We start from the raw sequence: 56883 nt of genomic DNA, 5'->3' as shown, positions 1-56883 counted from the left end.
GTCATTATTAAAAAATAAGGTCATCAGAAAGCAAAGTAAGTTAACATACCAGAATAAGCGAATGCCAGAACCTTTGGCACGGGCCATCAGTCCTTCGGCAGCCCATTGAAAGAATCCAAAGCTCTCTAAAACAATCGCCATAACGATGGTGGCCATAATAGTGATTGCCGCATCACTGATTGTATTTGTTATTTTGAGTAAATCTGTCAAAGAAACACTTCCGCTCAAAAGGACAAGAATGGCCCCTCCTGTGGCCGGAATCGCCTCATTAATCTCCTTAGGGCGCCATAGAATGAGTATAACCGTCATTACAAATGCAGCAATCGTAAGGGATACCGTTGCGGAACCAATCATGAATTTTTCACCCCAATTCCAGAGAAATTATCGCATTTCATTCACACAGCAATGAATCAGGCATCCATTCTCTTAATGTACGCAATGTCTGACATAGATAAATCAGGTGCAGCTGCATGCTCATAAGCTTCTTCTGCTTCATACTCGGTATACGGCGGTTTAACGACGAAAAATAATAGAATTCCAGCCAACAAAATGATGAAAAGAACGACCATTGTCACTCCCTCCCTTCTACCATCTACTACCATCTATCATTAGTAGATACTGATACAGTATGTATACGGAACCTCTATGTAGTTTGCTATAAACAGGTACCCTCATCCTTTCAATTTTCCACTATTGTCTTAACAGCTCGAATAAAGAGACACAAAAAAACCACATGCTGTGAGCATCTGGCTGGGTTATAATTTCTCCATTTCTTGTTTAATAATTGATCTCCGTTCCTTCACATAATTTCTTATCAAATCAGGTTCATCTTTGAACTCGGAATAAGGCCATTTGCGATTCGTGTCCTCTCGCATATAGGGGGCAATATTCCCATGCAAATGTTCGACTATCGGAGAGATACGCTTCCAAGTAAAGGAAGAACGTAAAATATGATTTAATATTTGTTTATATCGAATTCTCCCGCTTCTGAACCCCAACACCTTCTCACTAAGTCCGTTATATCCATTGACTCGAACTAAGTCGCTTCCGCAAACTTTGCCGTAACAGTTTCTTCCCCATGTACCTTCATAATCCCATGGAATGATTCGATACAGCTTCGTTGCTTTATGCCTGTAAATAGCGTAGTTTTGATCAAATCCGTCAAAGTTTCCCGTAAAGACAGCGCCAGCCAACCAGCGTAAATAATTATCAACATCCAAATGAGTTCGCAAATAGTCGGCTAAAGGCTTGCCAGATAATTTATTTATTTGGGCAATGAATGTACTTAGCGCTTTTTTCTCGCTGCTGACACCCATAACTTGTTCATATCCTGCTAGCATGGAGCTTTTCATTTTCTTCGTTTCAGGATGAATAGCTTCGAAGTTAGCTTCATCATCCACAGCATAAAAGAGTGATTGCGCGCCTATCTTTCTCAATTGAAAGAAATGCTTGTCGACGGCCTCAATTTCCAAATAAATCCCTTGACTCACGCCATTAAGCTTCAAATGCACATGCTTGGTGTGTGGACTTGGCACCCCAATTTTTTGAAAAAAACGAAATGAGAGCGCATTCCGAATCATAGAAGGATCGTCATATTCCGCATTGAGATGGTAGGTCTTTCCCCTGCTCACAATTTCGTATGATTTCTTCGTGTAGTCGCGCGTATGTCCACCTCGATAGCGAACTTTAATCGCGCCGCGGTTTCCTCTGGAAATTAGGACTCCGTTCACGAATTGCTTGCTCCATATATCTGCATTCAACTTTTTGAGCAGCTTTTCCGGGATTACGAGATGTCGAGTCGGTATCATTCTACACCGCCTTTTCTACATAATAAAAAGCCTATCTACAGGAGATAGACTTTCAACCTACACTAATTTATTCGAGATTAAGAACAATTGCCACGGCTTTTGTTCCCTCGTGATTTATCTCCGTGAGATTTGCCGCCTTGAGTTTTGTGATTGCCTGATTTGTTAGATTTATTGGATTTATTGGATTTGTTGCCTCTGCTTTTCTGGCCTTGTGTTTTGTGGTACTCGGATTTGTTGCCTTTTGACCTTTGACCTTGTGTTTTGTTCCCTTTCGATTTGCCGCCTTGCGTTCGGTTCCCTTTTGTTTTGTCACAATCACATTTGTTAGAAACACTAACCAACATATGAAAAACCTCCTTATAGTTTAATAGTGTAGTCTATGATAGGAGGCTTAAATCGGATAGAGACATTGGTTGATATAAACAAAAATAATTAGAATAATGCATTCCAATGCACTCTAGTTCAATGTGGAATGTCTCTCAATCAGCTCGAAAATAGATTGAAATCTAGTACCAATCTTTCAAGGATACATATACTTATATTACAAATGAGCAGCAATGACAAACGTATAGGAGGTGAACAGACACTAGTAACTGCTGCTTATTAGAGAGTACAAACAATAAACAATCCTGAGAGGGGAAATGACAAAATGAGTTTAAACTATTTGGGTACACTGATTGGTACTGAGGTTAAAGTCAATCGGGGAGGTCCTGATTCCATCGTCGGTAGATTAGTCGTTGTTCATCACGATTACCTCGTCCTTCAATTGAAAGATGGCACAACGGTTTACATCCAATTGCAACACATCAAAAGCCTTAGCGCAACGAATGGCAACGTAAGCAGATCTTATAAAACTACTGCACGTGTTGATCAAGCTCACAACTTTGAAGGTGTTTTGTCTCAATTCAAATATACTTTTGTCCAAATCAATCGGGGTGGCCCTGAGAAAATCGAAGGTGTCGTCGTAGAAACTTGGGATAACAACTTGTTGCTTGTCGTTAACAATGAAATCGTTCGAATTCCTATCTTCCATATCAAAAGCATCAATGCGATCAATAAAAACAACAGCGGTGGCAACAAATCCAATAAATCCAATAAGTCCAACAAAAGCAATAAAGCCACAGCAGCTCAAATCGTAGCTATCAAACTATTATTAAAAAAATATCGCACGCGATAAGTTCCTCCTATATCGAATAATCCCAATCTCGTCGCAGGCGCGTTGATTGCTTCGGCAACCAACGCGCCTTTTGGGGTTTTTACTTACACTTCATACAGTTTAGACTTTCTACTAGATTGAGAGGAGGAATGAAACTATGGAAACATTGAATACGATGATAGATAAACAAGTAGAGCTTACCTTTTCCGGGGGACAGAAGCCTATTAGAGGAGTTTTACTGGAGGTTAGCAGTGATCTTATTGTTATTTATGACGAATTGAATTTTTACTATATTCCAACGATCCATTTGCAATATGTTCGGCTCAATCCGAATCCAAGCAAATTCATAGATCCTCCTACGGAATATCCGTTTGATCTCGAATCCTCCGCCATTTCCTATCGCAAGATGCTCATGAGCGCCAAAGGAGTTTTCGTTGAGGTCTATATTACAGGCAACCAAAGTGTACATGGCTATTTAACCCATATCATGAATGATTATTTTGCCTTTCATTCTCCGATTTTCCATACGATTTTTATATCCATGAGGCATGTGAAATATGTCGTTCCTTATCACCCTAATACAACACCCTACGCCATGAAATTAGAACATTTTCTTGTACAACCCGCGCAAGTTACCTTCTCACGAACTTTTGAGCAGCAGTTGAAGAAGCTTGAGAATATGTTTGTTGTCTTTGATCTCGGTGAAAATCCGAACAAGATCGGCGTTCTGTCTCCGTCTGAACATCCATTTTTGGAAGTTCATACAGCAACCGGGAAGTCAATTATTCATAGTGAACATGTAAAAACGATCCACCTGCCTGCCGCACGTAAAGGTGACAACTTCACTGGACGTGTGCACTAACGTTGACGTCCAACTCGGACGTCTTTTCTGTTTCTAGGAGCAAATAACAAAAGCTGGGCATATAGTGTTACATCTTATTTGAAAGGAAGTTCACTATGTTTCGCAACTTTGACTTTCAGCCTCAAGCTTGGCCGTTTCCTCAACCAGGGCAATCGCCTTACCCAACTTCGAGTTGGCCTTTTCGAACACCAGCCCCTTGGGCTGCCGACGATGAGTTCGACTTTCGTGAACGCGAGCAGCCGCTTACTTTTGTACTCATCCACGGCTCCTGGGCGGATGCCAGCTTCTGGGCGGGACTCGCTGCTGAGCTGCGCAAAAAAGGCCATACCGTCTATGTGCCTGAATATCCAGGACATGGGGCAGACCCTAACAAAGCTGTTACACATGCGATGATAACCAAATCCATTGCTGACTATATCGTATCTAATCAGCTGCAAAACATCATTCTTGTCGGACATAGCTTCGGAGGGTCGCTCGTGCAAACGGTGGCGCAGCGGGTACCCGATCGTTTGAAACGGCTCGTTTTCCTTAACGCCTTTGTTCTGAAAGACGGAGAAATGCTCGCGGATGAGTTTCCCCCAGCGGTTAGAACCGTGTTTGATCAGCTCCGCAAAAGCTCGAAGGACAATACCATTATGCTTCCGTTTCCGCTGTATAGAGAATCCTTCGCCAACTTGGCAAGCTTGGAGCAGGTCCAGCATCTGTACAAAGCCATTACTCCCGAACCGGCAGGACCTTTCTATGAGAAGCTGGACCTGAAGAAATTTTACAGTTTGACCGTACCAAGAAGCTATCTATTCCTAACCGATGACACGGTCTTGCCTTTGGGCAGTCCCGATTATGGCTGGCATCCGCATATGTCTAGCCGTTTGGGCTTGTTTCGACTCATTCAAACGAATGGCGATCATATGTCGACCGTCCAATACGATCCCAAACGAATTGCACGCAAGCTTTATGAAGCGGCAAGAGATTAAGAACAAGAAGCGCTGCTTGCCGTTTTCGGATGGCTTTTCAGCCAATTTAAGACATCATCCAGGGTTTGTACAGGTACAATCAATAAGTTGTCCGCGCCTTTTCTCGCCTCGGATTCATTCGAAGCCGGCACGAAGAAAACGTCAGCGTCTGTACGGCTTACCGTATAGGCTTTCTGCTCTAATCCACCCACAGGGCCGATTGAACCATCAGGTTCTATAGTACCAGTGCCTGCGACATGATGTCCATAAGTAACACCACAAGGGGTAAGTTGATCAATGAGCGTAAGAGCCAGCATAGCCCCATGTGAGGGACCGCCTTCGTGCAATAAATAGTTGTGGTAATTCACCGTTTCCGGAACATCATATTCCAGCTCATTCGCAACTTGGATGCCAAAAGCAGCTCGACTGGGATCATCCGGATTAGCCCGCGTATTCACCGAAAGCGCGGTCGTTTGCCCGCCGCGCAGCACCGTAACGGAAACAGAAGCACCTGGTTTTGTCGTTTTCATGACATCCGTCAGTTCTTGGATCATCGTAACGGCCTTTCCGCTGACTTGCACGATCACATCGCTTGGCTGCAGCACATTCAAGGCCGGACTGTCCTTCACGATAGCGGTAACTCGAACGCCATGCGATGTTATTCCCTTGCCCATACCTACCTTCTGAAAAGCAACTGCACTTCCGGCCGTATTCGCGTCCGCCTTCATGATGCGAACTTCTTCATTGTATTCCCCCAGTGACATACCCAAATCCTCGACTTCAAACGAATACTTAGGAAAAAGCTTCGCATACAGCCAGTCAATCGGGAAAGCCGGACGTTCAAACACAAGAACTCCGGAAATCTCTCCATGCGTATGTCCGCTTGGCGCTTGTGCGTATCGGTTCATGTTAAGCGTCAAGCCTGGATACGTCACCAAATATTTCGTAGGCCAGAACAACACGACAAGCAGACATAACGTAGCAATAAACCCTACAATACTTTGGATAGGCAGCTTACGATACGACCGCTCATGGAAGATCAAATCTACAAAAACAAGCAGCAAGGTTAAGACGAAAACAGTTGCCGAATACTCAATTCGTTTCGGAATCGTCAGCAAAATAGCTATACTAGCAAGTGCGGCAATAGCGATTGCGAGGCATCTGATTCGCACCCATGTCCGTTTATTTGAGGCAAGCTGCAAGAGCGCAGCAGCCAGCCAGAGACACGGCACCAAAGCCAACACATAGATCAGTAAATCAATGAGATCAATCCAATAAATGCTCGTTCCGATTCGCATAGGATCAGGCAGCCAGATTAACTCTCCCAGAACTGCTAATAACAGGGTTAGCACCATGCCCGCATAATAAAGTCTTTGCCAAAGACTCATGATCTGTACTTCCCCTCTTGCCAAAAAAGCAGCCGACACTCTAAGCTTTAGAGCATCCGCTACTTTGGGCCTGATTACTTTCTAGTGGCAAGCTCATTCATATACGTTACAACTTCTTTGTAAGAAAGCTTGCCGCCAAATATGTCCAATGCGCTGCCGATCGTGATATCCAGCTTGCTTTGCGATAATCCTTGGAACAGCTCTATATCTGCAAAAGAGCGGGCTCCGCCAGCATACGTGGTAGGAATGGTTACCCACTGCGCCAAAGAACTGACCAGACTTTGCTGGATACCGCTTTGTTTGCCTTCTACATCGACAGCATGAATGAGAAACTCGTCACAAAACTGCTCCAAATAACGAATGGATTGCTCATTGACTTCAAAGTCACTTAATTGCTTCCATTGATTCGTAGCGACAAACCATTTGCCGTCTTTCTCTTTGCAGCTGAGATCAATCACTAATCTATTCTTCCCAACTTCCGAAACAATCTTGTGCAGGTGATCCTGATGAAGCTGACCGTCACGGAAGATATACGAGGTTACTACCACATGGGACGCGCCATGCTCCAAGTATTCGCTCGCATTCTCAGCAGTAATACCACCGCCAATTTGCAAGCCGCCTGAATAAGCTTGCAGCGCAGCCACGGCTTCTTCTTTGTTCCCCCCACCTAACATAATCACATGGCCGCCTGTTAAGCGATCCTGTTTGAACATCTCGGCGTAATAGGTTGAATCATACGAAGATACGAAGTTCTCAATGACCTCTTTGCCCTCCGTACCTAGCGACTCACCTACGATTTGTTTCACTTTCCCATTATGTAAATCGATGCAAGGTCGAAATTTCATGACATCCTCCGATACTCTCTAGTAGACTTAGCTGGCATTTTCCATTTATTATAGCACAATCCGTTATTTGAGCACTACGCCACCCTGATTAGTCAGCTATAGCTTGTCGTTACATAAGAAAGAAACCTCATCTGATGATGAGGTTCTCCTATTGTGGCTGCGGTTTATTTTTTGGCAAATCCTTCTTCTTCCATGTACTCTTCTACCTCTTCATAGGTTTCAAAAGCACAATCCAAGTTGCTTCCGGCATAGACATACCATAAATCCTCAACGAATGTAACGGCAAGCTGGTGGCCATCTTCATCCACCCATTTCTCTTCCGTCACCGGATCAGATTGGACTGCTTTCTTGGAAGAATTTCCTGATAAAGAAAGGATCGATTTCTCGATAATGGAGCGCAGCTCCTCCTCGTTGAAATCCCGAATATTGACTAAACCCTTATTATCCGTTGTGTAGCCTTTAATAAATTCGGCATAAACATAGCCATTTCCATTAGGATGCAGATGATAAACAACCGACTTCTTATCATATACGCTGTCTTCATAATGAAAATTAATACGTCCCAGTGAAACATCCTTGCGCTGCAGCTCGGGGAATGATTCCACGATTGCTAATTTCTCTTCCAAACTAAGCATACAAGCCTCCGTAACTTACTCAACCACTTGAATTTTAAACACGTTCTCCAGTTTACCGTCTGTCCTTTTCTTCAAAGGCACTTTAATATCTCTGCCGAGTTCTTTGAAAAAAGTTTCAACATCACATTGTACATTGGATAGAACAACCTTAAAAGAGCCATCCTCTACAATATTCTGATTTGCATCTACAGGTACTTTGATATCAACCGCATATTTCTTCGTCAACGTGTTGATGTATCGGCTGAAAATTTCAATAAGTTCCTCATTATTAAAATTTTCAATCACCAATTTGCCTTTGTTCGTAAAATTCAAATGAACGTTCACCTTTAAATGCCCCTTTTCCATTAAACCGTTTATTTTCTTGTGGGTATTGAACTTGTTGAGTTTGCAAGGTTCTTTTCATTGAAAAGGATTCAATCCACTAGTCGGCTAAACATCGTACATAGAAATGCTTCTCTTCTATTTTACTTGTTTTCATACGTATGAAGCAATACAAAAGCGAAATTCATTTTGAAAATAAAAAAAAGCAGGTCATTTCCTGCCTCTTTTTGTTGGTTATTGTATAATTATAACACACTTTTGTTTATTCTAAGCCTTTTATATTGATAAAATTGCGTAAGGAAGGAATCCCCTATGGCATTCGGCATAAAAAGAGAAGAACTACAAGCCTGGAAAGCTGCTGTAAGCCGCGGCGACATTGCATTCCTAACCCATTATTGGCAAGATGCTCGTTTTCCAGATATCCGGACCGTTACCAAAGTGGGTTGCGCGGATTTAGATAAATTGACAAAGTGGTGTCTTTCTCGCGGGCTTAACCCGCAGTATATTCATCACAGCCCCTCCTATCCGCACTATGACTTGTTTGGGCCTGTACAGAAGAAAATTATGCAAATTGAAAATCAATGGCAGCAGATCGAGAGGTTTCATCTTTAAAATAATATTTCCAAATTCCAACACAATTTGAATGAAGCTTGGGAATGTTATACTATTGATATGTTAAATTATTGTAAATAAACATATGGATAGGTGAACAAACATGAGCCCAAAACTAAAATTTACAATTGTCCTTCTGCTTAGCCTGTTATCGCTTTGCTGCTTCATCTTAGTTGCATCTATGATCAAAGGACATTGGATCGCCCAGTTCGATCAATCCATCATCTCATTCATTCAAGGTTTAGAATCTCCGGGAATTACATCGTTTATGAAAATTTTTACCTTCATCGGCTCTACTACGATGGTGGTCGTCATTACACTTGCGGCCGCTCTTTTCCTGTACTTTGTGCTTCATCACCGGTTGGAACTGATTTTCCTTCTGGTTATGATGAGCGCGACCGGCATTATCAATCAACTGCTTAAGCACTATTTTGTTCGGCAAAGACCAGATCTTCATCGGCTTATCGAAGAAACCGGCTATAGTTTCCCGAGCGGACACTCGATGGCAGCCTTTGCGCTCTACTCTTCACTTGCCTTTCTCCTCTGGCGTCATATTGCTTCCCGCACAGGCAGAATCAGCTTAATCGTCCTAAGCAGCTTTATGATTCTCTGTATTGGGACAAGTAGAATTTACCTAGGCGTGCATTATCCTAGTGATATATTTGGCGGCTATTTGGCAAGCGGGTTCTGCTTCACCTTAGCCGTTTGGCTGTTTCAATGGTACAAAGAATATCGGGCCTATTCTAAGCAATCCAAATAGGTAAGGCTGTCTCACTTAGGAGACAGCCTCTTATTAAGATTCAGAGCTTTCCTCTCTTAACCGAGTTTCATAACGGCTGATGCTAATAATCGTATAAAGGCCAAACTTCGTAATCCGTTCACGGACAAGCTCTGGGAACGCCGGATGCTCGATTTCTAAATAATCATCCAGCTCATTGTACCAGGGCAATAAATTCATTTTTATCACTAATACTCTTTTCACTATCAAATACCACCTTTACAACGCCATAGTTAAGTATATTCGCGTCAGGCATCTTGTGACCTAGATGAATAAGCTAATTAAAATAGGGGTACGCCCCATTTCTCAAGTTTCTATGTAGAAGCCCTAATGTCTTAGGGCTGATCTTCCTCAATGTCGTTTCTTCAGAAGATATTTGGCATATTTCATAGGGGTTTCATACGTTTTATAAAATGATTCATTCATTTTCAGCTCTTTAAATTCATACCTCTGATCCCTGCAATTGACCTCAATTAATCCGATACGGCCTTGTTCGTCAACACCAATGTCTAGGCCCACATCAGCCACTTGAGGAATTCGCCGCGCTAAGCTTTCTACTATAAGAAGCGAAGCTTGTTCAATGGATTTCTTCATCCGAGTCGGATCGAATCCGCTGCTTCGAAATAAATCCTCACAATGTCTCGCTGCTCCTCCTTTAGCCAAGTTCGTGACGTGACGTCCTGCTGCGGCTACTTTTCCTGCAATGCCGTTCACTTGCCATTTCCCTTCGTCTCCGCGCTGGACCGACACCCGAAGATCATAAGGTCTTCCACGATACTTGGCAAGAGCAATCGCTTTTTGAATCATATACCTTTGGGAGCCCACCTTCTCACGAATAAAAGCGATCGCCTTCGTCTCGCTGACTACTGCTGGCTTTTTATTGCTCCAACAAAGCTGCCAATTCTCATCGTCTTTGCGTGTTAGTTGAATAACGCCTTTGCCAATACTGCTATTCGTCGGCTTAATGAACAGAGATGAGTAGTGACTCATCGCCTTCACTAGCCGTTTGGGGGAGTAAGCCATCGAGAGAGGCAAATACGCTCTGACAGACTCTTGTGCTTCGAGCAGCTTGTAAATGCGCAGTTTATCGTATCGATTTTGCTCGTTGAACACCTTGCTGCTTCTTGAAAGCATAGATAACTTTTTTGTCAAATAAGACGTCAGCGACATAGCACGATTATGCGTTACTTTGGGCAGCGACATTCGAACCAGCCGATATTTTTTATTCTCATAGAGGAAACCTAGCGAGGACTTCCCGCTTATCTGCGGCAAACACATGTAAAAGGGCGTCATCCCTAGTTTCTTAGCTGCTTTATTGTAAAGATCGATGCGTTCATAGCCAGTTTGCTGACTGGGAATACCTAAGTACGTCTTTCGATCCAGAAGAATGCCGACCACATTACGCACGTTATCACCTTCACCAAATAGGATCATCTTTATCACTGTATGCAGTCGCAGTCCGCCTGGTCCGAATGAAATGAGAAAAGAACTGCACGGATGCAGTCCTTTTCATCGCAAATAGCTCTATTACCACCCTATACTCTCAAACCAAACGCCTCGCGATTCCTTCTCCAGAGCAATTCGAATGTAAGGAATCATCTCACTTGGCAGCTCATTCACAGGAAACCACTTCAACTGCTCACATTTTTCAGGCTCTTCATTCCTTATTTCTCCTTGCCAGCGATGAGCGATTAGGAAGAAATCCACCCATTCGGAAGATGTGTTTTTTCGGTGCATAACGCCGATGACCTCAATCTCCGTTGGTTGGATGACCACGCCTGCTTCTTCTTTGGCTTCCCTGATCGCAGCTGATACAACCTCTTCATTGCCATCCATACGGCCGGCCACAACACTCCACATCCCGTCTTGAAAGCCGGTGTTTTGCCGTTTTAACAATAAAACCTCTTCGTCCCGATAAAATAACACATGGACGGACCCATACAAAATCGGTGCTCTCACTTTCTTCCTCCCTGACTGAGTGCCCTTCCCGCTTGAAAATCCTATTCCTTGGCATTCTGACTTTGAAACGACAACGCAACATCGAGAAAAGCATCATCGCTGGGATACCTGGCAATATCGTCTTTCCCGTTGCCATCGAAATCCGCGACAACTATACGTCCATTCGCTTTGCCCCACGGTCCAAACACGGACAGCAGTTGATACTCATTCTCCGTTGTTCCTTGGTACACGCGGCTGGTCATATTTTTCGCATCATAGCGTAAAATATCTTCTTTGCCATCGCCGTTAAAATCACCAAATCGGATATTGCCAAGCTCTTCAGGAATATCTAAGAACACTTTGTTTAGATTCCACTGCATTGCTGTTTTATCCAGCTCAAACTCCACGCCTTGCGACGTATTTTCTTTAAATAATAATAGACTTTGCCGATTTTGATTCTTGACATTTCTAACGATTAGATCCCGGGAAGAGCTGGTTCGGAACGTGTATGGCTTAATAGGCTTCACTTCATTCCCGTGCACGTAGACGCCAAGAAGCTGACTGCGGTCTATAGACTGTCCAGCAAGGATACAATCCCCATTTGGCTGGCGCAGCTCATATAGATCATACCAACGGTTGGCAGGAATTTTCCAGCTTTGCTTTTTCGTAAATCCATTGGCCAATGATGAGTACGCTTCAAGCTTCCCCGTTGGTGTGACCACCCAGAGTCCTTCTTTATGCTGATTGTCGCGACTGTTTAAGGCAAAAGCCGAGCCATCGACATAAGGAATCGTAGCGGCTGTCTGCGGTGCTGGTTGGCTTTCATTGCGGATAGCTGAGAATTTCCCCTGCGTTACCGCGATATTGCCGGTTTTCTTATCCCAAGATACAATATCAGCCTCGCTTCTTCCAGTTACATGACCGACCTGAACCAGCGTAGACTTCGCACTTCCTATTTTCAGTCGCTGAGCAGGCGTAAAAGGAATATAATCGTGAATCGAGTAAAATGGATAGCCCTTTTGATGCAGTTGCGTGATCAACTTTTGCAAGACACTTTTGTTATCATGCATGTACTGATAAGCGGGAATTCCGTCTTTGACAACTGGACTTCCCCATTCATCCAAGACAGGTTCCAAATGACTAAATTCCAAAAATGGATGATAGAAAAAAGAATTAATTCGCTCCATTTTGCCTAACTGATTCAAGATAAATTTCTCATCCTTACCGCTCGGGATATAAGAAAGCGTAGTAGGCACATATACATTACCAAAAGACGGAATTCCATTGCTCGTATTGAGCACATTCTCATATTGCGCGAACGGCGGATTCGAGTTGATACTGGTATCCGGCTGATACTGAAGCCCAAAATAAGAACGGAATACCTTATCCTGTTCCGGTGTTGTGTGATAATGAGGCGCTTCCCAGAAATGAGGCATAAATCCGGCAGCTTGGAAGCGCGACAGCCCTTCCTTGACTCGGTTCAGCGCGAATGCAGCCGTCATCGTTTCCGGAACATCAGGAACATTAAACTCGTTGCCAATGCCAGAAGCTTGATGTCCATCCTCACGGCGCTCGTCCCCGACTTGGTGCGTATAACCGTGCATGCCGATTGTGCCGTTGGACTGAGCGGCTTCTCGAAGAACCTTGTCAAACGACTGAATGTAGCTGTTATCCAACTGATCTATCGAGCGATCATACCGGGTGCCATCAGGCATGATATTCTTCCACCTTGGGATGACAGCCAGACTGTAATGCACGTTCTGCTCATTTAAGTAGGAGAGAACAGCTCTCAACTTGCCGATGCCTTCGAGCGTACTATAATAACCGCCAGGTCCGATGTCTTCCAACCGGATCATCATGAACCGCGGATTGTTATCTGCCCCTTCAACCGTAATGATGTGATATAATCCTAGGAATAATCCAAAAGAGACCATGCCAGCAATCACATAGCGAAACCACGTATTTTTTTGTATGAAAGTCCACATACAAGCAATCTCCCCCTACAGCTGCTGGACCATTAATGTGATGAATAAACGGAATCTTAAGTATGGCTATAGTTCAATTGGACTATACTCTTATGAATTTGTCTATTATACGTTGTTACGATATTATTTGGTGATTGCTAACACAAATTCCTCTCAAAAAAATGATTAGTCCATTTTTACTTCCAGCCCCTTATGTTTAACCCAAATACCGGCAAATTCTGGTACGATATGCCAACCGTTTTCTGCTACTCGCCCTGCTATTTCCTCCCCGAAGAAGTACGAAGTAAGCTGAACAGCTTCTTCCAGATCATGGAAGGCATAGTCAGTACGAATAAACGAATGTTCAAATCCATATTTGCTTTCCAACAGATCATAATAAGAACTTAAATAATCATGTTTAGTTGGACTTATAACGGCAGTACCCAACGTTTCAAAGATGATGATAGTGCCATCCGGACGAAGAATTCTTGTCATCTCCGCCATCATTTGCTCCAAATTGTGCTCCCAATTATCCAGACTCGAGCTAGCTAAATAACATAACGTCCAACCCGCTAGAACCAAGTCCTTGCTGTTATCTGCAATCGGCAGCTCTCTGTGGTCTGAAACCATCGTTTGCCAGTTCGTATACGCGGTTTGGCTCAGCTTTTCTTCTAATACGGCCAACATGGGCTTCGCATTATCCAAGCACAGAAGTGAATTGACTTGCTCCACCAGAAATAAAGCGAATCTTCCCGTTCCTGCTCCCAGATCTACAACATCTAATTGATAATAAGGTCTTATCTCATTGATTACCTTATCTAGAGGTGGCTGCTTGCTGATTAATTCATCGTACGTATGCGTATTATCTTGATAGATTTCAGTTTCTCTTGACATCTTCATGACCTCCTTTGTTATTTCCTAACGATAAACCTTAACCTTACGTTAAGGTCAAGCGATGAAATAAAGAACGGTCAAGAGTGCAAAAACCTTCTGCAAGGTTTGACTCTGACAAGTTGAAATGCTACAATTCAAGCAAATTTGGTTCAAAGTTAGGATCAGGAGGGGATACTCCTTGCGTCTTTTTCTACGAAAGTATCAGTGGCAAATCTTGGTATGGATCATCCTCGGCTTATTTATTTTTCCGTTGACACCACCGATTTCCCATCATTTCTCATCAGATAACGAGATACTTGTGCTGGCGAATACGACTCAAGTCTTGAGCATACAAGAACATTCACTAACCAAAAAAACATTTTTCCAGCATATCGATAAAATTCGATGGCTGAATGATTTTTTCGCCCAATATCATATTACCATTTTTGTCATTTTTATTGTTTATATCTTATCCAAAATATGGCTGCGACTAAAAGAAATACTCCTCGCCTTTCTCAAATTCGTTTCGGGTTATACGGGCCTCATTCATTATTTTTCGACCTAGAAAAAGAATTGAATTAGGGAAAGAGGAACCTACATGTCAAACACATTAGCTGGAGCAGAACACGCAAGCTCCCAACATCGCAAATTAACTCGCTCCAAATTTCTGCGAAGAATCCTATTCATGATTCTCGGATCTGGCTTAGTATCGGTTGGACTGGAAATTTTCCTGGTCCCCAACAACATCATCGACGGCGGAATTGTCGGGATATCCATTATCCTCGCTCATTTAACGCATTTCCCGCTAGGTATATTTTTAATTTTGCTGAACTTGCCATTCTTGCTTTTGGGCTACAAACAAATCGGTAAAACATTCGCCTTATCCACCTTATTTTCGGTCATACTGATGTCGGTTGGCACTTACTTGCTGCACCCCGTTCAAGCCATTACAATTGATCCCTTATTAGCAGCTGTTTTCGGAGGTATCATCTTAGGTATTGGTGTCGGGCTTGTCATTCGATCAGGCGGTTCCTTGGATGGAACAGAAATTGTCGCGATCTTGATCAGCAAAAAGTCGCCATTCTCTGTTGGTGAAATCGTCATGTTCTTCAACTTCTTCATCCTAGGAAGCGCAGGCTTCGTATTTGGCTGGGATCATGCCATGTACTCGCTGATTGCTTACTTCATCGCCTTCAAAATGATTGATATCGTCATTGAAGGGCTGGATCAATCCAAATCCGTGTGGATTATCAGCGATGAGTACGAAACCATCGGAGAAGCCATCACGTACCGTTTGGGCCGCGGCGTTACCTACCTGAAAGGCGAAGGCGCTTTTACCGGCGATGACAAAAAAGTAATCTTCAGCGTCATCACCCGCCTTGAAGAAGCCAAATTAAAATCCATCGTTGACGAACTGGATCCGAGAGCATTCCTGGCTATCGGGAACATCCATGATGTCAAGGGCGGAAGATTCAAGAAGAAAGATATTCACTAAATCGGCCTTTGATTTGCAGATGAAAATACAAAAAGGAGTTGTCCTATAAGTAGGTAAACCTACTTGAGGGCAGCTCCTTTTTGAATGTGCAAGAAAACCGCCGTCAAGGCTCATTATGGCGCTCGTTTTCCGTCACCTTGCTCATTGGCTTGATGTTGTCCTGCTCCAGCTATACTGGTATACCCCCGAATTGTGCATCTTTTGGACCTCAATCATGAAATTCCTGCAATTGTGCATCTTTATGACCTCAATCATGAAAATTCCTGCAATTGTGCATCTTTTGGAGGCTTGGAATAGCCCCAATCATGCAATTCCTGCGTTTGTGCATCTTTTTGAGGCTTATTCTGGCTGATAGGCTGGATTTACTGAAAATGCCTGCACAATTGCAGGCATTCCCGCTTTTTAACCCCGTCCGCCCGCAAATTCCTGCACTTTCGCAGGTTTTCCGTTAAGTCCCAACCAAACTAGAAACCCACAAAAATCCCGCATGAAGCTGCAAAGTAATCCTCTTCACACTATCTAAGCTTAAACCCCAAACTTGATATTTGGGACAGCTCCATTTTGGTGCAGCTGGGTTGCCGCTTATCGCCAGTAATTCCGCAAATCAACCTTTTGAGCAAGTTTGGCGCTTTCAATAGCGCCCAGTACCATCGCCATACTCTTGATGTTGTCACGGCAGTCCGTCTCGGCCGGGCGGCCTTGCTCCAGCGCCAAAAACATCTCATCCAAGCAGCCGGCATGGCCGCTGCTGCCAGTCCAGTTCACATCCGCTTCCACTCTCGTACAATCGCGGATGAATTTGCCCGTTTGATCTCCGGCGGTGACGATCTCGGCGTAAGGAGCGCTTTCTCCGTCCCACATGACGGAGCCCTGCTCGCCTGTTACGCGCCACGCCGACTCCCAAGAGGTCGGCATACCTTCTGCGCACCAGGAGCCGCGGTAGCAGAACACAGAGCCGTCTGACATCTCATAGATGCAGATCGCCGAGGCATTGCCCGCATACCAGGAGCCGGGCGGGTTGAATTCCTGGCAGTACACCGACACGGGGTCTGCCCCTGTTATAAACCGCGCCTGATCGAACGTATGGATCGCCATGTCTAGAATAAGCGGACTGTCCATCGCATCGCGGAAGCCACCGAAATGGGCGCCGATGAAGAAATCGGCGCCTACATATCCAACACGGCCAATCGTACCCGCCGTAATGAGGTCCCGCATGGCGCGGATATTCGCCAGATAGCGGCGGTTTTGCATAACGGAGAGTGAATTCCCCGTTCGCTCCGCCAGCTGTACTATTTCTCGCGCTTCCGCCATGGTTGCTGCCATCGGCTTCTCTCCGAAAACATTGCAGCCTAAACGCATAGCGGTTGTGCACACTTGGAAATGGCTATCAGGAATAGTGATGTCCAGCACAAGATTGGCTTTGGTTTCTTGAATCGCCTGCTCCAAGTTCGTGTATATGCCGCAAGTTAAGCCGTAGCGATCCGCCATCGCTTGTGCGAATTCCGTCTTGATATCTACCAGCGCTGTAATGACGCTGTCTTCACGCTTCAACATATATTCAACCCATACTCTTGCCATGCTGCCGCAGCCTACGACGACGACGCGATATTTGCTCATCCTGCACACTCCTTCAATGTCGACCTTAATTCAGCTTCTTCTGTATCATTCCTAAATGGTGTACAATAAGCTTCACAAACTCATTTTATCCCTTTTTGAATGTACAATCTCTATCCAATCTTGTGCTTTTAAGGTCAAATATTGTGTCATATGCCTTTCATCGATACGATTCGAAGAGCGCAAATATGAAGTGCATCGCCTCTTCCTCATCTTTGCCTCTCGTCAACAAACGGATGGACGTACCTGCCTTGATTGGCACAAGAAGCATGCCGAGCAAGCTTTTCACATCCACGTGAAACGATTTATGCTCAAGCTCAAGCTCAAAATCTATCGTAATATCCGAAATAAAATGAGATGATTTCGCTGAAATCTCGGACAAATCACTGCGCTGCAAGTCCCGTCCAATAATAAATTCATGAACTCTCATAGTCATACCTTCCTCGTATATAGAATTGTTGCTCCTACACGGAACGACTGGTGCCGCGAGCCCTGCGAAACCTCTTCCATTTGCGGTAGCTTTTTCTAACCACATTCAAGGCAAATCCGGGGATGCGCATCCCGCGTACCCAAGGATAATAGAAACGGTCATAAGCATTCTTCAAATCATCCCACATGGAACAATATTCGCTTTTCATGAAATCAGACACATCGACGACAAGCCCTCGTCCATCCAGCATCATCACATTTTTCCCATGAACATCATGCGGATTCAAGCCGCGACTCGCTGCGTAGTCAAGCGCTTGATCGATATCTGTGATAACTTGCCGCGGTATCGCAAGCCCGCGCTGCAAACAGTTGTATAACGTTACTCCCGTTAAGCGGCGCAGCACCAAAAAGTTCTCTCCTGCATGCAAGCATTCTGAGAATGCCGGGTGCTTTCCTATCCGTTTATACACTTCTGTCTCTTCTTCGATGCCAGGTCTGCCGGGTGCATATACTTTAACAACGACATCGGGATAACCAGGATGCATCAGAACTGCTGCATAATTCCCAGATCCTACAAGCCGCCATGGCTTCGGGTACACATGAACAACAATCGGTTCAAAGGGATCTTCGCTATGAATCTCCAAATTAGGCAGCAAATGATGTTGAATTTCGATCAGCCACGGCTTCAGCATTTCCTTCTCTCCCCCCCCCCCCGATGAGGTTTATCTTATTTCTAGACAGCTGCATCATGGTTTGTTAATTTCTACTATGTGTGGTATTATACAAAGATATTTCTGTAAAGTGAAGTGTTGAATATGCCCTATTATTTTGTACTAGATTCCTATTCCCATATAAAAATGAAGCTAATCCCTTGACCCTTGGTCAAGGGATTTTTTTTCCTTGGGGAAACACTTCTGTAGGAGGTCATCATTGATGAACAGCAACAACAAATCATCCGTATGGGCAATATGGCTATCGCTCATCAGCAACATCATTCTTACCATTATGAAGATTATTATCGGTCTCATCTTTCAAAGTGAGGTTTTATTAGCCGATGGCGTCCATAATGCCGGTGACATCATTGCCACAGTTGCAGCACTTAGTGCCATGCGTATTTCTAAGCTTCCTGCCGATGAAGACCATCCCTATGGTCATGGCAAAGCAGAAGTACTGGGCTCCGGATTTGTCGCTTTTATTCTTGTCTTAGCAGCGCTTTATATTGGTTATCATGCCACAGCTGCCTTTTTCCACGAACCGCTCGCACCAAGTTACATTGCACTTATCGCAGCTTTCCTATCGATGATCTGGAAATACGCACTTTATGTGTACACGATGCGGATTGGACTAGCAACGAGCAGCAAAGGGCTCATCGCTACGGCCAAAGACCATTTAGCCGATGTTTACGCGTCGTTAGCAGCCGTAGTTGGGATTGGCTTAGCTTTTATTGGCAAATCTTATGGCATTCACTGGTTATCCTATGGCGATGCGGCCGCTGGTATTATTGTTTCGTTATTAGTTCTACGTTTGGGTGTGGAGATGGGTAAGGAATCCTTCGATATTCTCATGGAGAAAACTGTTGATCAGCAGAAGCTATTCCAATACAGTCAATTAATCCAAGCCATCCCTCAGGTCAAGCGAATTGATCGTATTCGAGCGAGAGAACATGGCCATTACATTTTGGTTGATGCCAGAGTATCCATTCCAGGCGAACTAACGATTCAGCAAGGCCATGATATTACTCGCGCCATCAAAGAGTCGATCAAGGAGCAGCACCAGGACGTTGATGAAGTACTCATCCACTTGAACCCTTGGTACAAGGAATAATGTCCGAGTCCATTTTGTTTTCGCAAATATTTCGTCTATAATAGTGAAAATAAAAGTAAAAAAGATCAGAAAGCGGTGCTGGCATGGCAGGCAGTGTGTATTACATCATCTTTTCGATCATTTTAATCGCTGGCGTCTTGTTTACTGTACTCATTGGAAACTCGCGAGCCAACAAAGTCGGCAACCCCGATTACGATAATAAAACAAAGGGAAATTGGTCCCGTCTTACACTCTTCTACGTAGTGGCCATTGCTCTTGGCGTACTTGCTTTAATTCTGTATGTGGTCAATCAAACCTAAACTAAACATGCCTAATGTAAAAAGACGCAACCCCGGAATTGACTCCGAGTTTGCGTCTTTTTACTTTTTTAAACATATCATAAAACTGACCTTGACCAATGTAAGAAGGTTCCACAGCGGGAACACAATCCATGCGATTCGGTACATCAAGACCATGCCAATGAACACTGGTTGCCTCCGGCAATTGATTGCGCACGCGAATCGTCACCCAATCTCCAGGCAGAACCCAGATGGTTGGTCCTGGAATGCTTCCGTTGTATCCATTATATCTGGCGATACCACCATGAACATCAAGCCTCCCGCTTTAACGATCCATGATTAAGTGTATGCGCCTGATGGAAGGACTTACCCTATGCGTGTTTTACTTCTCTTCAAAAAATTGCAGGTAAACCCCGTAGCCTTCCTTCTCAAGCTCTTCAAGCGGAATAAAGCGGAGTGCTGCCGAATTAATGCAGTAGCGAAGCCCGTTTGGCCCAGGACCATCATTAAACACATGCCCGAGATGGGAATCCGCTTCATGACTGCGAACTTCAGTACGAACCATGAAATGGCTGACATCCGTTTTTTCTTTGACATTTCCCGCAAATAACGGTTTGGTAAAGCTAGGCCATCCACAGCCTGAATCGAATTTATCGATAGACGTGAACAACGGTTCACCAGAAACGATGTCCACATAGAGCCCCTTCTCATGGGAATCCCAGAACTCATTGTCGAACGGCCGCTCGGTTGCATTGTTTTGTGTCACTTCGTATTGCAGCGGCGTTAACTTTTGCTTGCGCTCAGCTTTGTCCCGCTCCGTATTCCAATGCTTCTCAATATACGAGTCACGGCCGGACCCTTTCCGATAAGCCTTATAACGAAGTGGATTTTTGTGATGATAGTCCTGATGATAATCTTCCCCTGGGTAAAAAGCTTCTGCCGCGATAGGAACAATCTCCGTCACAATCGGACGGTCGAATCGGCCGCTTGCCTGCAAAGCTTGTTTCGAAACCTCCGCTTGTTCCTTCTGCTCATCCGTATGAGCAAAAATGGCTGTTCGATACGAGGAGCCCCTGTCATGGAATTGACCGCCTGCGTCCGTTGGATCAATCTGGCGCCAAAAAGTATCTAACAATTTTGTATAAGGATATAGAACGGGATCGAAGGTAATTTGAACGGCTTCTGCATGGCCCGTCGTCTCCGAACACACTTCTTTGTAAGTTGGGTTGCTGGTATGGCCGCCAATATAACCGGATACGACAGATATAATACCTGGCAGCTCCTCGAACGGTGTTACCATACACCAGAAACACCCACCGGCGAATGTCGCCTTCTCATAGCTTCCTTGCTGGTTGTTGTTAACCATTTCCTGCTCACCTCTTTCTGTAATCTCATCTCTATCATACCAAAAGATTGCGGCACAACCAAAACTCGGGGAAATACTTACGAAAATCACCCCCACTTTAAGAAAGTGAGGGTGATCGTCTGTCATGCTTCTTGAGGTTATTCACCCTTACAGCAATCGTACACTTACAGGCTATTGAAAATGTCAGTAAGAACAGGCACAATTTGCGATTTACGGGAAACGACACCTTTAAGCAATGCTTTGTTGTCTACAAGGGTAACGTTGTAAGCTTTCTCAACAGCGTCCGCTTTGCGGCCAAGTGCCAAGCCAACGGAGTCGTTGTTCAAAATATCCGTAACTACGAACAAGAACAAGTCCAAGTTTTTCTCAGCAATGATAGCATTCAAAGCAGATTCAATTTCAGCTTGCTGGGAAAGCACATCGTTCACATCAACAGCGTTAACTTGAGCGATTTCAGCCTTGTAGCTGCCCATTTGGAATTCTTTGGCATCCAGGGAGATCAATTGGGCAACTGTTTTGTCGCTGAGATCCGCCCCAGCTTTCAACATTTCAAGACCGTAAGTTTCCGCGTTAACGCCCGCGATTTCTGCAAGCTCACGAGCTGCAGCCACATCTTGCTCCGTGCAAGTCGGAGATTTGAACAACAAGGAATCGGAAATGATGGCCGAAAGCATCAAGCCTGCGATCTCTTTATCAATAGATACGCCATTTTCTTTGTACAATTTATTCAGGATGGTCGCTGTGCAACCAACTGGCTCAGCACGGTAGTAAAGTGGGTGGCTTGTTTCGAAGTTAGCAATACGGTGGTGATCAATAACTTCCACAACGCGTACTTGATCGATGTCTGTTGCACTTTGTTGACGCTCTACATGGTCAACCAGGATAACATTCTCAGCTTCATTAGCTACAGTCTCAACTTGACGAGGGGCTGCCACTTTAAACGTGTCAAGCGCATATTGCGTTTCACCGTTTACACTGCCAAGACGAACAGCTTCAACCTCTTGACCTAGTTTTGTTTTCAATGCAGCGTAAGCAATTGCTGAAGTAATTGAATCTGTGTCCGGATTTTTATGTCCGAAAATAAGTGTTTTTGACATGATACGACTCCTTAAACAAAATAGTATAGTGAGAAATATTAACTCTATGTACGATTATACTAAAAAATCTCGTTATATCCACTATTAAACCAAAGCTTTAGTATGGATTAGAGAAATTCACCGAAAACCATGTAAAAGCACTTGCAGTCCATTGCTGGACTTCAGTGCTTCATCTCCTTGTGTTATTAAGGCTGTTAGGCGTTGTTTCGAGCAAAAAGAGCCGATTATCCAACATCTTGCCGACTACGCTAACCAACTCGTACAGGAGACTTGGAAGAACGTGAACGCCGTGCGCGTTACATCATCCAAAAACAAAATGGTACACCAATCGGAACACTTCAACACGATCAACTCATCACCTTCTTCAAACGTGCCGTTTTGTCTTCAGCACGTTGAAGTCTTTGTATCCAATCTTCAAGACTTTCCTCTTCATGTACAACCAGCCTCCTAAGTTTGTATGGGGATTGGTTGGATGAAGCCCAACCCTCTTGTATCGTAAAGGCATACCGATACCCCAGTTCGCTTAAAAGCTTCAACGTATCCGCGTTGTATTCGCCATATGGATAAGCAAAAACATCCACTCGCTTCCCCAGCTCATGCTCAATCACTTGGCGCGATTCAGCAAGCTCTTCGCGCTGCTGCTCACGGCTGACCTTAGGCAGATGCGGATGTGTTATGCCATGCGGCGCAATGTCCCACCCCGCCGCGCTCAGTTCTTGTACCTGCGGCCAGCTCAAGTAACCCGGCTGGCCAACAGCCCCCGTCGACAGGAAAAGCGTCGCCGGAAAACCGTACCGCTGCAGGATGGGCAGCGCCACCTCGGCATTGTTCGCGTAGCCGTCATCGAATGTGAGCAGCACAGGCTTCGGCGGTGACGGCTGCTTCTTCTCGATGATGCGAACGAAGTCGCCCAGCGTTAGCGGGGTGTAATGCTGCGCAGCCAAATAAGCCATTTGGCGCGCGAATTCATCGGGTGGGAGCACATAAGTGTTCCCCGACTCCACCCCGATGCTGTGGTAATTCAGCACGGGGATCTGAATCCCGTGCGTCTCGGCTGCGTATGCCGTGGCGTGTGTGAAGCACGCCACGGATGCTAGGATGATCGCGGCGATGGTCGCGATCTTCGTTGATGTTGCGAGCCGCAACCTTTTTAACATCATCGGCATATCACCACTCCTCCAAAAACTGGGCATTATTTCACATTAGTTTTTGCAGAAATTCTCGGATGATGCATGCCTTATTCACACCGTGCCAGATAAATTTTGCGGGGGGAGCTGCTTCTTCTCGTGCTGAGACTGCCTTTTTCGACGGCTCAGCCACGGGTTGCTACTTTTTAACTGCTGAGACTGCTTTTTTGGCAGGCTCAGCTCGGTTTTGCGGGGGGAGCTGCTTTTTCTGGTGTTGAGACTGCCTTTTTCGACGGCTCAGCAGTGGTTTGCTACTTTTAACTGCTGAGTCTGCTTTTTTGGCAGGCTCGGCTCGGTTTTGCGGGGGGAGCTGCTTTTTCTGATGCTAGGTTAGGGTCGGGGTCGGGGTCAGCTTCAAGCTCGTTCTTAGGCTAGGCATAGACTCGGACTCAGATTCGTGCTTGGGCTCGGCTCGGCTTCAGGCTCGGGCTTGAGCTCGGCTCTGGCTTAAGGTCCATATTCGTGCTTAAGGTTAGAGGCAGCGGTCGCGGAAGCATTCGAGTCTGACTTCGCATTCGTATCCGCCAAGTAACGGGAACCGAAACGTTTACTTTCTATTAGTTTTCGCTTTCTATTATTGTTTACTCTTTATCAGTGTTCACTCTCTATCAGTGTTCACTTTCCATTATCACTTACTATCCTTGTGCAAAAAAGAGGTCAAGCAGCCTCAGCCGCCCAACCTCTTTCATCACTCACACTTTGCGCTTATTGTAGCCGCGGTCATCAAAAGGCTGCAGCTCCTCGAGCCATTTGTCTTCGAGCTTCTTCAGAGCATCGTTTTCGTCGAAGTAGCCTGTCTCTTTCACTTCAAGCACTTCTAGTACTTCCAGCACGAAAGCATCACTGCCGAATTCGTTCCACTCTTTCTGCAGCGGTTTGTTCCGGTGATTCCCCATTTCAAGTTCAAGACGCTTGCCGTTCATCGTTCTCAAATTTTTCGTGCCTACGACCCAGCGTTTGTCGTTGATTGTGTTGCGAAATTGAAAAACCCCAGCTTCTTTCTTCGTTTCTTTGTATTGCAGCTGTAGTTCTTGCCTGCGGTTCATTTCATCTGGCTCCTTTTTGTTCATGTTGGTCCATTCAACCTTTCAACCAATATTGGCTGCCGTCAGGTTCGCGATCGAGAAAACCATATTCAATTAAATATCTGCGTAATTTGACATAGTCATGGAATGCCGGTTCAAGTATCTCATTAACTTCTTGCTCATTGTAAAAGTGATCCGGTTCAAACCGTTTGGCAATTTCGCGCAGCACAACAACTTTGTGCTTTTCTTGCTGTGTGAAAGAGAGCAATTCACCGTCAGAGCCGTTTGGGAAATATTTTTTGATGATTTTAGCTTTCTCATCTTCGGTAATATTATAACGTGCATCCACCATTTTGGCGGTTTTTGGAATATCTACAAAAGCAGGCGCATGTTGGTCTTTATCCTTCAAAAGTTCCATCAACACCAGAAATACCTTGGCCTGGCGTTCCTTCTCCTTCAAACCAAACCGATGGTTACGAATGGTGGAGGCACTGCCGATGCTCAATTCTTCTTGAATGTCGCTGTCGCTCTTTCCCTCATAGAACAGCTTCAGCAAGCTATTCTGATGATCGGTAAGTCCAGTCAGTTTCTTGTCTAGGCTGATCAAATACTGAAAAACCGAACCATGGGCCTCCCCAATATGCCATTTCATATACCGCTCAGCATCATACAAAAGCTCATCTACCGGATAAATAACACCCTTTTCGCTTCTTTTGCCGCATAACAAACAAGTATAATCATCTTCATCCTGCACATAGCCGCGCTTCCATTCCTCGAACGAGGCCTGCCAGAACCTTTCTGACATCTCCAATTCAAACACTCCTCGATAAAGTTTATATTATACTAGACATTATATTATTTTGTTTATTAGAATGTCAATTCAACGCAAAAAAAGAATCCCTTGGTTTCAGGATTCCATGATCATTCCTTTTCAATTCAACCTCGAGAATTGCGCATTGCAAATAAAAGCTTAGGGCCATCCGTTCCTTGGCTGCCAGCTTCAACAAACTGCTGATACGCTTCAGATTCCACGGGATAGATCGCTATTTTCCCTTCATCATTGTAATGCACGCCCCAGCCGTATTTCTTCGGAAGCATGGACGCTCTTAAGCACGGATGACTTTTGGCAAAAAGCGCTTCGCGAATTTCCTCGCTGCGAGCTTCAATTTCGTCCAGCGGTATTTGCTTATGCTGCACATGTACTTGATAGATTAGCTCACCTTGTGTAAAGGAATACGGGTTTTGTGACAGCAGCTCATATTGGATGAAATGCGCGGTTTTGCTTTCCTGTTTCATCGCTGGGACAATGCCCATTTCAACCGGACAGTCAGCCGAAACCTGAATAAAGGTATTGGTATAACTCATTTTCGCCTCTTCATAAGCCATCTTGGATTAACCTCCTTCTTCTGCCAGAAGAATCAATTTGTTGACGGTTTCCCAATTTCGCGTTGTTGCCGTTACGCCTAATTTCTTCTCCAGAAAATTGTTGTTGAATTTGGATTCCCCATAATTTTTACGAATAAGCAAATAAACAGTTAAGCCTATGACCTGAAACTCGTCCACTTCGTTTTGAAAGGATTCTAATTTAGCAAGACGTTCCGCCGATGGCTGTTGGGATAGGAAGGTGATATATCTGGCTTCATTTTCTTCCGTTTTTATGACAGCATGCGGTGTTTGGTTAACAACCTCTTTGAACTGATCAACGGTACGAATAACAACAGGAATGTCGAAGTTAAGTTGACTAAGCAGCTCGCTGACAATACGATCTCTGACTTCATCAGGGCCATCGTCACTATTGAAAATGACATTTCCGCTTTGAATATAGGTAATAACCTTTTGAAACCCCATCGACTCAAAAATGTCTCGCAGCTTATCCATTTTTATGATCTTTTGACCGCTTACATTAATTCCGCGCAAAAGTGCGATATACCTTGGCATGCCCTAACCTCGCTATTTTTGATTCCATTATACACCAATTAGCCCGATTTTTCTTTGCTTTTCGCCGCGATGTAGGCAGCTACACCATCTTGATCATTACTTGAAATCACTTCATCTGCCATTAGCAAAAGATCTGGATGCGCATTCGCCACAGCAACTTTATGACCTGCTGCAAGAAACATGCCTACATCATTTAGATTATCGCCAAAAACAGTAACATCCACACCAGCGCATCCAATATGGGCTGCCCAAAGCCGCAAGCCTTCCTGTTTGTTCGCCAAAGGATGGCTGAACTCAAGGAAATAGTGATCTTTGATATACGTATCCTTCATCAAATGAAGGTGAACCTGCGCCCCCAACACCGTAGTCACTGCATGTTTCAACGGAATAAGCTCATCGAGATGACCAATAAACGTGATTATGAGCGTCCGCCAATGTTCCCGACATTCGAGCTCAGCTACTTCATGGAATCTCGGATCATTTGGCCGACTAGCTGCGAATTCAAGATCTCCTGTGCGGAACAGCTTTTCATGCCACACACGTTCTTGATCCTCCTTATCCAGTGCAAACAAAAGCGGCAGGATGCCGAGAGATCTGCCTAACTGAAGAATCACATTTGTTGTTTCAGGATCCAGCCAATATCCGTCCAGCACGCTTTTGTGTACAGGATCATACAGCAAGGCGCCATTATACAGTACCAATGGATAGATCCATGGAATTTGTGAAACAATCGCATTCGAGCTTTGATAGCTGCGTGCCGTAGCATAGCTTATGATCGCGCCTTCCTCCAAGCTGTCTTTGAGCACTCTGGTCGTAAATTCAGACAAAGTTGCATTAGAACTAAGCAGTGTTCCATCTAGATCTGTCAAATATATCGCTTTGTTCATGACACTCTCCTTCTCGATGATGCCGGCTCCATTAATTTTATTATGATTTCATGGTATAGTATACTTTTGGCAAATATCTATGCAGGAGTGAACAATAACCATGGAGCATCCCTCCAGCACCAACTACGAAATCGCGCAAGTCTGTTTACTCGCAGGCAAAATCATGCTAGAAAATGGCGGCGAAACCTACCGCGTTGAAGATACGATGAGCCATGTGGCCAAAGCCTTTGGCATTCCTAACTCACATAGCTTTGTGACGCCTACCGGCATCATATTCTCTATTGATGGTCCAGAGCAAACGACCCGCCTTATCCGTATTTCCGCCCGTTCTACCGATCTGCACAAAGTGACGGTCGTGAATGCTATTTCCAGACAGATCAGCAGAGGCGAGCTTACCCCCTCTGAGGCTCATTGGCTGCTGGAAGAGATCGAGGTTGCCAAAGCCGGATATCCGACGTGGATCAAAATCTTATCCGCAGCCATTGCCAGCGGTTGCTTCTTAATGATGTTTCAAGGCAAATGGTCGGATTTCCTGCCCGCTTTCGTTGCCGGTGGTGCTGGCTTTGCATTCCTTGGTTATTTTCACCGCTTAGTGCCCATCAAGTTTTTTGCCGAGTTTCTGGCTTCCTTGCTCATTGGGACGATGGCTTTCCTCTTCGTATCCCTCAAGCTGGGACATGATCTGGATATCATCATCATCGGCTCCGTTATGCCGCTTGTCCCTGGCCTGCTCATCACGAACGCGGTGAGAGATTTAATGGCTGGACATTTCGTATCCGGCGTTTCCAAGGGGGCAGAAGCTTTCTTAACCGCTTTTGCCATTGGAGCCGGCATCGCGTTCGTGCTTTCCTTTTATAGCGGGGAGGGGATGATGGGATGATGCTTCAGCAGCTCCTTACGAGCTTTATCGCAACAGCCGCTTTCGCTATCCTTTTCAACGTGCCCAAACGATCACTTGTCCAATGTGGTTTCGTGGGTATGGTTGGTTGGATGCTGTACGTATCTTGTCAATTGATTCCCCTTAATCCCATTCTGGCTACGTTGATCGCTTCATTTTTCGTTACCGTAGTCAGCCAATTTTTCGCTAAAATCTACAAAACACCTGTCATCGTCTTTAGCGTCTCTGGGATTATCCCGTTAGTTCCCGGCGGTTTAGCCTATGATGCCATGAGGAATGTCGTCCTCAATAACTACGATTTGGCCGTACAGATGGCTGCAAAAGCGTTCATGTTATCTGGTGCTATCGCTATCGGTCTCGTCTTCTCAGAGGTCATCCATCATTTATTTCGACGTGTTAAAGCATGAACCAATGCCTATTTCCCAATAGGCAGCATCCCATTTATAGTTTATACCTATAAAGATAATCGGTTTTATGTCTTAGATTTCTTGCCGTTTTCCAGTTAGAATGAACTCCATAACCTAGCAAGCATTCAACAGAACGGAGTGGATCTAACCATGGATAAGCAGTCAAATGAGAATATTACGATGAAATTTAATGAAGTAGCGGAAAAGTATGACAGCCAGCGAAGAAAGCTGATTCCCTGTTTCGACGACTTCTACCAGACGGCCGCTGCTTTGGCTCAAACCAACCAGCCAGCGCCGCGAATACTGGACCTAGGTGCCGGTACAGGACTTTTCTCATCTTATATCCTTGAGCAAAATCCTGCCGCCAAGCTCACCTTAATCGATCTTTCACAGGGGATGCTTGATGTTGCCAAACTTCGTTTTGGAGACAATCAACCTAACATAACGATGTTTACCGGCGATTACAGTACGTTCGAAAGCTCTGAGCCTTTTGACTGTATCGTCTCTGCCCTCTCCATCCATCATCTTGAGGATGCTGCGAAGCAAATCTTATTTGATCACATTTATAAACTGCTTAAGCCAGGCGGCCTTTTCGTCAATGCCGATCAAGTGCTGGGCAGCAGCCCCTTTCTCGATCAGCTTTACCGTTCCGATTGGGAGGCCAAAATAGAAGCAACCGACTTAAGCTATGAAGCCTTGCAAGCCGCTTATGAAAGGACGAAGCTGGATAAGATGGCTCCCCTTGATCTGCAGCTGGGTTGGCTGCGAACCACTGGTTTCATTGATGTCGACTGCGTCTACAAATATTATAATTTCGTAGTCATGTATGCTCGCAAACCAAACGTTTAGCACATTACCATATGTTCGGTTTAGCCACCATAAACCACATCATGGAGAGCGTAATAATCACATACCAGATTAACGCTTTGCGCAGCTTATTTACTAAGTCATTGCGGTCTTCATGAGGCGCTTTGAGCTTGCGCAGCAGTGGTGAAAAGGCCCGTGCAATAAAGTACAGAGAAGCGACCATAATCAAAACGGTGACGACAATCCAGGACGTATCCCACGTCCACGACGTTATCCATGTAAGAATAATACCCGTTGCCACAAGCACATGACCGGCATGTTTCGTTAATCGCACCGTGATACGGAACGGCTCCAGATAATCAGGCAGCTGCTCGAAAGGCGCTGTTCGAATTTTGGCCAGCAGCGGAAATAGAATAAAATAAGGCCCAATGCTTAATACAACACTGAAAATATGGAGATATAAAAGGCAAACATACCAACTCAAAACCATCATCCATTCTATGAAAAAAATTTAACAAAACAGTGCAGATCCTTAGATCCGCACTGTTTTTCGTTTGTTTTATTCCGATTTTTGGAATTCGTGAACCCATACTTTCATTTGCGGCAGCCATGGCATACCTGGATGAATAGATAGAATGCTATCGCGGTATTCCTCGACAGTTTCATGCCCTTCAGCCTTTGCATCTTCAACAGTTAACTCACCTAGTGATTGTTGGTACACTTTGGTCACCGTGAATGAGTTGCCATTCAGCTCCATCGTTTCACCGATATCGGCATAGCGTCCATTGCGTCTGCAAGCTGTTTTGGATCCAGCGAGTACCTTGCTAACTTCCGCTTCTTTGGTTACAAGTCGGTCGATCGAACACGTTTTTGGTGGTAAGGTTTCGTTCATTTCTTTTCCCTCCTTTTGGCAGTTTTCATTATACCGAATGCCATCGCATTTGTCGAACAAGCTTTAATATGAACGCTTTTTATTCTCTTAATGCCTCTTTCAACTTCGTCGACATCGTATCCATAGCTTCACCTGATGGCCGTTTAACACCGCGTAATCTGGCAATTTCTTGTTTCAATCGTTCGTTCTCCTGCTTTAATTTCTTATTTTCCGCAATATATGCTTCCATTTGCGCATTTTCTTGATTGTCCATTCGTACACCTTACCTTTCCGAAAAAATACCCCTCGCTGCCTGCAGATCATCACGTCGGATTCTCTCCATGCGCCAAAGGGGTACGTATCATTTTATTTCTTCAAGTCAATGGTATATAGTCTTGCTCTTTCGCCCCAAACCTCGCCTGGCTCCAGCGATACCAAACCGATCTCTCCGGCAGGCAGATCGACATTCGGAGCATTCACCAGATTCATTTGCGGTTCTGGACAGAAGAACCCTTCCGAAGCGCCATTATTCCAGATCATCCATTGCTTGTAGGAGGTTCCTACATCATAGACAAGTTTGATCCCTTCGCGGGAATCTGTCAACTCCATATAATTACGGCCGTTTTGCGGCGCTGTTGTATAGTGGTTGTCCATGGATGCAAAGAACGGCGACAAGCCGCCTACTTTCATCTTCTCTTCATCCGCTGTTAACGATTGATATTCACCTGTCGGCAGCATTCTTTCATTTAACTTCCAGCGGTTGCCGATCGTCATTTTGAACCCATAATCGGAAGGCTGACTGTTCGGTGCAAAAGGCGCATTGATCGTCGTATGATAGGCCAACAAACACGGCATAGCGTCTGTGCCTTCATTATGTACAGCAATATCTTGATGTAAACCGAACTCATTTAATGTGTATGTCAAACGAATTGTAAAAGAATGCGGTAAATACGCATAAACGGAATGACCTTCTCTCACCTGCAAAGCCAATGTCACATGACTTTCTGATTCGTCCGCGCCGAATTTCTCAACAGTCCATGGAATATTGTGTACAAAACCGTGTAAATGGTTGCCTGTTGCGGGTTCATTCACCGGGAATTCATACACTTTGCCATTCCAAGGAAATTTGCCATCCTGATAACGATTAGGCGGGAATAGCACTGGAATGCCATGTACGATTGGACGCTCTTTGAACGAATCCATTTCTTCTAAAGAAGGCTCGCGCAGAAACTTATATTCTTTCTCCGTATCTCTAAATGCAATGAGATTAGCTCCGATTTCAGGCAAAACAACCGCTTCATAACGGCCAGCCTGCAGCCAAATCGCGTTCTCTCCTTGATAGGTACCTTCATACGCTTTCGTCGTCATTTCGTGTTAGCCTCCCACAATATTGTCCAATCCAGGACAAGCTTATATGAATTCACTTTATAGCATCTTAAATAAAGAAGTCAATGGATGAAAATTTTACTGACATCGATAAATGTGACTTTTCTCTTACAGCATGTGGAAATAGGCTGCCCCCTACCAAATAACCCTAATTTAGGGCAGTCATATGCGTAGGAAACGCCACCCTGCCTCACGCTGCCTCACGGCTAACTTTGGCTCAGTTAACGCGTAATTCCTGCGATTATGCATCCTTTTCGTCTTGGAAACCGGGGTAAAAGGGAAAAGCCTGCAATGATGCATCCTTTTGAGACCTTTTTGCCATCCCAGGATGGAAAAACATGAGAAAGCCTGCACAATCGCAGGCTTTCTCCGCTTTTCACGCGATCTGATCCCAAAAGCCTGCATCAACGCAGTTTTTTTCAGAATAGGCGAGTTATAGTCATTACCTATTTGTTCGCGCAACACTGCAAATGGTTTCGGCCGGCTTCCGAATTTTCGCTTAGCGTTTCCACGCCACTTCGCTCCAACGAAGCTCATTGCGGAACTGCAAAGGATTCGTATGTTTATTAATAATGACAACTTCCACGCCTGCTAACTCAGCCCAATCAACCAACTGCTCTGTACTTACGTTATAAGAGAATACCGTGTGATGTGCACCGCCAGCATAAATCCAAGATTCAGCAGAGTCACGCAAGGAAGGCTGCGGCTTCCACAGCACGCGTGCTACCGGCAATTTCGGCATAGCTTTGGCTGGTTGAACAGCATCTACCTCGTTAATCAGCAGTCGGAACCGGTTGCCCATATCAATGAGCGATGCATTCAGAGCAGCACCGGAAGAACCGTCAAATACAAGGCGAGCCGGATCCTCTTTGCCGCCAATACCAAGCGGGTGAACCTCAATTTTTGGACGCGTAGCGGCAATTGTCGGACAGATTTCAAGCATGTGGGCACCGAGAACCAGTTCTTGACCTGGCTCCATATGGTATGTGTAATCTTCCATGAAGGACGTACCTTTGTTATTTGCGATGATTTTCATCACGCGTGTGAGTGCGGCTGTTTTCCAGTCGCCTTCTCCGCCGAAGCCATAGCCTTGCTCCATCAAGCGTTGAACGGCAAGTCCTGGAAGCTGCTTCAGCCCATACAAATCCTCGAAAGTCGTCGTAAATGCACCGAAGCCGCCTTCTTCCAAGAAGCCCTTCAGTCCAAGCTCAATACGTGCCTGCTCGCGAATAGCCTCGCGTACAGGACCTGCTGAGCGGCCTTCTTCTGTAATGTCATACTTTTCGCTGTATTCATCCATTAATTGATCCACTTGAGACTCCGTAATATCTCCTACACGCTGGACGAGATCACCAACACCATACCCATTGATGGACCAGCCAAATTTGATTTGAGCTTCCACTTTATCGCCTTCTGTCACTGCAACCTGACGCATGTTATCGCCAAATCGCGCTACTTTCAGACTGCGTCCTTCAACGAACGCAACAGCCGTACGCATCCACCCTGCTATGCGGCCAAGGACAGCTGGGTCTTCCCAATAACCAACAACCACTTTGCGGGAAATGCCCATGCGCGCACCGATAAAGCCATACTCACGGTCACCATGAGCCGCTTGATTCAGGTTCATGAAGTCCATATCGATCGTTTCCCACGGAATATCGCGGTTGAACTGTGTATGCAGGTGAAGCAGCGGCTTGCGGTATTCGGCTAAGCCGGCAATCCACAAGCACCGGTTTGAAAATCAATTTGCTAGGAATGGACTCATTAGCGTCAATGCCTTCTGTCATTTGTTTGGAATGCTCTTCCACTTGAAGCAAAGTCTCTGGTCCATATAAATGTTGACTCCCGGTTACGAACCAAAATACTTTCTCTTTAAAAGGGTTCATGCTAGTTAGCCTCCTTGGTTGATTGGGTATAATCTAACGGCACGGCCGGATTCGGTTCCATAATCAACGCCAATCGCATATTTTTTAGACATGGAGAGCCTCCTTCGAATTAATGTGCCTCTAGAAATGAGTATATCACTTGTACGTACAAGTTGACTATGACTTTTTTACCAGAAGAACTTTCTGTTCTTTTCATGCCGCACGGCGATGCAGCAGACTTAGCAGCAGGACGGCAGACCATGCAACTCCTCAGCATTCCTATTGTTACATAGACTTCCTCCCATTAGAGTTGAGTTGATCTATATCCTCATTTGGAGCTCAGACGTCGGTTAACCATTTATTCTTCTCATTGGAATTTGTCCAATGAAATCAACCATTATAGGGCTTATTGCAAGCTTGCACTGGAATTAATCCAATGAAAATCTCCATTCACTCACAAAATACCTGCTTTTTAGATTATTCATTGGAGTATATCCAGTGAAATTGTCCTTCCAGCTCTTCAAACTAGCTTGCATTGGAAGTAATCCAATGAAATCAGCTTTTCACTTCAACCCTTCTCAAGGGGGAGTCCCCTGCTTTCCATTCACATAAGAAAAACCGTCAGGAAAAACATCCTGACGGTCCTTTTGCGTGTAACCCCATACTTTTGTCCATGGGGAGGGATGGATGTGGGGTTCCAACCGCTAAGCGCCTTTCCACCCTCACACCCATCCCTCTTCTATTCTACTTTGAGCTGCCTTCCACTTCTTTGTTCTCTAATCGGTCTGAGATGGCATTACACCTATCGTTGACTCTCGAATGATCAACTCCGGCTGATACACTTTCCCAGCTTCACTGCCATTTCTCCGTTTGTTCTCTATCATATCAATTAAAAGCTCCGCTGCGTCAGTTCCTAATTGTGTTTTGGGATGCGTAAGTGTCGTCAGCTTCACTTCGGTTGCCAATGCTAATGAAGAGTCATCAAAACCAACTAAGGAAATATCTTGGGGCACCTGCAAACCTGTTATACGTACAGCTTCCAACAAATGAATCGCTAGTTCATCGTTATAACAGACGAAGGCTGTTGGCCGTTCAGTCTGCTGATTGATGAGATCAATAGCACTCTCGTAAGGCTTCTGTCCTTTTTCAGCTGTCGTGTAATGAATAACAAGCTCAGGAAGCAAAGGAATCTGATATTGCTGATGCGCGCGCAAGAAGCCTTTCAACCGGTTAACGCCTTGCAAATCATCCGTTTTGAAAAAACCGGCAATCCGGCGGTGCCCTAATTCAATAAGATGCTGCGCCGCCTTAAATCCACCCTCTTCATCATCTACAATCAAAGAAGGACAATTCATTTCCGGATATCGCTCATTGATCATTAAATACGGAATATGCTGATAATCCAAAGATAAATAAAAGCTTAAATTCGGATTCCCTTCTGCACTTCTTGTCGGCTCAATAATCAGGCCGCTCAGCGGCTGGCTCAACATCATCTGCAAGCTTTCTTTCTCTTTTTCCTTATCATTATCCGTCGAAGACAACAGCAGCCGATAGCCGCGGGCACGTAAAGCCGACTCTGCTCCTCTTACAATATGCGGAAAAATATAATCAGATATATAGGTCGTCAGGATGCCGATTGTCTGCACATCTCGACTTTTTTGGGTGTGGGGCGTAGACACATAAGTCCCCTTGCCTTGCATGCGATACAGCCAGCCTTCCTGCTCCAATTCCCCGAATGTCTGACGGACGGTTTGACGGCTCATCTGAAACTGCTCGGCAATTTCATTTTCTGAAGGCATTTGGTCATTTGCTTTCAGCTTCCCTGCGTGAAGCCATGATAAAATTTCTTGTTTCAGCTGCATATATTTCGGTAGTTGCTTCTCTTTCATCTTTCACCTCGTGCGTTTGATTCTGAACGTATTATATCACTCACTTAACTTGTATGTACATATAGGGAGCGATTCGTTGGTTGGCAGAGCCGTATAAAGCTGAGTGGAGCAAGCAATCTTCACTAAGTCCACGCCGATGAAAAAACCTTCAGCTCCACGAAAGTGGGGTTGAAGGTCCTTTTTGGACTGCACAAATAGCTTGATAGTCCGTCTTTTTGCCTTACTTCCATTAGAGCCAGCTTCTCTCTCCAACCATGCAATCTACTTCGTTAATGAGCTCTGCGCCGCTTCAACTAGCTTATCGAAGTATTCATCTTCTTCCAGCAGCTCTTCGACCGCTTCGATATCCTCTTCCTTGCCGGATTCGTTCAAGAAGTTCAATGCATAGCTCCAGTCATCCTTGCCGCGTTTGCTATGAAGCGTGATCTCGTAGGGATGTTCGTGACCTTCTACTTTAAATTCCACTTTTCCGATGTAACCTTCTTCTTTGCTGTGTTCCATATGCGCTTGTAGTACTTCAATCATGTTCATCATCCTTTTCTGTTCGATTTAACCATTGCCAAATGGTTTGTACGGTCGTCTGCAGGTTCGTGGCATCCTGCCATATGTATGGATTATGGTCTCTAAAATAATCCGCATGTCCCCCTATTACATACAAGGTACGGCGATGAATCGGGGCATGCTTCAGGCCATTCCAGCGGAATGTCCCCATCCGGGACTTCGCCCAGCCTCCCCAAGTACCCAGTCGCGGAATAGGATCTGTGGATTGATCCAATTGATTAGCAGCCTTCAAATAAAGTACTTTGTGCTTGATTAATGAAGGAATCGCACATTTGGGAGAACCAATTTGGATCACGCCAAGAAGTGGAATCCCTTGTTTCTCCAGTATTTCAGCTGCTTGCACAGAGGCTACCGCACCAGCACTATGGCCGATTAGAAGGAGCTTTTGTCCTGGCATAAAATCCTGTGTGATTAACTTGGTTAAGCTCTTTCCTCCGTAATAAGACGGCTTCCGGTGAGCGTTGTTCCAAAGATCGCTGACGATCTCCTTCAGCTGCTTCCGGCGTTCACGCGACCAATCCCCATAAGGATAATGAATCACGACTCGGGCACGGATGCCCTCACTCGCGTAACGTTCAGCCATCGCCGCACCAAACGCATCCAGAAAATAAGGGGCCGTTGCAAAACCAGCTGATATATAGATGACGATTTCCTCCTGATCGGAGTGCCTTGCCATGAGTGATTCAGTTCCCTTCTCGTACAAAATAGGCTAGGAACGCGGTTTAGCGCGGTTCGTGGGCATGGCTGCCATCGGATCATCCGGCCAGTAATGTTTGGGATAACGGCCTTTGAGGTCTTTTTTGACCTCGAAATACGCTTCTCGCCAAAAGCTCGCCAAATCCTTGGTAACCTGCACAGGACGTTGTGCGGGCGACAATAAATGCACGGTTACAGCTACCCTGCCCTTGGCAATCCGCGGCGTGTCTGCAAGCCCAAACATTTCTTGCAAACGAACCGCGATAGAAGGCGCCTCGCTCACGCTGTAATCAACGGGGATACGCGATCCGCTAGGGACCTGAATGTGTGTTGGCGCCCACTCTTCCAACCATCTACGCTGCTCCCATGTTAGCATTTCTTCTAATATACTTGTCAAGTTCAGACGACCCAGCGCACCTTTGCTTTTGAGTCCATACAGGTGGGGACCCAGCCACTCTGCCGCGCCAGCCAGCAATGTCTCTTCACGCATATCCGGCCATTGGTCATCAAATCGATGCAAAAAGTTCACTCGTTCTTGCAGTTGACGCGCACTCCGCGTCCAGGGGAGCAGCTCTAGGGATTCAGCCTGAATTCCAGAAATCCATGCTTGTACAACCAATTCAGGATTAGGCTCCTGCAATTGGCTTTCTTTCATAATGATCGCTCCCAATCGCAAGCGCTGTTTTGCTCTTACCGTCCCCATTGCATGATCCCAGAGCACCTCTTGTTCTTGCTGCAAGCGATCCGCAAATAGGTCAAGCAGCTCATCTTCCTGGATCGGAGCCGCCAAATAAATCCGGCTCTCGGCGCCGTTGTCGTCCAGCTCCGCGGCAACAAGGTACCGCTCAGCCGATATTGGCTGAAGGTCAGGCAGTGCAGCGCCACGCCCGCTGCTGAGCAAGAACTTGCCCGTCGATCGCCGCTGTGCGATGCGATCGGGATAAGCGAAGGCGAGCAGCATCCCGCTCGCCGAGGCCCGCTGAGCGCTCGGGCTGATGCCGAGCGCCTGCATGAGCACTTTGGCTTCCGCCGCGATGCGCCGGCATAAGCCAAAGTCAACGTCTGCGCGCTGCTCGCCCTGCGCAGCGCGCCAGAGCACTTCGATGCGGGTGCGTACATCCGCATCTCGCTCGGCCGCAGCGCGCATGAAATCGCGCTCGCCGAGCATGACCGCGAGCTCGCACGCCAGCGTGCCGAGCTCAAGCGGGATGGCTTGCAGCACCATGTGCGCAAGCCTCGGGTGCAGGCCTAACGACGCCAGGCGCTTGCCGTGCGGCGTTAGGCCTCCGTTCTCGTGCAGCGCGCCAAGCTGCACGAGCAGATCCCGCGCCTGCTGGTAAGCAGCAGCAGGCGGCGGGTCCAGCCAGACCAGCGCAGCGGGGTCTGGCACGCCCCAGGCGGCCAGCTCCAGCGCAAGCGGCGCCAGATCCGCTTCGCGGATCTCTGGCGTGCTGCTTGGCGGGAGCTGCCGCTGCTCGGTCTCGGTCCAGAGGCGGTAGCACACGCCTGGCCCGAGACGGCCTGCCCGGCCTCTGCGTTGATCGGCAGAGGCCACCGAAACCGGCACCGTCGTCAGACGGGTCATGCCGGTGCGCGGCGAGAACCGCGGAACGCGCATCAGGCCGCTGTCAATAACGACCGTAATCCCTTCGACAGTCAAGCTCGTCTCGGCAATAGAGGTCGCGAGCACAACCTTACGGCAGCCTTCATCGCTTGCCGAAAGTGCTCGATCCTGCGCTTCTTGAGAGAGATTGCCGTATAACAGGGCTATTTCGATCTCTTTTCCCCATTTTAAAGCGGCAAGCTGACTTGCTACACGATGAATTTCAGCTGCTCCGGGTAGGAATACAAGAATATTCCCTTCGTTTTCTTGCAAAGCCTGCTGAATGCTCTTTACGACAGGCACTTCCAGCCGACCACTCCATTTGCTCGTCAAATAATGGGTACTCACAGGAAAAACTCGACCTTCACTCTGGATAATGGGAGCATTATCCAGCATAGCCGCAACAGGTTCAGCCTCGATCGTCGCCGACATAATCAGAATACGCAGATCCTCTCGCAGAAGAGATTGTGTCTGCCTGCTCAATGCCAGCCCGATATCTCCATGTAAATTCCGTTCATGAAACTCATCAAAAATAACGATACCTACCCCTTCCAGAGCAGGATCGCTTTGAAGCATCCGTGTCAGGACACCCTCGGTGATCACTTCAATACGGGTGTTAGGTCCAACACGCGTATCATTTTTCACCCGGTACCCAACGGTGTTCCCCACCTCTTCCCCCAGAAGCTTGGACATGTATCTGGCTGCAGCACGAGCTGCCAATCTTCTCGGCTCCAGCATGAGGATTTTCTGATCCTGCAGCCAAGCTGCCTTAAGGATCGCAAGCGGAACTTGCGTTGTTTTCCCTGCACCTGGCTGAGCAACGAGTACCGCACATGGCTGCAAGCTCAAAACTTCTAATAATTGCGGAAGTACAGACTCAATAGGCAGCCTATTCATTTATTTCACTCCGAGCTTATAAGTCTTTTTATATCGAATTAGCTTGTCTATTTCTTAGCTTTTCATCGCATCACAACTGTTACTCAGGCTCTCAATCGTGTATACTGAATGAGAATCTGGTCACTAAAGGAGATCTTTAAGATGAACGTACATGAAGCGATATCTAAACATTCGAATGCTCAACATCTGCATCTCGTGCGCTTTTCTGAGCTGGATGCACAGCGCGAGCAAGCCATTGACGAGGCAGTTGACCTGTGCAAACGCGGGCTTCCGTTTACCGTTGATACCATCAACGCCATAACAGCTCACATCATCGCCCATGCCAAAGAAGGTATTTCTCCGCTCCGTTCTTATGTAACTAAAGATATGGTGCACGATTACGTAAACAAAGGGTAAGGAGATACGACGCAAATGGGTGTTTTAACTTTTATTTCAATGTTAATTATGGGATCGGCTTTTAGTGCTGGATTCCTGCTTCTTTTTAAGCGCAAAACAGCACTGGGTATTGTCTGTATCGCACTTTCCGTTGCGTGCTACGTCGGTTATTCCTACATAGCGACTAAGTATTTTGTTTAGTCCGTTCCCAGACGCAAGAAGAACCGAGCAGGCTCCCTGCCTCGGTTCTTTTTCATGCCATAAGCCCGTATTCCCTCAACTTGCCAAAGAGAAATTCAAAGTAAGCCGCAGGATGCGGAACCATATCCATCAAGCCTATAGGCAGGTTTTTCTCGATTTTTTGACCATCCGTATCCAAAAGATAACCTCTGGCCGTCAACTGATTCGTCTCATGTCGGATCAATTGCTCTAGATGGGCAGCACTTACAGCAAATATACCGCTAACTTCATCCGCCTGCAACGTATAAGCACTAAGTAATTGATCACAGCGGTACAAAAACATATGACAGAACTCACGATCAATCAACTTCTCCGAGATCAAATCCTCTTCCGCAAACATTCCACAAGGCAATAATTGATTAAACGCCACCTTCAAGCCAAGCTCTTCCTCCAGCTCTCGCGCTCCTTCTTCCGTCGTTTCACCGGCTGCAAGATGGCCTGCGCACGAAATATCCAACAGGTTGGGGAACAGGTCCTTTTCCGGATGTCTTAACTGAAGCAGCAGTTCTGGCTCGCCTCTTTCATAAGTAACAATCCAACATTGAAAAGTTTGGTGCCAAAGCCCTTTGGCATGGACTTCTGAGCGTGGCGCTACACCCAACCAATTCATTTTTTCATCATAAATATCAAATATCTCTTCCGTCTTCGTCAAAATACGTTCAACACTCCCCTCGATCTTTGTTATGCCATAACAGTAAAATCAATTTCTTGAAACCGGCTAACTTCCTTCATCCAACGTTCTGCGACATAGCGAGTATGTACCGGATGGCTATTATAAGCATCATACACAGCTTGATCCGCAAACACCATTGAGAATCCATAGTCATAATCGTTCTTCACGCTTACTTGCCGCAAAACCTGAAACTGCTCAACACCGGGAATACCGGCCAATTCTTCTGCACTGCTGCTCAGGAAATTTTGCGCCTCGTCTGTATCTTTACCTGCATGTAAATTAAAAATAACCATATGCTGAATACTCATAATCTCTACTCCTTTTTGAACGATCTGCCTCTATTATAGCGGATTTTGTCATTGATTGGAGCATAAAATCACTAACATGTGTAAACGTTAAGGCTGAACCTTAAACTGTTTGTGAAAGGATGACTTCAATGGAAAACAACAAGCATGCCGGCAATTACACAGGAACCACCAATACGAACGCCAAAAATCAAGATTTAGCCTTCGTGAACGACACTTTGGAAAATGCGCCTAGCCTAACAACCATCAATCTCGCCAAAGACGATATTAGCGAAGCGAACGAAGAGAACCAACTGAACCAAAAGTAACGGTGTCTGTTTCCTGAGAGCAGAAAATTTCTCCAACGTCTGAACGTATGGAGAGGTTTTCTGCTTCTCTTTTTGCCGACTAACTTGGCAACCTCCCCTGCTTGCGCTACTATGGAATGAGAATTCCGTTATCAAGGAGGCTATTACGTGGAACATGTCATTATCATTGGAGCTGGACCTTGCGGGTTGTCCGCCGCTGTTGCTTTGCAGCGAGAAGGTCTGTCACCTTTAGTTATAGAAAAAAGCAGTATCGTCAATGCCATTTATTTATATCCTACCTATTTGCAATTCTTCAGCACCCCTGAACTGCTAGAAATTGGCGGCTATCCTTTTACAACCCCTCATGAAAAACCGTATCGTCAAGAAGCATTGGTCTATTACAGAGAAGTCGCACGCAGAGAACAGCTGCGCATCCAGTCTTATGAGGAAGTTATTTCCATTGAAAAGCTGGACGCAGGATTTCACGTACAGACAACGAATCCATTTGGCCAAAAAAAATCGTACACTGCCCAGCATGTCATCGTAGCTACCGGCTACTTCGATCACCCTAATTTACTCGGTATCCCCGGTGAAGATTCGCCGAAAACGACTCATTACTATAAAGAAGCGCACCCGTATACGGGAACCAAAGTAGCAATCATCGGTGGCAACAATTCCGCCGTCGACGCCGCAATGGATTTGATACGAGTGGGTGCGGAGGTAACCGTCATCTATCGCGGCCCCCATTTCTCAGCCAATATCAAACCGTGGGTTCGCCCCATTTTTGAAAGTATGGTCAACAAAGGACGCATTCGCATGTGGTTTAATTCCCAAGTTGAGCGTATTGAAGAACATACCGTTCTTGTACGCAAAGAATCCGAACATGTCACGTTGGACAACGACTTCGTTCTGGCACTCACCGGCTTCAGACCGGATCGTCATCTTCTGACTTCCATCGGGGTAACTTTTCATGAAGAAACCAACGCTCCGCTCGTTGATCCCGAAACCATGGAAACCAACATTCCCGGTTTATATGTTGCGGGTGTTGTCGCTTCATCCAAATATGATGCCAATGAAATCTTCATTGAATCGGGTCGTTTGCACGGACTCGCGATAACGAAACACATACGCTCAGCAATAAGCGGCCGTCCGACAAGAAGCTAAACTCGAGGAGTTTAGCTTCTTTAGTTTAACTTATTCGTGAGCTTAGTTCCCTAACCAAGCTGCGTTTACGCGAAATACCCTGCCGAAGCGCATCAGCTTTGTATATACAATATAATTTACTCGTCCACTAATTGTATTGTGCCAGCTCGTTGGGTCGCGAAAGGAAGCGGCTGGATCCTCGACTGGCTAAGTCTTACAGCAAGCCACTGTGGCTCAATTAGTCGAAAGGCACTTAAACATTAAACTCCTGCGACTAATGATTCTTCGAGCTCGAAAGACTCTTTACCACCTAAACTCCTACGACTATGCTTCCTTTGAGCTCGAATGACCCCATAGCGGATAAATTCCTGCGATTATGCATCTTTTTTAGCTCGAAGGACACTTTATCGCTAAATTCCTGCAATTATGCATCTTTTTGAGGCCTTTTCTGGCTTTTCGGATCAAATACCTTAAAAAGCCTGCATAATTGCAGGAATATCCTAATTTTTGTACGTTTCAACAGAAAATACCTGCATTTTTGCAGGCTTTTGTTCGAAAAACCGAGTACCTTGCTCTCAAGCACCCTTATTCCGGGAACTAACATACCATCCACATAGGGTTTCATATTCCGTTAACCGAAGGCCCACCAACAGGTCCTCATCATAAGCTAACCAAAGTCCATTCCACAGACTTTAACATTCTGTTAACAGAAGACCCAACCCTCAAACTCCATTATCAGTCAACCAAATACCTCTATCAAAGTCCCGCCCCGAATCCCACTAAACTGGATAAAAGCTCTAAACTTATTCCCCCCTCACTTAATCTGCAAAAGATTCTTATAAAATCACCTCATTTATATGAAAATAATTCCCATTTTTCAAAGATTCCTCTTCCAATACGAACGTTTGTTTGTTATAATGAAAACAAGAACAAATGTTCCAATTAGATGAGGAGGTTGTTAACATGATGAACACTAGTCACAATTTTCGCTTTATCGAGAGAGATTATTGGTACCACAAGGCATTGTGTGACACTGACCATCTTCTTCCCGGACAGATTGACGACATGTTGGATGAAGCACATTCCCATTACGCCGATTATACGTTCAAGTTTTATGATGACGGTTCGGTGATAATCATAGACAATGACACGAACAACCGCATTAAGCCACGAGAATTAACCGGTGCTGTTTATGATTTCTATATTCGTAAGCGGATTTACTTAATTAAAACGAACCTTATGGAGAAACAGCTTCAATACGCATAATTGCTTCAAAAATAATGAATACAAAAAAGGGCTGCCCGATAGGGGATAATTCCCCGCCTCAGATAGCCCTTTAATTTCCTACTCGCTGCCGTATCGAATACAAGTTTGAATATGGTCATTGACCATTCCTACAGCTTGCATATAAGCATAGCAAATTGTCGACCCAACAAACTTAAAACCACGCTTCTTTAAGTCTTTGCTCATCGCATCCGAAATCGCAGATGTCGCAGGTACTTGACTCATGCTTTCCCAATGATTGTTTAATGGCTTGCCGCCGACAAATCCCCATATGTATTGATCAAACGATCCAAATTCTTTTTGCACTGCCAAGAAGGAATGCGCATTCTGAACCACAGCCGCGATTTTCAAGCGATTGCGTACAATCCCTGGATTCTGCAGAAGCTCATTCAGCTTCTCATCCTGATAATTCACAATGATGTGCGGATCAAATTCATCGAAAGCTGCTCGGTAGCCCTCACGCTTCTTCAGAATTGTATACCAGCTCAGTCCTGCTTGTGCACCTTCCAAATTAAGCATCTCGAACAACTTTTGATCATCATGGACAGGCACCCCCCACTCATGATCATGGTAATCTACATATAATGGATCATCATTGACCCAACCGCATCGGACAGTCATTTTTAAACTCACCTCACCAAATATAGAACATGTGTTCTTAATTATTATAATTCTATTACGAACACATGTCCAGTTTGATTTAGTAGTTAGTATTTAATTCAGTATTTAATTCAGTTTTAGTTCAGTATTTACTAAAATGTAGAAAGACCATAGAATCGCTTGGTATTCTCCAATATAATGCTTCCTGCCTCCTCAGCAGTCAAGCCATGCAGAAGCGCAATCTGTTCAATAACGGCATGTATCATCCGAGGATGCGTTACTTGCCCCTTGAAGGGACCCTCGAACGGCCAAGGTCCGTCAGTTTCGACCATTAACTGTTTAATCGGATAACTACGAACAAGGGTTCTTATTTCTTCTTCATAAAGCACATCCGGTGTAATCGAGATCATATAACCTGCATTTATCATACGCTTAACTACATGAGGTGCCCCTTTAAACCAATGAAAATGTGCTTTGGTGATGCCATGCTTCTCCAGAAGATCACAAACGATCTCCGCATCCTCATAGACAGCATGCAGAACAACCGGTTTTGCCAATTCCGCAGCAAGCTTCAGCAAGGTATCCAGAAGCGTGACATATGGCGCCAAATCCAAAGTCAGCCCCTGCTCCTCCGCTTCCAGTCTACTATAATAAGGCAGACCAATCTCACCTACAGCTACCATCTCATTTGCTTCTTCACGTATCCATGATATTAACTCATTCAGCTGAGCTTCATGGGGCAGCTCTTGCTCAGGATGAAATCCATAAGCAGTAAATATTTGATTGGGTGCGTCTTTCTTCAACTGCTTCGTAGCTATGCAAGAGGCCAGATGCCTGGACACGGCAATGACACATTCAACATTCATTTCCGTTAAGTCTGATACGATCTCCTGCACTTCCGTTTCCGAATACATATCAAGATGAATATGCGCATCAATGGCTTTATTCATGTGACAACTCCTGACGCAATCTACTTTGTATATGCTGCCTTAGCTCATGAAATTCAGCTTTGAGCAAGACATCTTCCTGCCGAGGCCTTGCGAAAGGTACAACGAGCTCCTCTAATATTCTTGCAGGCTTATTTGACAGAACATAGATCCGATCAGACAAGAACAGCGCTTCCTCAATACTATGCGTTACAAACAGAATGGATCGTTTGTTTTGCTCCCATATATTCAGCAGCCATGCCTGCATTTCTTGCCGGGTTAGCGCATCCAACGAGCCGAAGGGCTCGTCCAAGCACATAACCTCTTGTGGGCCAAGCAAAGCTCTCAGAAAAGATACACGTTGCTGCATGCCGCCAGATAAGACATGAGGGTACTCACGCTCATAACCGCTTAATCCGACTTTAGGCAGCCACTCTCTTGCTTTTTCCAATGCAGCATCACGACTTTCTCCCGCTACTTCCTGCGCAAGAGCTACGTTAGACTCAATGTTCCGCCACGGAAACAAAGCAGGCTGTTGAGGCATATAGCTGATCAAGCCTTTCCTTCCGGTGACATTGCGGCCATCCAGCCATACTTCTCCCGAGGAAGGAGCAATGAGACCGCCAATAATATGAAAAAGCGTACTCTTTCCGCTGCCGGAAGGACCAATAACGGAAACGAACTCTCCCTCTTTCACATGGAGTGAGATATCCGACAGCACAGAAGTTCGCTGCTTTTTGCCAGTGAAGGTTTGATGTATGCTTTTAAGCTCCAGTTTGTTCATACCACACCTCCCTTACCTCTAGGATGATCGTTTCGCGTTCCAGCGAATAACCCATTTCTCAAGTCCGGCAATTAGCCAAAAGAATAGCAAACTTAGAACTACGATGATAAAAATAGCAACAAACTCACGGTCCGCACGAAAGGCAGATTTCTGCAAAATCATATAATAACCTAGCCCTACACCGCCTCCGAGCCATTCGGCAATAACTGCCCCCATTACACTATAGGTAGCTGATATTTTGAGCCCGGTAAATAGAGCAGGCAATGCATGCGGCAGCTCTAATTTATAAAAGATTTGCCGTTTGCTGGCACCAATCATCTGCATGTAGTTGTACATGCTGCGATCTGTTTGCATAAAGCCATCCAACGTTGACATCGTCACAGGAAAGAAACAGACCAGTGAAATTAAAATAACTTTAGGTAAGAGACCGAACCCAAATAAGATAATCAGAAGCGGCCCAAGGGCAATCGTAGGGACGTTCTGCGAGAGGATCAGAAGCGGATAAAAGCCTGCCTTTAGGACGGGCACTCGGTGCAAGCAGCTAGCAACAATAACACCAACTGTCACTCCGACGAAGAAACCGATTAGCATTAAACGGAATGTTGCAAAGGTGTGCATCCAGACGCGCGGCATATCGGTCGTGCCATCTTGCCATATTTTAAGTGGACTTGGCAGCAGCCAGCTGGCTGTGCCTCCCCAAGTTACTACAAGCTGCCATATAAGCAGCAGAAGGATGACCACAACTAGAGGTGGCCATCCTGCTCTGAACCAGCGCTGCTGTTTCATTATCTGTACTTCTCCGTCAGTTTGTCCATCGAGGCGCCAGACGGGTTAAAATATATTTTCACTTGCGAGATAACATTCGGACTGCCCATCTCAATCATGGCATCGTTCATATCCTGTATGATGGCGAGAAGTTGATCAAGTTCCCCTTCCATCGTTGTTTCCAGCGGGGACACGAAATATTTGACACCAGATTTAGCAATGACCTCGATCGCACGATCTACATAAGGAATTACGTCTTCGTTGTTTTTCGTTTTAGGAATAATTTGAATACTGACAAGTGCATTAGCCATGTTTATTTCTCCTTTCAAAACCTCACCTGAATTGGAAATTTATTTGGAGCTCACCGGTAAAAAATTATTCGTGAATGCAGCATCGACATCGAGGTTTTTCTCCAGCAACTTATGCTCCAGCATCCAATTCGCATAATTTTCCCAAACTGTCCGTTTTTGCTCGCCCCAACGAGGAGCATCGTCTTGATAACGAGTGCTGAGCCATTTCTGACTGGCCACAACAAGCTTTTTATCCAGATCAGGAACTGCTTTGATCAAAATGTTAGCGGCATCCTCTGGTTTGCTGATAGCGAACTGATAGCCTTTTGAAGCAGCGGCCACGAAAGCTTTAACGAGCTCCGGCTTTTCTTTGATCATTTTCTCATTCGTTGCCAAAACTGGTGTATAGTAATCTAGTTTATCGGAATACTTGTTCAAATAAATCATGTTCAGCGGCTCACCGCGCAGCTCAGCATCCACGCCTGTCCACGCGTAGTAAATCCATGCAAAATCAATATCCCGCTTCACTGCTGTGAAATAATCAGCTTCTCCAATATTGACGATCTTCACTTTGTTGGGATCTGCTTTCTCGGTTTGCATGAGGGAATCGATCATCGCACTTTCCGCAGGTGCTCCCCAACCCCCATAAGTTTTGTTTTCGAAATCTTTGGGGGACTTGATGTTCTTGGCTACCGGCGAAGCAAATCCGGATGTGTTGTGCTGGATGACAGCGGCAATAGATACCAACGGAACCCCTTGTATACGCCCTTGCGTAATGCTCTCCTGGTAACTCACGCCGAACTCCGCCGCACCTGAAGCGATCATGGCATCAGCGCCGCCTTCACCAGGTGCAATGATTTGTACATTCAGTCCCTCTTGCTCAAAGAAGCCTTGATCCTTAGCCACATACAACCCGGTATGATTCGTATTCGGTGTCCAATCCAGAACTACCTTGACATTGGTCAACGTTTTAACCGGTTTCGTCGATGCGCTTGCGCTTGGCTCGTCTGCTTGCTTGCCGCATCCTGCTAAAGCTACCGTTAAACTTACCAACATGAGTGGTGCAATTTTCTTCCATTTCATTCCTTGTTTCCCCTCTCGTCTCTCCATCCAACCATAAGAAAAAGCCCCCGTGATCCAGGAGCGCCAAAAGTAGAAAATGATAACCCCTAACGAAACAAGCCCGAAAGGACGTGCATTTGTGTGAATTCTCTACGCTGGCATTACTTCATGATTTAAAAGAAAAGATATAAAAAGCCGCAGAAGACAAATGTCTCTCGCGACTTATACGTTGACCAATAATACACTAAATTGTAGTGTATAATCATTCTCTGCGCTAGCATTAACTAGATCAGATCGGACGGTCAGCGGCATATCCCGCACTCTCAGCCTGACTGCTCAAGCTCCCGGATGGTGTTTATTCAATTCACATATGAGAAATATACCCCTACTGATCAAATTAAGCAAGTTATCCTTGAAAAATAAGTTGAACTAGTGAACCTACTCCAGTTCATTTCCATAAAATGGTCGGCTTGCCCAATCATAAGGACAAACATTTGCATAAGCTATCTTCGTAATACATTTTAGTTCTAAAGGAGAGTGCTTAATTATGGGCTACGAAGTCGAAGGCTACAGAGGTAACAGTTCCGCAGCTGTATTGGTTCTTTTCATTCTTTTGGTCATTATCACTTCCGCATTCGTATGGTAATAAGCAAGTAAATGTATTGAAAAATGCAGCATTTGGCTAACGCCAAGTGCTGCATTTTTTTATTCAACCGCCTAGATTCAACTGCCAAGACACACCGAACTTATCCCCGACCCAACCAAACCGCTCACTGAATGGATAGTTTCCCAACGGCATATAAACTTTCCCGTCTTGCGCCGGCTTTTCAAAAACACGATTAATTTCTTCTTCTGTTTCACAGGTAACATAAAGGGAAATTGAAGGCGTGAATGTGAATTCATGCTTCACACTGCTATCTATACACATAAAGGTTTGTCCATGCATAGAAAATGTCGCCTTCAGCACGCTGCCTTCCGCCCCAGCTTCATGAGGACCATATCGTTGAATGGTTAGGATTTCGGACTGATCAAATATAGAAGTATATAGGTTCATTGCTTCCTCAGCCTGCCCTTCAAACATGAGAAATGTTGTGACCTTTTGCTTAGGTGACTCCACTTCAACAGCTCCTTTCATACGGTTTATGTTAATAACCAACTTTTTAGCTGAGATCCCATTCGCTTAGCATCCGCATAGCCTAACTCATGCAGGTCTTCCAGCTTCTTCGGATTTTTCTCCATACGGCCCACGACCACTTTGGAAGATGGGCGAATAATGATCGCACTTCCCTCTTTTTCCATTTTTGCGATGGTCTCCAGTGTTCCATTATAGATTTCGCTTCGATTCACAAGTACATTCACCAAACCGTCATATTTCGGATAAAAACTTTTGGCAAGCCAACCTTGTTTGAATGGACTTTTTCGATAGCCTTGCTCTTTGGTAAGAACAATAATATGTTTCCGATTCCCATCTGCAACCGACTTCTGAACCGGAATCGGATCGACCAATCCGCCATCAAATAAGGTGCGGCCTTCATAATGAATCGGCTTTGCTACGAATGGCAATGAACTAGAAGCCTGAACAATGGGCATCGTTTGCTTCATAAGTTGATGTTTCGTGTAGTAAACAGGTTCCCCTGTATGCGCATCGGTCGTACCGATAGCGAACTGTTGCGGCGAATTATAGAAGGCATCATAATCAAAAGGAACTAACACATTCGGTAATTCATTGAAAATGAAATCCATCCCGAATATACTTTTGTGACGCCATAGATTACGGTAACTTAAATATCGGTGATCTCCAATATAGTCAATGGTCACTTTCTTATTCCGGCCAGGTTGTTTGGAGATGTACGAAACGGCGTTACACGCCCCCGCTGACACCCCTACAACATAGGGAAAATACCAATCCTGCTCCATAAAATATTCCAAGACTCCTGCGGTGTATACCCCTCGCATACCTCCGCCTTCCAGTACGAGTCCAACGCCTTGCATGGTGACACCTTCTTTCTATCTGTCTCAAGCCCTTTTCTAGCATACAGGAAATGTAAATTAAAAGAAACGCTCCTCTATCTTCGAAAAAGAGACAAAGAAGCCGATTTCGACCTATTTTCTTCGACGGATTCCGTTATTATCGTAGATTAACCGTAATTTTGCCGGATTTTACGAAGAAATAAGCAAGAGGTTGATATCGCTGACGCAGCACAAATAGAACCCTTATCCGAAGATAAGAGCTCTGAGTTGCCTATTGTTATTGCGCTTAATTTATTCCTGCATAACACGATGTGAACCATTAATGTCATTAACGTTGTTCTTTGTACAGCTCTTTAATGACCAAAAACTCGTCTAAATGGGAAAGAAAAATATCGACGATATCCGGATCGAAATGCTTCCCTCGTTCCGCCTTCAGCAAATCCAGAACACGATCCAACTCCCATGCTTTCTTATATACCCGATCGCTGCACAGGGCATCAAAGACATCGGCCAAAGCCGTTATACGACCATATAGGTGAATATCTTCTCCCTTCAGGCCCAAGGGGTAACCCGTACCATCATAACGTTCATGATGTTGTCCTGCGATAATTGCCGCAGCATTCAGCACTTGCTTGTTCGAATGCTTCAGCATTTCGTAGCCAAGATTCGAATGCGTCTTCATGATATCGAATTCTTCTGTCGTCAATGGACCTGGCTTATTCAGGATCGCATCTGGAATTCCAACTTTGCCGACATCGTGCATCGGAGAAGCTAGACGAATGACTTCTGCTTCCTGCTCAGGCAGCCCATATTTGAGCGCAAGGAGCCGCGAGTATTCTGCGACCCTTTTCACATGATGCCCGGTTTCCTTGGATCTAGTTTCCGTGATTTCGCCCATCGTATAGATGATTTCTTGCTGTGTACTCTCAAGTTCCTCATTCAAATAAAGGTTCTCGAAAGCCACGGAAACATTCGCGCAATAAATATCAACTAGATAACGCTCCCACTCGCTTAACGCCTTGAAGCCATTCATATAGATGACGTTTTCCATCCCCATTTTGCTTTGGAAATAGATCACAAAGCGATCCGAAGCAAAGCTGCTTTTCTTGGTTTGAAAAGCTTGCTCGATCTCTTCCAGCATTTCGCGTGGTACAACATCGCGTGCACGCTCGTCCTGATTCGAGGCATAATCGCCGCTTGCTGCTAGAATATAAATGTCCTCGACACCCTTTGTGACAGCGAAGCTGCAGTGAATCGCATTTTGGTGCAAATTTACAATCGATGTCATTTGCGTCAAGACGCCAGAGGCAAATTTCTTCATGGATTGCAATTCAAACAACGTCGAGGCCGATTTGATAATTTCTTCAAGTCCTGCTCTGCTTTTCTCAATCGTCTTCAAATCCCGATAAGAACGCAGCGCCGTAACCACAGTAGTAAAAAGCTTCTGTGTAGTAAGCTCCGTTTTTTCTTTGTAATCATTAATATCATAATCCATAATGACCGTGCGCTCAGGTGCTTGTCCAGGCTGGCCCGTTCGTAAAATAATACGGATTGCCGTATTTTTCAATTCCTCGCGAATGTACTTAACCGTCTGAAGACCTGCATCCTCATACTCCATCACAACATCCAATAAGATAAGTGCTGCATTCGGCTGCTGTTTCAACAGCTGTCTGGCTTCCAAGGCCGAATATGCACTGTGAAACTCAAGTTTCTTGCCAGCAAACTCGAAGTCATCCAGCACCATTTTCGTCACTTGATGAATTTGCTTCTCATCATCCACAATCAAGACAACCCATGGTTCCTGCTCGATGGAGGTGTCAACTGTAGCATCTGCAACTTCTTCCTCCGCAAAAAGAAGCTCGTCTTGGTCTATGGACCCAAATGAACTCGTCATAGCTCGGCTTCCTCCTCTTTCGGTATCGTAATGATAAACAAACTTCCTTGCCCTACTGTGCTGCAGCAATGAATGGTTCCGTTCATAGATTGGGTAACGAGGTTATAAACGATATTCATTCCTAACCCTGTACCACCTTTTCCACGGCTGGTTGTGAAGAATGGATCAAAAATATGATCCAACACTTCCTGCGGCATGCCTCTGCCGTCATCCGAATAAACAATAGTAATCGTTTCTTGATCATCTGTAACACGAATACTTAAACTGCCTTCTTCCTCGATGTCGTAAGCATGATTCAATGAGTTCATAACCAAATTCGTAATCAACTGAGATAAAGCGCCTGGGTATGTATAAAGATTCAGTCGAGCATCACAATAAACATCCACGCGAAGCTTTGTTTTCTTCAGCGTTGGCTTTAAGCTGGCGATGATTCCCTCTAAATATTCTTTCAGATGAAACGTTCGCTTCACTTCAACACTCTGATCGACGGAAATTTGCTTGAAACTGCGCACCAAAGAGGATGCGCGTTCCAAATTGGACTGCACCATCGTATTCGTTTCTCCGACAATAGACAGAAAATGTTCCAAATCCGACTTTTTCATTTTACCAGCTTCATACAAGCTTTTGAAATCCTTCGTCTTCTGATCCAAATAGGAGACAGCAGTAACACCGATTCCGATCGGTGTATTAATTTCATGCGACACTCCAGCTACAAGATTTCCTAAGGCACCCATTTTCTCTGATTGGACAAGCTGTTCCTGGGTTTTCTGCAAAGTATTCAAAGCATGCTGGAGCTCTTGGTAGCGTTCATCCAAATTTTTAACCATATCATCAAAGGCTTCAGAAACCTCAGCAATTTCGGGAGAGGCTTTGAACTGTAAATTAGGCAAATCTCCACCTTGCTTAACTCTCACCGCGGCTTCCCGCAACCGACTTAATGGACGAATAACGATTAACCGCAAAATAAGCCACAGCAGGGCTGATAAACCAACAGCAATAGAAATCCCAACGATGAAAATTAGCTTAGTCCGATCTTTGAGCAGTTGTGCTTCTTCCGATGAATCGAAAATAACTTCCACCGCCCCGACGACCATGCCATCCTCTTGAAGCGGCGCGGTTAACCGAACAATCGGTTTATCGCTTAATTCCATGGGCACGCGGTCTACGATCGTTTGATCTTGCTTGGGGATGACTATATTGGCAGGATACATATGCTTGCCTACTTCTTTCCGATTGGAAGCTGCAAGAATTTGACCTTCTTTGTTATATAACTTCATTTCAAGTACACGTGTATTCTTATACTGAATATAGTCAAAAATTTGCTGTACATCGGTAACGGACCGCGATTCCTCATAGCGCCCATTGATAGCCATGGTCATACCGCTGATTTGACTCACATAAGCCTGACGGATCGATTGATTTAAGCTCATTGTATCGAAAACCATCATGGTAGAAATCATACTAACCGTTACTACAGTGACTAGGAGCACAATTCGCTTCTGCAAGCTCATTCTTTTGGGTTGAAATGACATGTGTGATTTGCTCCTACTTCACTTCAAAAGTGACAGTCTTGCTGACGTCATAAGGGGTATGATCATTATTATGTAAGGAGACCTTAACTTCATGTTGACCTTTGCTCAGGTGTTCATAGACTTTGACGGGTTGTGTCAATATTTCTTTTTCACCTTTATCCAGCGAAAGATGGACATGTCCTTCTCCCTCTTTGCGTGCCTGGTCATAGTGTTCTTTGGAGAGCTTTAAATCTGTTGTCAGCGTAAGCGTAGCAATGTCCCCTTTGACCTCTGTGCTCACTTCAAGCGTAGGTTTATAAGAGCTTGCTGAGACCTCGTTTTTTTTCGATGATCCGCACCCGGAAATCACTAGGGCTGCGGCGGAAATTATTATCAAACCTTTGCCGATATTCATATTTCATCCCCTGTATCTGACACTAATTGTCTAATCATGTCAAAAAAAACTATCATCTTTAGATTATGAATATTCGTGTGTTTTGTCCACTTTTATTTTGGATTGTTGCTTAATCCCATTAATTATTTATGTATTCATAATTTTCAGACTTTTATTGTCGAAATATCGACGGAACGCTCACATTTTGCGCTTACCCAGGAAATAATTTCATTTCCCAACGAGAATGATTTCCCCAGCTTTGGAGCAATGTAGTAAAGCCACTGTTCTATTTTAGAAAAAAAACGATAACTATGATTCTTAGGAGGCCACTTCCCCATGACACAAAACAATCAGCATCAGCAGCCCCTTCAGCACGCCATTGATACAGCAGATTCTGCCATTCTTCAAGCTCAGGATGCTGAACATAAACTGCAAGTTGCCATTTCTCAGGCCAATCCTCAATCCATCCAATCGGCGCAAGCCGCGCTCACGCAAGCCAAACTGCAAGTTCAAGAAGCCCATGAACAGCTTCAAACTTACAACAATGAACAGTTCGGACAACAAATCAAGCAGACGATGGAACAGCTTTCACAAGCTACTCAAGATCTCGACATCAATCAGAACAAGTTCCGCACGCCAAAACAGATTCGTTAAGCGATTCGGATAGAAAAAAGTGATCGAAATTCGATCGCTTTTTCTTTTTATGTCAAGACTATGGTAAACTACTGTGGAAGGTTTTCAAGTTATTTGGGGAGGCACTACATTTCATGCTCGTTATCGGAATAGCCGGTGGTACCGGATCAGGAAAAACAACAGTAGCCAGGTCGATTATTAATAAGCTGGGTTCCACGAAAGTGACCTTAATTTCACAGGATAATTATTATCTTCATCATAGCGGTCTTACATATGAAGAACGGGAACGCATTAATTATGATCACCCCCGTGCATTTGAAAATGATCTGCTGCTTAAACATTTAAATGAATTGAAAAATGGCAATCCTGTCGATATTCCTGTGTACGACTTCTCGCAGCATGCCCGTTCTCAGGAAACGATTCGCATTGATGTGAAGCCGATTGTCCTGTTGGAAGGAATTCATGTTCTGACGGATGAAGAGCTGCGCGGCGCCTTGAACATCAAGGTGTTCGTCGACACAGATCCGGATGTGCGCATCCTTCGCCGATTGTCCAGAGATATTAATGAACGCGGCCGTTCGCTGCAATCTGTCTTTGATCAATACATGACAACCGTGAAGCCGATGCACGATGCTTTCATTGAGCCCTCCAAGAAATATGCCGATATTATTATCCCGGAAGGCGGAGAAAACCAAATCGGAATCTCCATGCTGACCATTTTAACAGAACGGTATATGACGGATCAGGCTGCCAGCTATGAAATTGGCTAACTCACAAATAAAAAAAGACACTCTAAACCTTTACGAAGGCTTGAGTGTCTTTTTTCATGCGGCTTTATGTTTAAAAATAAGTCCTGACAAAGCAAACAACAGATATATGAAGCTTATCAAATAAAACATGCTGGCTACATGCAAGTAGCCAATTGCAAAGCCTCCGATCAGCGGACCCGCTATGCTTCCAACGCTGTATTGAATAGAGGCAATAACGTTCGCTGTCGGCAGCAAATGCCTAGGCAAAATATCTGCTGCATATGCTAAGCCTAATGAAAAAAAGGAACCTACCATCCCCCCGGCAACACCAAACAAAAGTCCAATCCACCATGGATTGGAGCCGGCAAAGGGAATGCATGCAAACGCCAAGGCGCCGATAAACCCCGTCGCAATAAGAATAGATCGCCTGCCGATGCGATCGCTCCAAATGCCTAACGGCAGCTGCATGATCAGACTGCCTACGCCAATGATCGGCAGCAGGACACCTATATCCGATTCACGGAGACCCACGCGTAAGCCATAAAGCGGAAAATTACTGTTCATCGAGGCTTCCATATACCCGAACAGCAAGGATGTCAGGAGTGGAAACCAGGCTAATCTAAACACCATAGAAGCCCTCTTATGTATAGCTTCTATGCGCTCTCCTCGCTCAGGGCGTTCATTCGTCAACTTCCGGACGAGCAGCAGCACGATGACAAAGAAGCCGCTCGTGATCAAAAAGGGAAACCAAATGCCTATTTTGAGCAATGTGATGCCGATAGGCCCCAAACTGAATCCCAGGCCATAGGCCATCCCGTATAGCGAGATATTCCGTCCTCTACGTTCTTTGGGGCTGGAGGTTACGATCCATAATTGAGTCGCATAATGCAGTGCGCTGTCCCCCACGCCAACGAGCAGCCGCAGAACAAACCAAACGGCCGTCTGCTGCCATAGCGGGAACAGACATGTTGCCAGGATAATCATCCCCATCCCCACCATGATGACCGGCTTGTAGCCAAAGCGCCTAACGGGTTTCTCAATGAAAAACACGGTAGAAAAAATGCCGATATAAAGTGCCGCCGCGTTCAACCCATTGGCATCCGCGGAAACACCTGATCGATCAAGAAGTATCGTTAGCAGCGGCAGCAGCATGCCTTGACTCATTCCTGCAACGACAATCACCATAATTAATATGATTAACTTATAGTTCGAATTGGATAGATTAAGATTCATGACGTAAATCCACGGTTTCCCATCGATCCGCATAATCGTGCAGCTTCACATTGAGAGGAACATGGAATTGATTAATAATGAAGAGCCTGAGCTTCTTAATCCATTCTTTAAAAGAAGGATAGCTGATGAATTGGTTCGCATAACGGTCACTGATGCACAAGAAATGAGGTCCTGGCGTTTTGTCTGTCAAGAAATGGAGGGAAGTATCCATGGGTGTATATTTCTTGCGTTTTCCCTCCCATGTATCCAAATCCAATTGAATCGTGGTATCAGCATGTTTTAGAAGGCTTTCGAGATGTTTCACGCGAGCGTAATACGGCTCCTTGCTGGGAATGTCCATTCTTCGAAGTGTCTCTTCGTGCTGCGGATAAAAAATGGCCCTTACAAACTTGCGTTCTTCAGCCAACAAAGTAAAAGCTTGCATGTCTGCTTCTGTCCAGTCCTCAAAGGTCTCAAACACAAAGACAGTCCCTTTGCGTGTTTGTGGCGGCTCTACGTACCCGAATGGGACTTTAATCTGATCTCTTGCCATAATGTCCTCCTCTGGTTGAGTACTCTTGCTGAGTATGATTTACTATATTGGCTAGCTATCTATTGTAGCATACCCTGCC

At 45.2% G+C, this 56883-nt stretch carries 66 protein-coding genes, 2 pseudogenes and 1 riboswitch (1 of these 69 cut by a window edge); of the genes and pseudogenes, 19 read left to right on the top strand and 49 right to left on the bottom strand.

Annotated elements, in window-relative coordinates:
- The 4 genes from BC351_RS13855 to BC351_RS13845 all read right to left on the bottom strand — a co-directional run.
- On the bottom strand, positions 1-354 hold the beginning of the coding sequence (locus BC351_RS13855) for an arsenic transporter (RefSeq protein WP_079412928.1). Its footprint begins 984 nt before the window's first position; only the first 354 of its 1338 coding nucleotides appear in the window; it begins with the start codon at positions 352-354; its stop codon lies beyond the left edge, outside the window.
- Between the two features lie 56 nt (positions 355-410).
- Positions 411-569, bottom strand: coding sequence for a hypothetical protein (locus BC351_RS42235; protein ID WP_158082080.1), 159 nt, complete (start codon positions 567-569; stop codon positions 411-413).
- Between the two features lie 186 nt (positions 570-755).
- Positions 756-1808: a CotH kinase family protein gene (locus tag BC351_RS13850; protein ID WP_079412926.1), complete on the bottom strand. Its 1053-nt coding sequence runs from the start codon at positions 1806-1808 to the stop codon at positions 756-758.
- A 77-nt stretch (positions 1809-1885) separates the two neighbouring features.
- Entirely contained in the window at positions 1886-2152 is a 267-nt protein-coding gene (locus BC351_RS13845) for a hypothetical protein (protein ID WP_079412924.1), read from the bottom strand.
- 305 nt (positions 2153-2457) lie between these two features.
- Here BC351_RS13845 and BC351_RS13840 point away from each other — a divergent pair, with 305 nt between their 5' ends.
- The 3 genes from BC351_RS13840 (at position 2458) to BC351_RS13830 (ending at position 4800) form a co-directional block, all read left to right on the top strand.
- A complete protein-coding gene (locus BC351_RS13840; protein WP_079412922.1) occupies positions 2458-2985 on the top strand; it encodes a DUF2642 domain-containing protein in 528 nt (175 codons plus the stop codon).
- 136 nt (positions 2986-3121) lie between these two features.
- A complete protein-coding gene (locus tag BC351_RS13835) occupies positions 3122-3826 on the top strand; it encodes a hypothetical protein (RefSeq protein ID WP_079412920.1) in 705 nt (234 codons plus the stop codon).
- 95 nt (positions 3827-3921) lie between these two features.
- Entirely contained in the window at positions 3922-4800 is an 879-nt protein-coding gene (locus tag BC351_RS13830; protein ID WP_079412918.1) for an alpha/beta fold hydrolase, read from the top strand.
- On the opposite strand, the gene BC351_RS13825 is transcribed toward BC351_RS13830, so the two are convergent.
- The 4 genes from BC351_RS13825 to BC351_RS13810 all read right to left on the bottom strand — a co-directional run bounded on the left by BC351_RS13825 (position 4797) and on the right by BC351_RS13810 (position 7971).
- The gene (locus tag BC351_RS13825) at positions 4797-6167 is read right to left on the bottom strand and encodes a PDZ domain-containing protein (RefSeq protein ID WP_079412916.1); all 1371 of its coding nucleotides are present in this window, start codon (positions 6165-6167) and stop codon (positions 4797-4799) included. The two genes, BC351_RS13830 and BC351_RS13825, sit on opposite strands and share 4 nt — an antisense overlap.
- Before the next feature lie 74 nt (positions 6168-6241).
- A complete protein-coding gene (gene hisA, locus BC351_RS13820) occupies positions 6242-7012 on the bottom strand; it encodes a phosphoribosylformimino-5-aminoimidazole carboxamide ribotide isomerase (protein ID WP_079412914.1) in 771 nt (256 codons plus the stop codon).
- A gap of 164 nt (positions 7013-7176) precedes the next feature.
- Entirely contained in the window at positions 7177-7647 is a 471-nt protein-coding gene (locus BC351_RS13815; protein WP_079412912.1) for a hypothetical protein, read from the bottom strand.
- A 15-nt stretch (positions 7648-7662) separates the two neighbouring features.
- Positions 7663-7971: a hypothetical protein gene (locus BC351_RS13810; RefSeq protein ID WP_079412910.1), complete on the bottom strand. Its 309-nt coding sequence runs from the start codon at positions 7969-7971 to the stop codon at positions 7663-7665.
- Positions 7972-8280: 309 nt separating this feature from the next.
- Here BC351_RS13810 and BC351_RS13805 point away from each other — a divergent pair, with 309 nt between their 5' ends.
- The gene (locus tag BC351_RS13805; protein WP_079412908.1) at positions 8281-8580 is read left to right on the top strand and encodes a hypothetical protein; all 300 of its coding nucleotides are present in this window, start codon (positions 8281-8283) and stop codon (positions 8578-8580) included.
- A 103-nt stretch (positions 8581-8683) separates the two neighbouring features.
- Positions 8684-9340, top strand: coding sequence for a phosphatase PAP2 family protein (locus tag BC351_RS13800; protein WP_079412906.1), 657 nt, complete (start codon positions 8684-8686; stop codon positions 9338-9340).
- Between the two features lie 33 nt (positions 9341-9373).
- Here the strand turns inward: BC351_RS13800 and BC351_RS13795 are convergent, their stop codons facing one another.
- The 5 genes from BC351_RS13795 to BC351_RS13775 form a co-directional block, all read right to left on the bottom strand.
- On the bottom strand, positions 9374-9562 hold the full coding sequence (locus tag BC351_RS13795; RefSeq protein WP_079412904.1) for a hypothetical protein: 189 nt from the start codon (positions 9560-9562) through the stop codon (positions 9374-9376).
- 147 nt (positions 9563-9709) lie between these two features.
- Positions 9710-10765 (bottom strand): YheC/YheD family protein, encoded by a 1056-nt coding sequence (locus BC351_RS13790; protein WP_158082079.1) that lies wholly within the window; start codon positions 10763-10765, stop codon positions 9710-9712.
- A gap of 120 nt (positions 10766-10885) precedes the next feature.
- Positions 10886-11317 (bottom strand): NUDIX hydrolase, encoded by a 432-nt coding sequence (locus tag BC351_RS13785; RefSeq protein WP_079412900.1) that lies wholly within the window; start codon positions 11315-11317, stop codon positions 10886-10888.
- 41 nt (positions 11318-11358) lie between these two features.
- On the bottom strand, positions 11359-13281 hold the full coding sequence (locus BC351_RS13780; protein WP_079412898.1) for a DUF2334 domain-containing protein: 1923 nt from the start codon (positions 13279-13281) through the stop codon (positions 11359-11361).
- 165 nt (positions 13282-13446) lie between these two features.
- Positions 13447-14154: a class I SAM-dependent methyltransferase gene (locus BC351_RS13775; protein WP_144028387.1), complete on the bottom strand. Its 708-nt coding sequence runs from the start codon at positions 14152-14154 to the stop codon at positions 13447-13449.
- A 178-nt stretch (positions 14155-14332) separates the two neighbouring features.
- On the opposite strand from BC351_RS13775, the gene BC351_RS13770 reads away from it, so the two are divergent.
- Together BC351_RS13770 and BC351_RS13765 are read left to right on the top strand one after the other, a co-directional pair.
- Positions 14333-14698 (top strand): hypothetical protein, encoded by a 366-nt coding sequence (locus BC351_RS13770; RefSeq protein WP_079412894.1) that lies wholly within the window; start codon positions 14333-14335, stop codon positions 14696-14698.
- Positions 14699-14731: 33 nt separating this feature from the next.
- Complete coding sequence (locus BC351_RS13765) at positions 14732-15628, top strand: YitT family protein (protein WP_079412892.1); 897 nt, start codon at positions 14732-14734, stop codon at positions 15626-15628.
- A 582-nt stretch (positions 15629-16210) separates the two neighbouring features.
- Here the strand turns inward: BC351_RS13765 and BC351_RS13755 are convergent.
- The 3 genes from BC351_RS13755 to BC351_RS13745 form a co-directional block, all read right to left on the bottom strand.
- Positions 16211-17245 carry a Gfo/Idh/MocA family protein gene (locus BC351_RS13755; protein WP_079412888.1) on the bottom strand — a complete coding sequence of 345 codons (1035 nt, stop codon included), beginning with the start codon at positions 17243-17245 and terminating at the stop codon, positions 16211-16213.
- A 157-nt stretch (positions 17246-17402) separates the two neighbouring features.
- Positions 17403-17672, bottom strand: coding sequence for an HPr family phosphocarrier protein (locus tag BC351_RS13750; RefSeq protein ID WP_144028386.1), 270 nt, complete (start codon positions 17670-17672; stop codon positions 17403-17405).
- Positions 17673-17706: 34 nt separating this feature from the next.
- Positions 17707-18363: a serine/threonine-protein kinase gene (locus BC351_RS13745; protein WP_079412884.1), complete on the bottom strand. Its 657-nt coding sequence runs from the start codon at positions 18361-18363 to the stop codon at positions 17707-17709.
- Positions 18364-18604: 241 nt separating this feature from the next.
- Between BC351_RS13745 and BC351_RS13740 the strand changes: the two genes are divergently transcribed.
- Both BC351_RS13740 and BC351_RS13735 read left to right on the top strand, forming a co-directional pair.
- Complete coding sequence (locus BC351_RS13740; protein WP_079412882.1) at positions 18605-19495, top strand: cation diffusion facilitator family transporter; 891 nt, start codon at positions 18605-18607, stop codon at positions 19493-19495.
- Positions 19496-19578: 83 nt separating this feature from the next.
- Positions 19579-19794: a hypothetical protein gene (locus BC351_RS13735; protein WP_079412880.1), complete on the top strand. Its 216-nt coding sequence runs from the start codon at positions 19579-19581 to the stop codon at positions 19792-19794.
- Positions 19795-19870: 76 nt separating this feature from the next.
- On the opposite strand, the pseudogene BC351_RS43385 reads toward BC351_RS13735, so the two are convergent.
- From BC351_RS43385 to BC351_RS13690, 9 genes and pseudogenes are all read right to left on the bottom strand, one after another.
- Positions 19871-20083: pseudogene (locus tag BC351_RS43385) on the bottom strand (multicopper oxidase domain-containing protein); the annotation flags it as partial.
- A gap of 72 nt (positions 20084-20155) precedes the next feature.
- Entirely contained in the window at positions 20156-21139 is a 984-nt protein-coding gene (gene msrB, locus BC351_RS13725; protein WP_079412876.1) for a peptide-methionine (R)-S-oxide reductase MsrB, read from the bottom strand.
- 164 nt (positions 21140-21303) lie between these two features.
- Positions 21304-22236: a manganese-dependent inorganic pyrophosphatase gene (locus BC351_RS13720; protein WP_079412874.1), complete on the bottom strand. Its 933-nt coding sequence runs from the start codon at positions 22234-22236 to the stop codon at positions 21304-21306.
- 347 nt (positions 22237-22583) lie between these two features.
- Positions 22584-23402: a polysaccharide deacetylase family protein gene (locus BC351_RS13715; RefSeq protein ID WP_244208992.1), complete on the bottom strand. Its 819-nt coding sequence runs from the start codon at positions 23400-23402 to the stop codon at positions 22584-22586.
- 713 nt (positions 23403-24115) lie between these two features.
- On the bottom strand, positions 24116-24469 hold the full coding sequence (locus tag BC351_RS13710) for a GIY-YIG nuclease family protein (protein ID WP_079412872.1): 354 nt from the start codon (positions 24467-24469) through the stop codon (positions 24116-24118).
- Positions 24470-24503: 34 nt separating this feature from the next.
- On the bottom strand, positions 24504-25259 hold the full coding sequence (locus BC351_RS13705) for a DUF2087 domain-containing protein (protein ID WP_079412870.1): 756 nt from the start codon (positions 25257-25259) through the stop codon (positions 24504-24506).
- Between the two features lie 125 nt (positions 25260-25384).
- On the bottom strand, positions 25385-25834 hold the full coding sequence (locus BC351_RS13700) for a DUF6157 family protein (RefSeq protein ID WP_244208991.1): 450 nt from the start codon (positions 25832-25834) through the stop codon (positions 25385-25387).
- A 6-nt stretch (positions 25835-25840) separates the two neighbouring features.
- Positions 25841-26386, bottom strand: coding sequence for a DUF1697 domain-containing protein (locus BC351_RS13695; RefSeq protein WP_079412868.1), 546 nt, complete (start codon positions 26384-26386; stop codon positions 25841-25843).
- Positions 26387-26424: 38 nt separating this feature from the next.
- Positions 26425-27273, bottom strand: coding sequence for an HAD-IIB family hydrolase (locus tag BC351_RS13690; RefSeq protein WP_079412866.1), 849 nt, complete (start codon positions 27271-27273; stop codon positions 26425-26427).
- Between the two features lie 100 nt (positions 27274-27373).
- Between BC351_RS13690 and BC351_RS13685 the strand changes: the two genes are divergently transcribed.
- From BC351_RS13685 to BC351_RS13675, 3 genes are all read left to right on the top strand, one after another.
- Positions 27374-28153 carry a threonine/serine exporter family protein gene (locus BC351_RS13685; RefSeq protein WP_079412864.1) on the top strand — a complete coding sequence of 260 codons (780 nt, stop codon included), beginning with the start codon at positions 27374-27376 and terminating at the stop codon, positions 28151-28153.
- A complete protein-coding gene (locus BC351_RS13680) occupies positions 28150-28578 on the top strand; it encodes a threonine/serine exporter family protein (RefSeq protein WP_079412862.1) in 429 nt (142 codons plus the stop codon). The genes BC351_RS13685 and BC351_RS13680 overlap by 4 nt, the downstream gene beginning before the upstream one ends.
- 150 nt (positions 28579-28728) lie before the next feature.
- A complete protein-coding gene (locus BC351_RS13675; protein ID WP_079412860.1) occupies positions 28729-29427 on the top strand; it encodes a class I SAM-dependent methyltransferase in 699 nt (232 codons plus the stop codon).
- A gap of 4 nt (positions 29428-29431) precedes the next feature.
- Here BC351_RS13675 and BC351_RS13670 read toward each other — a convergent pair whose 3' ends face one another.
- From BC351_RS13670 to hrpB, 9 genes and pseudogenes are all read right to left on the bottom strand, one after another.
- The gene (locus BC351_RS13670) at positions 29432-29869 is read right to left on the bottom strand and encodes a DUF2269 family protein (protein ID WP_244208990.1); all 438 of its coding nucleotides are present in this window, start codon (positions 29867-29869) and stop codon (positions 29432-29434) included.
- A gap of 75 nt (positions 29870-29944) precedes the next feature.
- Positions 29945-30277 (bottom strand): ASCH domain-containing protein, encoded by a 333-nt coding sequence (locus BC351_RS13665; RefSeq protein WP_079412858.1) that lies wholly within the window; start codon positions 30275-30277, stop codon positions 29945-29947.
- Between the two features lie 79 nt (positions 30278-30356).
- On the bottom strand, positions 30357-30530 hold the full coding sequence (locus tag BC351_RS42230; RefSeq protein WP_158082078.1) for a hypothetical protein: 174 nt from the start codon (positions 30528-30530) through the stop codon (positions 30357-30359).
- A 92-nt stretch (positions 30531-30622) separates the two neighbouring features.
- Complete coding sequence (locus BC351_RS13660) at positions 30623-31624, bottom strand: aldose 1-epimerase (protein WP_079412856.1); 1002 nt, start codon at positions 31622-31624, stop codon at positions 30623-30625.
- Positions 31625-32141: 517 nt separating this feature from the next.
- Positions 32142-33528, bottom strand: a pseudogene (araA, locus tag BC351_RS13655) (L-arabinose isomerase).
- A 755-nt stretch (positions 33529-34283) separates the two neighbouring features.
- Positions 34284-35396, bottom strand: coding sequence for a GntR family transcriptional regulator (locus BC351_RS13650; RefSeq protein WP_079412854.1), 1113 nt, complete (start codon positions 35394-35396; stop codon positions 34284-34286).
- A gap of 261 nt (positions 35397-35657) precedes the next feature.
- On the bottom strand, positions 35658-35921 hold the full coding sequence (locus BC351_RS13645) for a hypothetical protein (RefSeq protein ID WP_341865989.1): 264 nt from the start codon (positions 35919-35921) through the stop codon (positions 35658-35660).
- Positions 35914-36633: a hypothetical protein gene (locus BC351_RS13640; RefSeq protein ID WP_079412851.1), complete on the bottom strand. Its 720-nt coding sequence runs from the start codon at positions 36631-36633 to the stop codon at positions 35914-35916. Before BC351_RS13640 ends, BC351_RS13645 begins: the two co-directional genes overlap by 8 nt.
- 33 nt (positions 36634-36666) lie before the next feature.
- Positions 36667-39153 (bottom strand): ATP-dependent helicase HrpB, encoded by a 2487-nt coding sequence (gene hrpB, locus BC351_RS13635; protein ID WP_079412849.1) that lies wholly within the window; start codon positions 39151-39153, stop codon positions 36667-36669.
- Positions 39154-39294: 141 nt separating this feature from the next.
- On the opposite strand from hrpB, the gene BC351_RS13630 reads away from it, so the two are divergent.
- A complete protein-coding gene (locus BC351_RS13630; RefSeq protein ID WP_079412847.1) occupies positions 39295-39549 on the top strand; it encodes a YpbS family protein in 255 nt (84 codons plus the stop codon).
- Positions 39550-39781: 232 nt separating this feature from the next.
- Here the strand turns inward: BC351_RS13630 and BC351_RS13625 are convergent, their stop codons facing one another.
- Positions 39782-40420, bottom strand: a complete 639-nt coding sequence (locus BC351_RS13625) for an NUDIX hydrolase (protein WP_144028385.1) — start codon at positions 40418-40420, stop codon at positions 39782-39784.
- A 29-nt stretch (positions 40421-40449) separates the two neighbouring features.
- A complete protein-coding gene (locus tag BC351_RS13620) occupies positions 40450-40749 on the bottom strand; it encodes a Dabb family protein (RefSeq protein WP_079412845.1) in 300 nt (99 codons plus the stop codon).
- A 128-nt stretch (positions 40750-40877) separates the two neighbouring features.
- On the opposite strand from BC351_RS13620, the gene BC351_RS42725 reads away from it, so the two are divergent.
- The 3 genes from BC351_RS42725 to BC351_RS13605 all read left to right on the top strand — a co-directional run bounded on the left by BC351_RS42725 (position 40878) and on the right by BC351_RS13605 (position 43442).
- The gene (locus BC351_RS42725) at positions 40878-41054 is read left to right on the top strand and encodes a hypothetical protein (protein ID WP_167388022.1); all 177 of its coding nucleotides are present in this window, start codon (positions 40878-40880) and stop codon (positions 41052-41054) included.
- A gap of 147 nt (positions 41055-41201) precedes the next feature.
- A complete protein-coding gene (locus BC351_RS13615) occupies positions 41202-42197 on the top strand; it encodes a YpdA family putative bacillithiol disulfide reductase (RefSeq protein WP_079412843.1) in 996 nt (331 codons plus the stop codon).
- Between the two features lie 942 nt (positions 42198-43139).
- Positions 43140-43442 (top strand): hypothetical protein, encoded by a 303-nt coding sequence (locus BC351_RS13605; RefSeq protein ID WP_244208989.1) that lies wholly within the window; start codon positions 43140-43142, stop codon positions 43440-43442.
- A gap of 78 nt (positions 43443-43520) precedes the next feature.
- On the opposite strand, the gene BC351_RS13600 is transcribed toward BC351_RS13605, so the two are convergent.
- From BC351_RS13600 to BC351_RS13575, 6 genes are all read right to left on the bottom strand, one after another.
- On the bottom strand, positions 43521-44081 hold the full coding sequence (locus BC351_RS13600; protein WP_079412839.1) for a DNA-3-methyladenine glycosylase I: 561 nt from the start codon (positions 44079-44081) through the stop codon (positions 43521-43523).
- A gap of 131 nt (positions 44082-44212) precedes the next feature.
- Positions 44213-45010, bottom strand: a complete 798-nt coding sequence (locus BC351_RS13595; protein WP_079412837.1) for a TatD family hydrolase — start codon at positions 45008-45010, stop codon at positions 44213-44215.
- Positions 45003-45770, bottom strand: coding sequence for an ABC transporter ATP-binding protein (locus tag BC351_RS13590; protein ID WP_079412835.1), 768 nt, complete (start codon positions 45768-45770; stop codon positions 45003-45005). Before BC351_RS13590 ends, BC351_RS13595 begins: the two co-directional genes overlap by 8 nt.
- A gap of 18 nt (positions 45771-45788) precedes the next feature.
- On the bottom strand, positions 45789-46556 hold the full coding sequence (locus BC351_RS13585; protein ID WP_079412833.1) for an ABC transporter permease: 768 nt from the start codon (positions 46554-46556) through the stop codon (positions 45789-45791).
- Positions 46556-46846 carry a thiamine-binding protein gene (locus BC351_RS13580; protein ID WP_079412831.1) on the bottom strand — a complete coding sequence of 97 codons (291 nt, stop codon included), beginning with the start codon at positions 46844-46846 and terminating at the stop codon, positions 46556-46558. The genes BC351_RS13585 and BC351_RS13580 overlap by 1 nt, the downstream gene beginning before the upstream one ends.
- A 39-nt stretch (positions 46847-46885) precedes the next feature.
- On the bottom strand, positions 46886-47908 hold the full coding sequence (locus BC351_RS13575; protein ID WP_079412829.1) for an ABC transporter substrate-binding protein: 1023 nt from the start codon (positions 47906-47908) through the stop codon (positions 46886-46888).
- Between the two features lie 228 nt (positions 47909-48136).
- Positions 48137-48245, bottom strand: a riboswitch (TPP riboswitch).
- A gap of 189 nt (positions 48246-48434) precedes the next feature.
- Between BC351_RS13575 and BC351_RS13570 the strand changes: the two genes are divergently transcribed.
- Complete coding sequence (locus BC351_RS13570) at positions 48435-48533, top strand: YjcZ family sporulation protein (protein ID WP_079412827.1); 99 nt, start codon at positions 48435-48437, stop codon at positions 48531-48533.
- A gap of 63 nt (positions 48534-48596) precedes the next feature.
- Here the strand turns inward: BC351_RS13570 and BC351_RS13565 are convergent, their stop codons facing one another.
- The 5 genes from BC351_RS13565 to BC351_RS13545 form a co-directional block, all read right to left on the bottom strand.
- Complete coding sequence (locus tag BC351_RS13565) at positions 48597-49004, bottom strand: VOC family protein (RefSeq protein WP_079412825.1); 408 nt, start codon at positions 49002-49004, stop codon at positions 48597-48599.
- A gap of 23 nt (positions 49005-49027) precedes the next feature.
- Positions 49028-49879 (bottom strand): patatin-like phospholipase family protein, encoded by an 852-nt coding sequence (locus tag BC351_RS13560; protein ID WP_079412823.1) that lies wholly within the window; start codon positions 49877-49879, stop codon positions 49028-49030.
- 307 nt (positions 49880-50186) lie between these two features.
- Entirely contained in the window at positions 50187-51752 is a 1566-nt protein-coding gene (locus BC351_RS13555; protein WP_079412821.1) for a DUF3369 domain-containing protein, read from the bottom strand.
- Positions 51749-53284: a HAMP domain-containing sensor histidine kinase gene (locus BC351_RS13550; RefSeq protein ID WP_079412819.1), complete on the bottom strand. Its 1536-nt coding sequence runs from the start codon at positions 53282-53284 to the stop codon at positions 51749-51751. The genes BC351_RS13555 and BC351_RS13550 overlap by 4 nt, the downstream gene beginning before the upstream one ends.
- 13 nt (positions 53285-53297) lie before the next feature.
- The gene (locus BC351_RS13545; RefSeq protein WP_079412817.1) at positions 53298-53678 is read right to left on the bottom strand and encodes a hypothetical protein; all 381 of its coding nucleotides are present in this window, start codon (positions 53676-53678) and stop codon (positions 53298-53300) included.
- A gap of 315 nt (positions 53679-53993) precedes the next feature.
- Here BC351_RS13545 and BC351_RS13540 point away from each other — a divergent pair, with 315 nt between their 5' ends.
- The gene (locus BC351_RS13540) at positions 53994-54311 is read left to right on the top strand and encodes a hypothetical protein (RefSeq protein ID WP_079412816.1); all 318 of its coding nucleotides are present in this window, start codon (positions 53994-53996) and stop codon (positions 54309-54311) included.
- A gap of 113 nt (positions 54312-54424) precedes the next feature.
- A complete protein-coding gene (gene udk, locus BC351_RS13535) occupies positions 54425-55060 on the top strand; it encodes a uridine kinase (RefSeq protein ID WP_079412814.1) in 636 nt (211 codons plus the stop codon).
- Positions 55061-55114: 54 nt separating this feature from the next.
- On the opposite strand, the gene BC351_RS13530 is transcribed toward udk, so the two are convergent.
- A complete protein-coding gene (locus tag BC351_RS13530) occupies positions 55115-56272 on the bottom strand; it encodes an MFS transporter (RefSeq protein ID WP_079412812.1) in 1158 nt (385 codons plus the stop codon).
- Positions 56262-56804 carry a hypothetical protein gene (locus BC351_RS13525; protein WP_079412810.1) on the bottom strand — a complete coding sequence of 181 codons (543 nt, stop codon included), beginning with the start codon at positions 56802-56804 and terminating at the stop codon, positions 56262-56264. The genes BC351_RS13530 and BC351_RS13525 overlap by 11 nt, the downstream gene beginning before the upstream one ends.
- Positions 56805-56883 lie beyond the last annotated feature (79 nt).

The organism is Paenibacillus ferrarius (assembly GCF_002027705.1).
GTDB lineage: Bacteria > Bacillota > Bacilli > Paenibacillales > NBRC-103111 > Paenibacillus_E > Paenibacillus_E ferrarius.
This window is presented reverse-complemented; position numbering and strand designations above follow the sequence as displayed.

Bases quoted from the DNA above. Each gene is read 5' to 3' on its own strand.
- BC351_RS13525 (WP_079412810.1), bottom strand. From the start codon at position 56,804: ATGGCAAGAGATCAGATTAAAGTCCCATTCGGGTACGTAGAGCCGCCA.
- BC351_RS13550 (WP_079412819.1), bottom strand. From the start codon at position 53,284: ATGTCATTTCAACCCAAAAGAATGAGCTTGCAGAAGCGAATTGTGCTC.
- BC351_RS13685 (WP_079412864.1), top strand. From the start codon at position 27,374: ATGGAGCATCCCTCCAGCACCAACTACGAAATCGCGCAAGTCTGTTTA.
- BC351_RS13570 (WP_079412827.1), top strand. From the start codon at position 48,435: ATGGGCTACGAAGTCGAAGGCTACAGAGGTAACAGTTCCGCAGCTGTA.
- BC351_RS13830 (WP_079412918.1), top strand. From the start codon at position 3,922: ATGTTTCGCAACTTTGACTTTCAGCCTCAAGCTTGGCCGTTTCCTCAA.
- BC351_RS13745 (WP_079412884.1), bottom strand. From the start codon at position 18,363: ATGCTGAAGCCGTGGCTGATCGAAATTCAACATCATTTGCTGCCTAAT.
- BC351_RS13600 (WP_079412839.1), bottom strand. From the start codon at position 44,081: ATGACTGTCCGATGCGGTTGGGTCAATGATGATCCATTATATGTAGAT.
- BC351_RS13595 (WP_079412837.1), bottom strand. From the start codon at position 45,010: ATGAATAAAGCCATTGATGCGCATATTCATCTTGATATGTATTCGGAA.
- BC351_RS13680 (WP_079412862.1), top strand. From the start codon at position 28,150: ATGATGCTTCAGCAGCTCCTTACGAGCTTTATCGCAACAGCCGCTTTC.
- BC351_RS13630 (WP_079412847.1), top strand. From the start codon at position 39,295: ATGAACGTACATGAAGCGATATCTAAACATTCGAATGCTCAACATCTG.
- BC351_RS13540 (WP_079412816.1), top strand. From the start codon at position 53,994: ATGACACAAAACAATCAGCATCAGCAGCCCCTTCAGCACGCCATTGAT.
- BC351_RS13620 (WP_079412845.1), bottom strand. From the start codon at position 40,749: ATGAGTATTCAGCATATGGTTATTTTTAATTTACATGCAGGTAAAGAT.
- BC351_RS13715 (WP_244208992.1), bottom strand. From the start codon at position 23,402: ATGCCGATGATGTTAAAAAGGTTGCGGCTCGCAACATCAACGAAGATC.
- BC351_RS13690 (WP_079412866.1), bottom strand. From the start codon at position 27,273: ATGAACAAAGCGATATATTTGACAGATCTAGATGGAACACTGCTTAGT.
- BC351_RS42725 (WP_167388022.1), top strand. From the start codon at position 40,878: ATGGAAAACAACAAGCATGCCGGCAATTACACAGGAACCACCAATACG.
- BC351_RS13805 (WP_079412908.1), top strand. From the start codon at position 8,281: ATGGCATTCGGCATAAAAAGAGAAGAACTACAAGCCTGGAAAGCTGCT.
- BC351_RS13590 (WP_079412835.1), bottom strand. From the start codon at position 45,770: ATGAACAAACTGGAGCTTAAAAGCATACATCAAACCTTCACTGGCAAA.
- BC351_RS13740 (WP_079412882.1), top strand. From the start codon at position 18,605: ATGAACAGCAACAACAAATCATCCGTATGGGCAATATGGCTATCGCTC.
- BC351_RS13665 (WP_079412858.1), bottom strand. From the start codon at position 30,277: ATGAACGAAACCTTACCACCAAAAACGTGTTCGATCGACCGACTTGTA.
- msrB (WP_079412876.1), bottom strand. From the start codon at position 21,139: ATGGTTAACAACAACCAGCAAGGAAGCTATGAGAAGGCGACATTCGCC.
- BC351_RS13555 (WP_079412821.1), bottom strand. From the start codon at position 51,752: ATGACGAGTTCATTTGGGTCCATAGACCAAGACGAGCTTCTTTTTGCG.
- BC351_RS13695 (WP_079412868.1), bottom strand. From the start codon at position 26,386: ATGCCAAGGTATATCGCACTTTTGCGCGGAATTAATGTAAGCGGTCAA.
- BC351_RS13605 (WP_244208989.1), top strand. From the start codon at position 43,140: ATGATGAACACTAGTCACAATTTTCGCTTTATCGAGAGAGATTATTGG.
- BC351_RS13575 (WP_079412829.1), bottom strand. From the start codon at position 47,908: ATGAAATGGAAGAAAATTGCACCACTCATGTTGGTAAGTTTAACGGTA.
- BC351_RS13650 (WP_079412854.1), bottom strand. From the start codon at position 35,396: ATGAAAGAGAAGCAACTACCGAAATATATGCAGCTGAAACAAGAAATT.
- BC351_RS42235 (WP_158082080.1), bottom strand. From the start codon at position 569: ATGGTCGTTCTTTTCATCATTTTGTTGGCTGGAATTCTATTATTTTTC.
- BC351_RS13755 (WP_079412888.1), bottom strand. From the start codon at position 17,245: ATGAGCAAATATCGCGTCGTCGTCGTAGGCTGCGGCAGCATGGCAAGA.
- BC351_RS13660 (WP_079412856.1), bottom strand. From the start codon at position 31,624: ATGACGACGAAAGCGTATGAAGGTACCTATCAAGGAGAGAACGCGATT.
- BC351_RS13780 (WP_079412898.1), bottom strand. From the start codon at position 13,281: ATGTGGACTTTCATACAAAAAAATACGTGGTTTCGCTATGTGATTGCT.
- udk (WP_079412814.1), top strand. From the start codon at position 54,425: ATGCTCGTTATCGGAATAGCCGGTGGTACCGGATCAGGAAAAACAACA.
- BC351_RS42230 (WP_158082078.1), bottom strand. From the start codon at position 30,530: ATGGACAATCAAGAAAATGCGCAAATGGAAGCATATATTGCGGAAAAT.
- BC351_RS13530 (WP_079412812.1), bottom strand. From the start codon at position 56,272: ATGAATCTTAATCTATCCAATTCGAACTATAAGTTAATCATATTAATT.
- BC351_RS13720 (WP_079412874.1), bottom strand. From the start codon at position 22,236: ATGTCAAAAACACTTATTTTCGGACATAAAAATCCGGACACAGATTCA.
- BC351_RS13835 (WP_079412920.1), top strand. From the start codon at position 3,122: ATGGAAACATTGAATACGATGATAGATAAACAAGTAGAGCTTACCTTT.
- BC351_RS13710 (WP_079412872.1), bottom strand. From the start codon at position 24,469: ATGAACCGCAGGCAAGAACTACAGCTGCAATACAAAGAAACGAAGAAA.
- BC351_RS13765 (WP_079412892.1), top strand. From the start codon at position 14,732: ATGTCAAACACATTAGCTGGAGCAGAACACGCAAGCTCCCAACATCGC.
- BC351_RS13675 (WP_079412860.1), top strand. From the start codon at position 28,729: ATGGATAAGCAGTCAAATGAGAATATTACGATGAAATTTAATGAAGTA.
- hisA (WP_079412914.1), bottom strand. From the start codon at position 7,012: ATGAAATTTCGACCTTGCATCGATTTACATAATGGGAAAGTGAAACAA.
- BC351_RS13735 (WP_079412880.1), top strand. From the start codon at position 19,579: ATGGCAGGCAGTGTGTATTACATCATCTTTTCGATCATTTTAATCGCT.
- BC351_RS13850 (WP_079412926.1), bottom strand. From the start codon at position 1,808: ATGATACCGACTCGACATCTCGTAATCCCGGAAAAGCTGCTCAAAAAG.
- BC351_RS13815 (WP_079412912.1), bottom strand. From the start codon at position 7,647: ATGCTTAGTTTGGAAGAGAAATTAGCAATCGTGGAATCATTCCCCGAG.
- BC351_RS13580 (WP_079412831.1), bottom strand. From the start codon at position 46,846: ATGGCTAATGCACTTGTCAGTATTCAAATTATTCCTAAAACGAAAAAC.
- BC351_RS13645 (WP_341865989.1), bottom strand. From the start codon at position 35,921: ATGATTGAAGTACTACAAGCGCATATGGAACACAGCAAAGAAGAAGGT.
- BC351_RS13840 (WP_079412922.1), top strand. From the start codon at position 2,458: ATGAGTTTAAACTATTTGGGTACACTGATTGGTACTGAGGTTAAAGTC.
- hrpB (WP_079412849.1), bottom strand. From the start codon at position 39,153: ATGAATAGGCTGCCTATTGAGTCTGTACTTCCGCAATTATTAGAAGTT.
- BC351_RS13560 (WP_079412823.1), bottom strand. From the start codon at position 49,879: ATGCAAGGCGTTGGACTCGTACTGGAAGGCGGAGGTATGCGAGGGGTA.
- BC351_RS13640 (WP_079412851.1), bottom strand. From the start codon at position 36,633: ATGGCAAGGCACTCCGATCAGGAGGAAATCGTCATCTATATATCAGCT.
- BC351_RS13825 (WP_079412916.1), bottom strand. From the start codon at position 6,167: ATGAGTCTTTGGCAAAGACTTTATTATGCGGGCATGGTGCTAACCCTG.
- BC351_RS13775 (WP_144028387.1), bottom strand. From the start codon at position 14,154: ATGTCAAGAGAAACTGAAATCTATCAAGATAATACGCATACGTACGAT.
- BC351_RS13585 (WP_079412833.1), bottom strand. From the start codon at position 46,556: ATGAAACAGCAGCGCTGGTTCAGAGCAGGATGGCCACCTCTAGTTGTG.
- BC351_RS13750 (WP_144028386.1), bottom strand. From the start codon at position 17,672: ATGAGAGTTCATGAATTTATTATTGGACGGGACTTGCAGCGCAGTGAT.
- BC351_RS13800 (WP_079412906.1), top strand. From the start codon at position 8,684: ATGAGCCCAAAACTAAAATTTACAATTGTCCTTCTGCTTAGCCTGTTA.
- BC351_RS13545 (WP_079412817.1), bottom strand. From the start codon at position 53,678: ATGAATATCGGCAAAGGTTTGATAATAATTTCCGCCGCAGCCCTAGTG.
- BC351_RS13845 (WP_079412924.1), bottom strand. From the start codon at position 2,152: ATGTTGGTTAGTGTTTCTAACAAATGTGATTGTGACAAAACAAAAGGG.
- BC351_RS13700 (WP_244208991.1), bottom strand. From the start codon at position 25,834: ATGGCTTATGAAGAGGCGAAAATGAGTTATACCAATACCTTTATTCAG.